The sequence below is a fragment of the Pseudomonas sp. OG7 genome, from assembly GCF_014192825.1.
GTDB classification, from domain to species: Bacteria; Pseudomonadota; Gammaproteobacteria; order Pseudomonadales; family Pseudomonadaceae; genus Aquipseudomonas; species Aquipseudomonas monteilii.
This window is the reverse complement of record NZ_JACHYK010000006.1, coordinates 391,603-436,766: the sequence shown is the minus strand read 5'-3', so window position 1 is coordinate 436,766 and position 45,164 is coordinate 391,603. Positions and strand designations below refer to the sequence as shown.

Below are 45,164 nucleotides of genomic sequence, written 5' to 3'. Positions count from 1 at the left end.
TGGTAGTGTGGGGTTTCCCCATGTGAGAGTAGGTCATCGTCAAGATTCATTTCGCAAAACCCCTATCTGCGCATGCAGGTAGGGGTTTTGTCTTTTCCGGCCAGGAAAAGGTTTGTCTCCAAGCGTGCCACGGTCCGTGCCACGCCCCGTGATATGGTTCCGCATCTGAACCAACTGCCTTCCAGGGAATGCTCAATGGCTATTACCACGCTCCATCCAGGTTTCATGATCGTCCACGGCAACCGCCTCGATGACCTACGCAGCCTGGTGGTGAGCTGGATGCGCCGTTACCCCTTGGCACCTTTGGAAAACGAAATCGCCCTTGTCCAAAGCAATGGTATCGCCCAATGGCTCAAACTGGCCCTGGCTGAAGACCCGCTGGAAAATGACCTGGGTGGCTGCGGCATCGCTGCCGCAATCGATGTGCAACTGCCTGGCAGCTTCATGTGGCAGCTGTACCGCAGCGTGCTGGGCCACGACGAAATTCCCGAAGTATCCCTGCTCGACAAGGCCCCACTGACCTGGCGCCTGATGCGCCTGCTGCCAGCCCTGATAGAGCGCCCGCATTTCGAGCCGCTGCAGCGCTTCCTCAATGACGACAGCGACCTGCGCAAGCGCTACCAGCTCGCCGAGCGACTGGGCGACCTGTTCGACCAGTACCAGGTCTACCGCGCCGACTGGCTCAAGGACTGGGCTGCTGGCAATCACATCCTCAATACTGCCCGTGGTGAGCGCAAAGCCCTGCCGCCGGGCAACCGCTGGCAAGCCGAGTTGTGGCGAGCCTTGTTGGAGGATGTCGGTGAGCAGGGCATGGCGCAAAGCCGCGCCGGGGTACATCAGCGCTTCACCGAGCGCATCAACAATCTGGAACAGGCACCTGCGGGGCTGCCCCCGCGGGTGATCGTGTTCGGCATTTCCTCGTTGCCTGCGCAGGCCCTGGAGGCACTGGCAGGCCTGGCGCGCTTTAGCCAGGTATTGCTGTGCGTGCACAACCCCTGCCGCCACCACTGGGCGGACATCGTTGCTGACAAGGACCTGTTGCGCCATCAGTACAGGCGCCAGCAACGCAAACAGGGCATGCCCCTGCAACTGGACGACCAGTCGCTGCACCAGCATGCTCATCCGTTGTTGGCCGCTTGGGGCAAACAGGGCCGCGACTACATCAACCTGCTCGACAGCTATGACGATCCGGGCAGCTACCAGGGTGCGTTCAGCGATGGGCGCATCGACCTGTTCAGCGACGGCTCGCCTACCACGTTGCTCAACCAGTTGCAGGACGACATTCTTGAACTACGCCCGCTCGCCGAAACCCGCGAGCTGTGGCCGCCAGTCGATCCAGGCAAAGACCGCTCGATCCGCTTCCACATTGCACACAGCCCGCAACGCGAAGTGGAGATTCTCCATGACCAGCTGCTGGCCCGCTTCAGCGCCGACCCTACGTTGCGCCCGCGTGACGTAATCGTCATGCTGCCAGCCATCGACACTTACGCGCCGCATATTCGCGCCGTGTTCGGCCAGTTGCAGCGCAGTGACCCGCGCTACATCCCCTTCACTCTCACCGACCAAGGCCAGCGCGGGCGTGAGCCTTTACTGATTGCCCTTGAACACCTGCTCAAACTGCCGGATAGCCGCTTCGCGGTCAGCGAAGTGTTCGACCTGCTGGACGTCCCGGCAGTCCGTGCCCGCTTCGGTATTCGCGAAAACGACTTGCCTACGCTGCACCGCTGGATCGAGGGCGCCGGTATTCGTTGGGGCCTCAACGCCGAGCAGCGGGCCAGCCTGGGTTTGCCCGCCGGGCTTGAACAGAACAGTTGGCGCTTCGGCCTGCGACGCATGCTGCTGGGCTATGCCGTAGGTGTGGGAGAGGCCTGCGATGGCATCGAGCCCTACGATGAAATCGGAGGCCTGGACGCAGCACTGATCGGTCCGCTGGTCGCACTGCTCGATGCACTCGACGTCGCTTGTCAGGCGTTTTCCGAGCCTGCCACTGTCAGTGAGTGGGGGGAGCGCCTGCACGCCTTGCTGCAGGTATTCTTCCTCGCCGAGGATGAGCACGACGAGTTCCTGCTGATGCAGCTACAGGACCTGCGCGATGGCTGGCTTGAAGTGTGCGAGGCTGTTGGGCTGAATGACCCGTTGCCGCTGACCGTGGTGCGTGAGGCCTGGCTGTCAGGCCTCGACCAGGGCAAGCTGTCGCAACGCTTCCTCGCCGGTTCGGTTAATTTCTGCACCCTCATGCCCATGCGCGCCATCCCGTTCCGCGTAGTCTGCCTGCTGGGCATGAACGATGGCGACTACCCGCGCGCCCAGCAACCACTGGACTTCGACCTGATGGCCAGCGATTACCGCCCCGGTGACCGCTCACGCCGCGAAGACGACCGTTACCTGCTGCTCGAAGCGCTGCTGTCGGCACGTGACCAACTGTATGTCAGCTGGGTCGGGCGCAGTATCCGCGATAACAGCGAGCGCCCGGCCTCGGTACTGATCGGCCAGTTGCGCGATCACATCGCTGCGGGCTGGCAGTTGAACGGCGCCGAGCAAGGGCAACCCGTGGAGCCGGGCGAGCAACTGCTGCATGCACTGACCCTGGAACACCCACTGCAGCCGTTCAGCCCCCGCTATTTCCAGAAGGGTAGCCCGCTGTTCAGTTTTGCCCACGAATGGCAGGTGCTGCACCAGCAAGGCGAAGAGCAAGAGCAGGGCGACCCTGGCTTGCCACCTTATTTCGACGATGAAGCCCTGAGCCTGACCCAGCTGAATGACTTCCTGCGCCACCCGGTACGGCACTTCTTCAGCCAGCGTTTGAAGGTGTACTTCGAAGCACTGGAGGCGCCGACCCCGGACGAAGAACCCTTTGTCCTCGATACCCTGCAACGCTACGGCGCCAGTGAGAGCCTGCTCGGCGCCGCCCTGGCCGAGCCGGGCAACGCCGAACAGGCCTTGCAGGCCCAGGCGCGGCGCCTGCAAGCCTGCGGTTTGTTGCCACTGGCCGGCTTCGGCGAGCTACTGCAGAACGAGCTGATCGAGCCGCTACCCGACCTGCTGCAACGTCACCAGCAGTTGCTGCAACGCTGGCCACAGCTGGTCGAGGGCGCTTTGCCGGTGCATTTCGAGCACGGCCAGCACCGCCTCGAAGGCTGGCTGGGCCGTGTGTTCCAGGCGGATGACCAGAGCCTGCTCAGCATCACCACCGTACCCAACACCATCAGTGCCGGGCGCAACAACCTCAAGTGGCACCGCCTGATTGCCCCTTGGGTCACGCACTTGGCCGCCTGTGCGGCAGGCTACCCCTATAACAGTGCACTGGTAGCCAGTGACCTGACCCTGTTGCTTGCACCGCTGCCGCCCGAGCAGGCCAGACAACTGTTGGGCGATTTGCTCGTGGCCCGTCAGGCAGGGATGAATGCGCCTCTGCCCGTTGCAGCCAAAACCGCGTTTGCATGGTTGGCCCAGGACGATGCCGACAAGGCCTTGGCCGCCGCAGCCCGCGCCTACGAAGGCGACGAGCGCACCAGCTTTGGCGAGCGGGGTGAAAGCATTGCCCTGGCTCGCCAGTTCCGTGACTTTGCCGCACTCACTGCTGACGAAACCTTCGAAGGCTGGTGCGAAACCTTGTACCGCCCGTTGTTCACCGCCCCTTGGCAGACCTTGGGCAATCCGGAGAAAGGCGTATGACCCAGGCCCGTCCCTTGGCACTGAGTTTCCCCCTGCACGGCAGCCAGCTGATCGAGGCCAGCGCCGGCACGGGCAAGACCTTCACCATTTCGGCGCTGTACCTGCGCCTGATCCTCGGCCACGGTGGCGAACAGGGCTTTGACCGCGAGCTGCTACCACCGCAAATCCTCGTGGTGACCTTCACCGACGCTGCCACCAAAGAGCTGCGCGAGCGCATTCGTGCCCGCCTGGCTGAGGCTGCACGGTTTTTCCGTGGTGAACTGGAAGCCGCCGACCCGTTGTTGCATCAACTGCGTGACGATTATCCACAAGAGGCCTGGCCGCGGTGTGCCGGCCGCCTGGAAATCGCTGTGCAGTGGATGGACGAAGCGGCGGTATCGACCATCCATGGCTGGTGCCAGCGCATGCTCCGCGAGCATGCCTTCGACAGTGGCAGCCTGTTCACCCAGACCCTGGAAACCGACCACAGCGAGCTGCTGGGCCAGGTGATGCGCGATTACTGGCGGCGTTTCTGCTACGGCATGCACGGTGATGCGCTGGCCTGGGTCCGCAGCAACTGGGGGAGCCCCGATGCCTTGCTGCCGCGCATCCGCCCGCTGTTTGGCCGCATACGCGCTCAGCACGACGGGCCAGAGCCCTCCGCGTTGATCCAGGCGTCACTGCAGCAACGTGACCAACAGCTGGCTCGGCTAAAGGCGCCGTGGGCGCAGTGGGCCGAAGAGCTGCGCCAAATCTGCCGCGATGCACTGGCCGCCAAGCAGGTCGACGGCCGCAAGATGCAGGCCCGTTACTTCGAACCTTGGTTCGACAAACTTTGCGCCTGGGCTGCCGATGAGCATCTGGTGGAGCTCGACCTGGGTACCGGCTTCACCCGACTCACCCCTGCGGGCATGGCTGAAGCCTGGAAGGGCGAACCGCCCGACCACCCGGCCCTCGACGCCATGCAGACGTTGCAACAGCAATTGCAGGCCTTGGACAACCCAGATGCGCCGTTGCTTGAGCATGCTGCCGGCTGGGTATCGGCGCGATTCGAAGTGGAGAAGCGCCGCCGAGCGGAAATGGGCTTCGACGACATGCTCCTGCGCCTGCAGCACGCCCTGGCCAGCGAGGCCGGTGAGCGCCTGGCCAGCCTGATTCGCGAACAGTTTCCGGTTGCGCTGATCGACGAATTCCAGGACACCGACCCGGTGCAGTACGGTATTTTCGAGCGCATTTACCAGATCAGCGAAAACCGTGCACAAACCGGCCTGTTCATGATCGGTGACCCCAAGCAGGCAATTTACGCCTTCCGGGGTGCCGACATTTACACCTACCTTGCTGCGCGGCGCGCCACCAGCGGCCGCCTGCACAGCCTGGACACCAACTACCGCTCCAGCAAAGCCATGGTTGCGGCGGTCAACCAGGTGTTCCTGCAGGCCGAGGCGCGTGAAATGGGGCGGGGTGCATTCCTGTTCCGCGAGGCCGATGACAACCCGTTGCCGTTCATCGAGGTGCATGCCAAGGGCCGTGGCGAACAGCTGCTGATTGGCGGTGAAGCCAGCGCAGCCCTGCAATGCTGGCAGCTGGAAAGCGAAGAGCCGGTTTCCAGCAGCGTTTACCGCCAGCAACTGGCCGCCAGCTGCGCCAGCCATATCGTCGCCTTGCTCAACGGTGGCCAGCAGGGCACGGCGGGCTTCCAGAATGCCGAGGGCGAATTGCGCCCCTGCCTGCCTTCGGACATCGCCATCCTGGTGCGTGATGGCCATGAAGCGCAGATGGTCCGCGCCGAGCTGGCCAAGCGTGATGTGCGCAGCGTGTACCTGTCCGACAAGGACTCGGTGTTCGCCGCCCAGGAAGCCCACGACCTGCTGGCCTGGCTCAAGGCCTGCGCCGAGCCAGACTCGGAACGCCTGCTCAAGGCCGCACTGGCCAGCCTCACACTGGGCCTGTCGCTGGCCGAACTGGACCGGCTGAACCAGGACGAGCGGGTCTGGGAAGGCTGGGTCATGCGTTTTCGCCTTTACCGCGACACCTGGCAGCGCCAAGGGGTGCTACCGATGTTGCGCCACCTGCTGCATGACTTCCATCTGCCGCGCACGCTGATTCGCCGCAGTGATGGCGAGCGGGTGCTGACCAACCTGCTGCACTTGGCCGAGCTGTTGCAACAGGCCGCAGGCGAGCTGGACGGTGAGCAGGCGTTGATCCGTCACCTGGCCGAGCACCTGGCCAGTTCCGGGCAGGCCGGTGAAGAACAGATCCTGCGCCTGGAGAGCGACGAACAGCTGGTCAAGGTGGTAACGATCCACAAGTCCAAGGGCCTGGAATATCCCCTGGTCTATCTGCCGTTCATCTGCACCAGCAAACCCGTCGACGGCACCCGACTGCCGTTGGCCTGGCATGACAGCGACGGTAATGCCCACCTCACACTCACGCCGAACCAGGAGCAGATCGAGCGCGCCGATGACGAGCGCCTGGCCGAAGACCTGCGCCTGCTCTACGTAGCCCTGACCCGGGCACAGTATGCTTGCTGGCTGGGTGTTGCCGACCTCAAGCGTGGCAACCAGAAGCGTTCGCAGCTGCACCGCTCGGCATTTGGCTACCTGCTGGGGGGCGGCATTGCTCTGGCCGAATCGACGCAGTTGACGGGCTGGTTGCAGGCGCTGGCGGCGACGTGCCCGCACATCACCTGCCCGGGTCTGCCGCAGGCGGATGAGCAGGTGTATCGCATGCCCCATGCCGAGCGTGAGCTGCTGCCTGCACGCAAGCCTCGCCGCGCCGCAGCCGAGCATTGGTGGATCGCGTCGTACAGCGCCCTGCGCGTCGGCGACCAGACCCTTGGCGCCGACAGCTCGCAGGCCCAGCAATTGCTGGATGACGAGGTGCTCGATGCCCAGGTGTTGCGCGAGGTCCCGCCCGACAGCGGCGATATCCACCGCTTTCCACGGGGGCCGAACCCGGGCACCTTCCTCCATGGCCTGCTGGAATGGGCAGGGCGCGAGGGCTTCAGCCAGGTCACCGGCAACTCGCAGCTGATCGAGCGAACCGTTGGCCAGCGATGCAACCGCCGTGACTGGACCGGGTGGATTCCCACCCTCACCCAGTGGCTGCAACGCTTGTTGAACGAGCCGCTGCCGTTACCGGGCAACGACCTGCGTGTAACGCTCGGTCAGTTGCGCCATTACCAGATCGAAATGGAGTTCTGGTTCGCCAGCCATCAGGTCGACGCCGAACAACTCGACCGCCTGGTCGCTCGCTACACCCACCCTGGGTTGGCACGCCCGGCAGCGCAGCCAACCGTGCTCAACGGCATGTTCAAAGGCTTCATCGACCTGGCGTTCGAGCTGGACGGGCGGTATTACGTGACCGACTACAAGTCCAACTGGCTGGGCCCGGACATCCAGGCCTACGACACAATGGCCATGGAAAAGTCCATCATCGAGCACCGCTACGACCTGCAGTACGTGCTGTACCTGCTGGCCCTGCACCGCCAGTTGCGCGCACGCCTGCCGGATTACGATTACGACCGCCATGTCGGTGGCGCCCTGTTCATCTTCCTGCGAGGCGCCAGCAGCAGCGGCCACGGCGTGTACCACGCCAAGCCACCGCGTGAGCTGATTGAACGCCTGGATGCGCTGTTCCGTGGCGAGCGCGCGCCCGCACAGCAGGACCTGTTAGCCGGAGTCGCTCCATGAGCCGAAGCCTACTCGACCTTTTGCCCACTCCACTGCACGCCGAGCACCTGTTGGCGCTGGCACCTCAGCATGACAGCGGTGACCTGCTGCAACTGCTCGACCGCTGGGTAGAGCGGGGCTGGCTGCGTGCCCTGGACCGTGCATTCGTGTCGTTCCTTGAAGAGCGCGCCCCTGGCAGTGACCCCTTGCTGTTGCTGGCGGCAGCGTTGGCCAGCCACCAACTGGGCCATGGCCATGTGTGCCTCGATTTGCAGCAAACCCTGGCCGAGCCCGACTTTGCACTGTCGCTGCCACCGGAAGGCGACGCCTTGACTGGCCCTCTGCTGTTACCCTCGCAGCTGCTGGCCAACCTCGACTTGAATGCCTGGCGCCAGCGCATCGCCGCCAGCTCGCTGGTGGCACTCGGCGATAACCCAGGCCAGCAAGCGCGGCCGCTGGTGCTCAGCGGCGAGCGCCTGTACCTGCGCCGTTACTGGCGCTACGAGCGGCGCATCGACCATACCCTGCGCCAGCGCCTGACCCAGGCCGAAGCGCCGCTGACCGACCTGTCAGATCGCCTGGTGCAGCTGTTCGCGGGCGGGGCGCCAGCAGGCCAGGTGGACTGGCAGAAGCTTGCGTGTGCGCTGGCCACCCGTGCCGGTTTCAGCATCATCACGGGCGGCCCCGGCACGGGGAAAACCACGACCGTCGTGCGCCTGCTGGCCCTGCTGCAGGGGCCGGCGGTAGAGTTGGGCAGGCCGCTGCGCATACGCCTGGCCGCGCCGACCGGCAAGGCTGCTGCGCGCCTGACCGAGTCCATTGGCCAGCAAGTCGAGCGGCTGCAAGTCAGCGCCGAGGTCCGCGGGCAAATTCCCACTGACGTCAGCACCGTACACCGGCTGCTCGGCAGCCGCCCAGGCTCGCGGCACTTCCGCCACCATGCTGGCAACCCGTTGCCGCTGGACGTGCTGGTGGTCGACGAGGCGTCGATGATCGACCTGGAAATGATGGCCAACCTGCTCGATGCCTTGCCGCCACGGGCACGCCTGGTGTTGCTGGGGGACAAGGACCAGTTGGCCTCTGTCGAGGCCGGTGCGGTGCTGGGGGATTTGTGCCGGGATGCCGAAGAGGGCTGTTACTCGCCGGCAACCACTGCGTGGCTGGAACAGGTCAGCGGCGAGTCGCTGGCCGGCAGCGGGCTCAAGGCCGGCGATGAGCAGCGCAACCCGCTGGCCCAACAGGTGGTAATGCTGCGCTTTTCACGACGCTTCGGCGAAGGCAGCGGCATTGGTCAACTGGCCAGGCTGGTCAATCGCCAGGACGCTTACGCGGCACGCAACCTGCTGGCCACGCCACCGGAGGATGTGCACAGCCTGGCGCTCAAGCACGAGCAGGACCATGCTTTTGACCGCCTGCTGCTCGACGGCCTGAACCGTGGTGCCGAAGGCCCGCAAGGCTATCGCAGCTACCTGCGCACCCTTGGCCGCTACAGGCCGGCACTCGAAACCGCATTTGACGACCCGGCATGGGAGCAGTGGGCGGGCAAGGTGCTGCACAGCTTCGAGGACTTCCAGTTGCTCTGCGCGGTGCGTCGCGGCGCCTGGGGTGTCGAAGGCCTCAACGAGCGGGTGGCGCGGGTGCTGCACAATGCCGGGCTGATCGACAGCCAGCAGCCCTGGTACGAAGGGCGCCCGGTGTTGGTGACCCGCAACGACTACGGCCTGGGCCTGATGAACGGTGACATCGGCATCGCCCTGCGCCTGCCGGATGAGCAAGGCGAGCCGCTGCTGCGCGTGGCTTTCCCGCGTAACGATGGCAGTGGCGGGGTGCGCTTCGTCTTGCCGAGCCGGCTTAACGAAGTGGAAACGGTGTTCGCCATGACCGTGCACAAGTCCCAAGGCTCGGAGTTCAGCCACACCGCACTGGTGTTGCCGGATGCGCTCAACCCGGTGCTGACCAAGGAGCTGGTGTATACCGGCATCACCCGCGCCAAGCACTGCTTCAGCCTGGTCGAGCCACGCCAGGGCATTTTCGAAGAGGCGGTGGCGCGCAAGGTACGGCGTATTTCCGGGTTGATGCTGGAGCAGGTCTAGGGGCATACAACCCGATGCACCTGGCCGCTCTTCCATACAAGGAAGCGGCCATGTGCTATCGTTGCGCCGATACCGGAAAGGAACATAAGAGATTTCCCACATGAATGTGGCCGGGAGGCGAGCGCCAAACTGTGCACTTTCGCTGTTGCTGGCCGCCCTGTTCATTTCCATGGGCGCCGCCCGGGCAGATACCGCCACAACCACCGCCCAGGCCCAGCAACGCGCCAAGGCCGTGACCCAGGTCGTACTGGGTATCTTCAGCTATGCCCGCTGGCCGGTCGAACCCTCCCCCTTACGCCTGTGCCTGGTCGGCCCCACCGAGTATGCCGATGACCTGATCAAAGGCCATGTACAGGAGTCCGGCCGCCCGCTGCAGGTGCGGCGGCTGCTGGCAGAGGATACCCAGGTCGCCCAGGCCTGCGATGCCATCTACATTGGCAAGCTTGACCAAGGCCAGCGCGACAAACTGTTCGAGCGCATCAGCGGCCACCCGGTTCTGAGCATCAGCGAAGCGAACGACCCCTGCACGGTCGGCAGCCTGTTCTGCCTGCGGGTCAGCGACCAGCAGGTGGCCTTTGAAGTCAACCTGGATTCGGTGGCGCGTTCCGGCGTGCGCATCCACCCCAGCGTGCTGCAATTGTCGCGGCGCCGGGCGGTGCAGCCATGAAGCCGACCCGCAAGCAGGGCGTACGCCCGACCCTGCGCTCGGTGCTGGGCCGTGGCCACCTCAGCGTTGCCTTGCTCGCTGTAGGTCTGGCCGGTATTTCGCTTACGCTGCTGGGTGTGCTCGCCCTGCGCGTCTATGCCAACCACAACCTGCACCTGATTGCCCGCTCGATCAACTACACCGTAGAGGCGGCGGTGGTGTTCGATGACAGTGCTGCAGCCAACGAATCACTGGCGCTGATCGCCAGTAACGAGGAGGTGGCCGAAGCCAAGGTCTTCAACAACGAAGGCGAGCTGCTGGCGCACTGGCAACGCGGCGATACGGGCATGCTCGGCAAGCTCGAAGTGCAGGTGGCCACGGCCTTGCTGGATGAGCCGGTCAACCTGCCGATCCTGCACCAGCAGCAAAAAGTCGGGCACACTGAACTGGTCGGCCAGGGCCGTAGCCTGCTGCTGTTCCTGCTCAGCGGTCTGGCCGGAATCCTGTTCTGCACGATACTCAGTGCTTTGGCTGCCCAGTATCTGTCGCGGCGCCTGCTCAGCAATATCACCCGCCCGCTGCGCGGCCTGGCCAGTGTCGCCCACGCCGCCCGCCGCGAGCGCAGCTTCGACCGGCGCGTGCCGGAGGCGCCGATTGCCGAGCTCAACGAGCTGGGCAACGACTTCAATGCCCTGCTGGACGAACTGGAGGTGTGGCACAGCCACCTGCAGAGCGAAAACCAGACCTTGGCTCACCAGGCTAGCCACGACAGCCTGACCGGCCTGCCCAACCGCGCCTTCTTCGAAGGGCGCCTGAACCGCAGCGTGCGCAATGCCGCGCGGCAGCGGGACCACCTGGCGCTTTTGTTCCTCGACAGCGACCACTTCAAGCAGATCAACGACACCCTTGGCCATGCCGTGGGCGACGAAGTGCTGATCAGCGTGGCCGACCGCGTGCGTGCCCAGCTGCGCGAGCACGACCTGGTGGCACGCCTGGGCGGTGACGAGTTCGCGGTGTTGCTGACACCTTTGCAGTCGCGCAAGGACGCCGAGCAGATTGCCGAGAAGATCGTGGCCAGCATGAAGCTGCCGGTGCATCTGGACAGCGGCCGCAGCATTGCCACCTCACTGAGTGTCGGTATTGCCTATTACCCGGATGACGGCGCTGACCCCGCCAGTCTTCTCAATGCCGCCGATGCGGCGATGTACGAGGCCAAGCGTAAACGCCGTGGCCATTGGCAAGTGGCGCAGACGGAACGGTCCGCCAGTGAAATCAAGAACAGGAGTTGAACCCGTGATGCACGCTTTACGTTTCCCCCTTTGGGCCTTGTTGCTCGCCATGCTGGCGCTGACCGGTTGCCAGAGCGCACCCCCCAAGGGCCTTACCCCTGAACAGATTGCCGTACTCAAGCGCGAAGGCTTTACCCCCACCGATGAAGGCTGGGCCTACGACCTGTCCGGTAAAGTGCTGTTCGGCAGCGACCTGGACAGCCTCAACGGCCAGAGCCAGGCGATTGTCGAGCGCATTGGCAAGGCGCTGCTGGGTGTTGGCATCCAGGGCGTGCGGGTAGACGGGCATGCCGATTCGTCGGGCAAGGCGGCGTATAACCAGCAACTGTCCGAGCGCCGTGCCCAAAGCGTGGCCAAAGCGCTGGTCGGGGTGGGCATGCAGGCCCAGAACATACAGCGCCGTGGCCTGGGCAGCACCCAGCCAGTGGCAGACAACCGCACCAGCGCCGGGCGTACCGAAAACCGGCGTGTATCCATAGTGGTGGCGTCTTACTGACTGGTTATATCAGGGTGCAGAGCGCCCTGATCATTCCTGAGCAAAACTCATCTCCCGCGTTTCGCCCATCAACAACGGCGCATTCGCCTCGGTCACCCCCCGGATGTAATCCCACAGCAGGGTAATCCGCTTCAACTTCCTCAAATCCTCCCGGCAATACATCCAGAACTGCCGCGTCACCTCGATCTCATCCGGCAACACCGTCACCAATCTCGGGTCCTGTGCTGCCAGGAAACACGGCAATATCGCCAACCCACGCCCCTGCAACGCCGCGGTGTACTGTGCAATCACACTGGTACTGCGTAGGTGCGCACTGGCACCGGGGATCAGGTTGGCCAGGTACAAAAGCTCCGAACTGAACGCCAGATCATCCACGTAACTGATAAAGGGATGTTTGGCCAAGTCCGCCACCTGACGAATCGGCGCGTGGCTGTTCAGGTAATCCTGGGTCGCATACAGCCGCAAGCGGTAATCGCACAGCTTGCAGCACACATAAGGCCCATGCTCTGGCCGCTCCAGCGCGATGACAATATCCGCCTCACGTTTGGACAGGCTGATGAAGTGCGGCAGCGGCAGAATATCCACCGAAATCGCCGGGTAGGCATCAACGAAGTGGCTCAGCTGAGGGGTAATGAAGAAGCTGCCGAAGCCCTCCGTGCAACCCATGCGCACATGCCCCGACAGCGCCACGCCCGACCCGGACACCTGCTCGCAGGCCATGTGCAGCGTGCTTTCGATCGACTCGGCATAGCCCAGCAGGCGCTGGCCTTCGGCGGTCAGCACAAAACCGTTGGTCCGCGACTTTTCGAACAGCAACGTACCCAAGGCCCCCTCCAGCGAGCTGATGCGCCGTGACACCGTGGTGTAGTCCACGCTCAGCCGTTTGGCGGCACTGCTGGCCTTGCGGGTGCGAGCCACTTCAAGGAAAAACTTCAGGTCGTCCCAGTTGAGGGCGCTCAGGGATGTGAGGTCTTTTTGCATGATGATCCGGTTTTTTTGTGCGTTCTTGTTGGATGTTTGCACATCTATACTCGAAACAAGCCTCAGGACGCCACCTTGCGTTTGCTTGGCGCTGGCGATCTCGTCCCGACAATAATTCCAAGGAGAACGCAGATGAACGCACCGCAATCCCTGAACCCCACCAAGGTCGAGCAGGTCAAGCTGCTGATCGACGGCCAATGGGTCGAGTCGAAAACTACCGAATGGCGCGACATCGTCAACCCTGCCACCCAGGAAGTACTGGCGCGCGTGCCGTTCGCCACCGTCGAAGAAGTCGACGCTGCCGTGGCTGCTGCCCATCGCGCTTTCCAGACCTGGCGCGACACCCCGATTGGCGCACGCATGCGCATCATGCTCAAGCTGCAGGCGCTGATTCGCGAACACACCAAACGCATTGCCCAGGTGCTCAGCGCAGAGCAGGGCAAAACCCTGGCTGATGCCGAAGGCGATATCTTCCGTGGGCTGGAAGTGGTCGAGCACGCGGCGTCCATTGGCACCCTGCAGATGGGCGAATTCGCCGAGAACGTCGCAGGCGGTGTCGATACCTACACCCTGCGCCAGCCGATTGGTGTATGCGCCGGTATCACCCCGTTCAACTTCCCGGCGATGATCCCGCTGTGGATGTTCCCCATGGCCATCGTCTGCGGCAACACGTTCGTGCTCAAGCCGTCCGAACAGGACCCTCTCTCGACCATGCTGCTGGTCGAGCTGGCGCTGGAAGCCGGCGTACCGGCCGGTGTGCTTAACGTGGTGCACGGTGGCAAGCAAGTGGTGGATGCCATTTGCACCCATCAAGACATCAAAGCCATTTCCTTCGTTGGCTCTACCGAAGTCGGCACCCACGTGTACAACCTGGGCAGCCAGCACGGCAAGCGCGTGCAGTCGATGATGGGCGCCAAGAACCACGCCGTTGTGCTGCCCGATGCCAACCGCACGCAAACCATCAACGCCCTGGTCGGTGCTGCTTTCGGCGCGGCGGGCCAGCGCTGCATGGCCACCTCGGTGGCGGTGCTGGTGGGCAAGGCCCGTGAATGGCTGCCGGATATCAAGGAAGCGGCCAGCAAGCTCAAGGTCAATGCCGGCTGTGAGCCTGGTACCGATGTAGGCCCGGTAGTTTCCAAACGCGCCAAGGAGCGTGTGCTGGGCCTGATCGAAAGCGGCATCAAGGAAGGCGCCAAGCTGGAACTCGACGGCCGTGACGTCAAGGTACCGGGCTACGAGCAAGGCAACTTCGTCGGCCCAACCCTGTTCTCGGGCGTGAAGACCGACATGCAGGTGTACACCCAGGAAATCTTCGGCCCGGTGCTGGTGACCCTGGAGGTCGATACACTTGATGAGGCCATCGCCCTGGTCAACGCCAACCCGTTCGGCAACGGCACTGGCCTGTTCACCCAAAGCGGCGCGGCCGCGCGCAAGTTCCAGAGCGAAATCGACATCGGCCAGGTCGGCATCAACATCCCGATCCCGGTACCGGTACCGTTCTTCAGCTTCACCGGTTCGCGTGGCTCCAAGCTCGGTGACCTCGGCCCGTACGGCAAGCAGGTGGTGCAGTTCTACACTCAGACCAAGACCGTCACCGCCCGCTGGTTCGATGACGACAGTGTCAATGACGGTGTGAACACCACCATCAGCCTGCGCTAAGGAGACGTCATGCGTATTGCATTCATTGGCCTCGGCAACATGGGCGCGCCCATGGCCCGCAACCTGATCAAGGCCGGGCACCAGCTGAACCTGTTCGACCTGAACAAAACCGTGCTGGCCGAGTTGGCAGAACTGGGCGGGCAGATCAGCCCGTCGCCCAAGGACGCGGCGGCCAACAGCGAGCTGGTTATCACCATGCTGCCGGCGGCGGCCCATGTGCGCAGCGTGTACCTGAACGACGACGGCGTGTTGGCCGGCATTCGCCCCGGCACACCAACCGTGGACTGCAGCACCATCGACCCGCAGACCGCCCGCGATGTGTCCAAGGCCGCAGCGGCCAAGGGTGTGGACATGGGCGATGCGCCGGTGTCCGGTGGCACCGGCGGCGCGGCAGCAGGCACCCTGACCTTCATGGTGGGCGCCAGCGCCGAGCTGTTCGCCAGCCTCAAGCCGGTGCTGGAGCAGATGGGCCGCAACATTGTGCACTGCGGTGAAGTCGGCACCGGGCAGATCGCCAAGATCTGCAACAACCTGCTGCTGGGCATCTCCATGATCGGCGTGTCCGAGGCCATGGCCCTGGGTAACGCGCTGGGCATCGACACCAAGGTGCTGGCCGGCATCATCAACAGCTCGACCGGGCGTTGCTGGAGTTCGGACACCTACAACCCGTGGCCGGGCATCATCGAAACGGCGCCTGCGTCGCGCGGTTATACCGGAGGCTTTGGCGCCGAACTGATGCTCAAGGACCTGGGGCTGGCCACCGAAGCGGCACGCCAGGCACACCAGCCGGTGATCCTCGGGGCCGTGGCCCAGCAGCTGTATCAGGCCATGAGCCTGCGCGGCGAAGGGGGCAAGGACTTCTCGGCCATCGTCGAGGGGTATCGCAAGAAGGATTGACGAGCGAGGTGGACTTCATCGCGGGCCAGGTGGCCTTCCCTCTGTAACTGCGCACCAGAGGGAAGGGCACCTGCCCCGCGATTTTTTTATCAGGCGAAAACGAAGTACTTGCGTACAGTCTCGACCACTTCCCAGGTGCCTTTCATCCCCGGTTCGATGACGAACACATCCCCGGCTTTCAGATGCTTCGGCTCTTCGCCTTCCGGGGTGATGATGCAGTAGCCATCGAGGAAGTGGCAGAACTCCCACTTCTCGTAGTTGACCTCGAACTTGCCCGGGGTGCAGATCCAGGTGCCCATGATCTTGCTGCCGTCGGCCGACAGGTAGGCATTGAGGTTGACAGTGTGCGGATCGCCGCCGATGCGCTTCCACTTGGTGGCGTCCACGACCGGCGTCGGGCAGGTTTCGCGCAGGACGGTGATGAAATCGGACATGGCACAACTCCTGGTGACTGGCTGAATGACTCGTCACCATAGGGCCATCGGCCGAGCCGCAGTTGCCTGGGCTCGACGTCCAGCTGTCTGGTCGCGCTATGCCAGGTGGTTTACCTCGACGGTGATGTGCGCCAGTTCTTCATGCACACTCAAGGCCTGGCGCACGCTGTCGGCGCTGAGGGCACTTGAGGTGGCCAAACCAAGAATGCAGGCGTATTGGGCCTTGCCCACCCGCCATACATGCAGGTCGGTGATGCTGGCCGGCACGGGCAGCTGCGCCACCACTTCGCGGATTTCTTCCACCACCGGCGCGTCCATCTCCGCATCCAGCAGCACCCGCCCGGTATCGCGCAGCAGGCCGCGGGCCCACAGCGCCACCAGCAGCGCACCCACTAGGCCCATGACCGGATCGAGCCAGCTGGCGCCCCAGAACTTGCCGGCCAGCAAGGCCACGATGGCCAGTACCGAAGTGGCGGCATCGGCCATCACGTGCAGGTAGGCCGAGCGCAGGTTCAGGTCGTGGTGGTGATGGCCGTGGTCATGGTGATGGTCGTGCCCATGATGATCATGATGGTGATGGTCATCGCGCAGTAGCCAGGCACAAATCAGGTTGACGGCAAGGCCTACCACGGCGATGAAGATGGCCTCGTCATAATGGATGGGTCCCGGTGCCAGTAGCCGCTCCACCGACTGGAACACCATCAGCCCGGCCACGCCCAGCAACAGCAGCGCGCTGGAATAACCACCGAGAATCTCGATTTTCCAGGTACCGAAGGCAAAGCGTCGATCAGCGGCATAGCGCCGTGCGGCGGCGTAGGCCAGTAGCGACAGGCCAAGGGCCAGAGCGTGAGAGCTCATGTGCCAGCCGTCGGCCAGCAGTGCCATGGAGTTGAAGAACCAGCCACCGGCAATCTCCGCCACCATCATCACGGCGGTCAGCCACACCGCCAGGCGGGTCTTGCGCTCGGCGCCCAGGTTGCTGGTGTGGAACTGATGGCTGTGCTGCCAACGGTCTGAGGTTTGTGTCGCCATGGTTTATCATGCTCCCGGACGATCGAGAAATATACTATACCCCAGTATACCTAGCATGGTGTGGAATCCAATGGCACATACCCTGAAGAGCAAGAAGCAACTGCTGGCCCGGGTGCGCAAGATCAAGGGCCAGGCGGCCGCGCTTGAGACGGCGCTGGAGCAGGACAAGGACTGCCTGGCGATCCTGCAGCAGATCGCCGCCGTGCGCGGCGCGGTGAACGGGCTGATGGCCGAAGTGATGGAAGGGCATATCCGCGAACATCTGGTGGCGGACGGGCTTAGCGCCGAGGAGCGGCAGGATGAGGCGGACAAGGTGGCGGCGTTGTTGCGGTCTTACCTCAAGTAATCTCGCGGGAGCGGAACCCGCTCCCACATGGATGGTGCAGGCGATTGGAAATTGGGTTGGGCAGTTGATCTATACCCCCCAGGGGTATGTGGCTACGCCCACCAATACCGCACAAAGTGGAAGAACACCGGCGCCGCAAAGCACACCGAGTCCATACGGTCGAGCATGCCGCCATGGCCTTCGATCATGTGTCCCCAGTCCTTCACCCCACGGTCGCGCTTGATCGCCGACATCACCAGCCCGCCGAAGAAGCCCATGGTGTTCACGGTCAGGGCCATCAGTGCGGCCTGCCAGAAGGTGAACGGGGTGATCCAGCACAGCAGGGCGCCTATCAAGGTGGCCAGTGCCACGCCGCCGGCCAGGCCTTCGACGGTTTTGGACGGCGACAGGGTGGGTGCCACCTTGTGTTTGCCGAACAGCTTGCCGCATACGTACTGCAGCACGTCGCTGATCTGCACCACCAGGATCAGCCAGGCGATCAGCAGCAGGTTGCGCCCCTCGTAGCCCGGGATGTCCAGCGTCATCAAGGCCGGCACCGATGACACGCAGTACACCGCTATCATCAACCCCCACTGTACCTTTGATGCACGCTCAAGGAAGCGTGTGGTATCGCCGCCAAAGCTGGCCAATATCGGCAGCAGCAGGAACAGGTACACCGGGATGAAGATGCTGAACAGGCCGTACCAGTCCATGGCGATGAGCACGTACTGCACCGGCAGCGCCACATAGAACGCCGCCACCAACGCCGGGTAGTCGCTGCGCCGGGTCGGGGTAAGGGTCATGAACTCGCGCAGGGCGTAGAACGACACGCCGTAGAACAGCACGATCACACCGTACTTGCCGAACAGGAAAGCGATGCCGATGACCAGCACCATCACCCACCAGGCGTTGATGCGAGCGTTGAGGTTGTCGATTACCGCGTGTGGCGCTGGGCCTGCGCGCCACTTGAGCAGGCGGCCGATCACGCTGGCGAGCAGCAGCAGGGCGCCGATGCCGCCGAACAGGGAAAGGGTGTTGTCGTCCATGTCAGGCATCCTTCGGGGCCAGGTTCAGCAGGGCTTGGCTGGCCCGCTCTAGAAAGGCCTGCTTGCTTTCATCAGCGTGCAGGTGCAACGGTTCGCCAAAGCTCAGTGTGCAAAGTAGGGGCAGCGGAAGGGCGCGGCCCTTGGGCATCACCCGGTTGAGGTTGGCGATCCAGACCGGTACCAGTTCGACGTCGGGGTTGGCTGCCGCCAGGTGGTACAAGCCGCTTCTGAACGGCATTAGCGGTTCATCACCCAGGTTGCGCGTGCCCTCCGGGAAGAAGATCAGCGAGTCACCCTGCGCCATGGCTTCGAGTATCGGTTGCAGCGGGCTGCCCTGGCCTTCACTGCGTTGCCGATCAATCAGCACGCCGTTGAACACCTTGCGAATGAGAAAGTCGCGAATCCCCGGTTTGGCCCAGTAGTCCGCGCCCGCCACCGGGCGGGTACGCTTGCGCAGAGGTTGCGGCAGTGAAGCCCACAGCAGCACGAAGTCACCGTGGCTGCTGTGGTTGGCGAAGTACAGGCGCTGTACCGGCAGCGGCGTACAACCCAGCCAAAGGGCGCGGGCACCCGTGATCAGGCGGGCGGCGGAGGTGATGACATAGGCGGTCAGGTTGGCGAGCATGGGGCGTTCGTTATCCCTTCAAAGGCAGTGTCAGCAGGGTAGCCAAGGCTAGCGAGAGCTGCAGGCCCAGGCATACGGCCTGACGGCGCAACAGGCCTAGTGCGGCCTGGCTGCGGGCAGGCCAGGCGCGGCCGTCGGTGGCCTGTGGTTTGAGTTTCAGTTCGAACAGGGCGTGGTCCAGGGCCTGGGTGTCTGCCGCCAGGTCTACGCTATTGGCAAGGTGGGCAAACAGTTCGGCATCGATCGCCACGCGGATGGCCCAGTACTTGTGCAGCACGCCGAGCGCCAGCAGCACGCTGCACAGCACGCTGGCCAGCGGTGCCAGAGGGAGACCCAGCAAGGGGGCGAGGCCATAGGCCAGGGCCAGCAGGGTGAGGCCGTCAGACAGGTGCTCCAGCTGTTTGCCTCGGCCCAGCAGGCTGGCCACTACACGCAGGTTCATGGCTGTGCTTCCAGTTGCTGGAGAGCCTGGCGATGCGCGTTGCGCAGGACGATGCCGGGGCGGGCTTTGCGGATAAGGGATTCTGCCTGCTGGGCGTCATCGCAGCGGCCGGTCACCACCAGCCAGGCCGCCACGGCGCTGGCGCTGCGTGAATAACCCAAAGCGCAGCACACCAGCACGGGGCCTTGAGTGCGTAGGTGCTCGATAGCGCTGGCGGCTTGTTGTAGCAGGATGCTGTCGGGTGCTATCAGGTCAAGGGTGGGGAAATGCAGGTAATCCTGCGTTGCCAATACGGTGCACGGCAGCTCCGCACACAAATCGACAATCGCAGCAAATTGCCCCCCCTCACCACGTCCTGGAGTCCGCCCAAGGTACACGTCATCGCATACCTCATCCGCTTGCGGGTGGCCCTTCGTCCAAAGCCGCGAATTGAGCCACGCACCTGCCAGATAGGGTGCCAACAGCCACCGGCTCGCATTCGACAAGCGCCCGTCGGCACCCTTCTGAAAACCATCCGCCCCGAACACGGCATAGTTCATTGCCACTAGCCCCAGCGACACGCCCGGCCAACTTAACCACAGCCAGGTGCCGCCCAGCGCAACAGCTGGAAGCGCACACAGCAGCGCGCCCACAGCATAACAACCGGCGACCTTCCAACGCTTGGCATCCCGTGCAAGGCGGGCCGCCTGGAAGGGCAGGTGCCCTTGATACGGCCACAGCCACAGGCAGGCAAACCCGGCCAGCGCCCCAGTGGGTACATCGATGAAATGATGCTGCCAGGTGGTCAGCACCGACACCCCGATCAGCGCCATCCAGCCATGCATCAGCCAACGCCAGGGCTGGCGTTGCAGATGCCGGGCAAACATCGTCCAGATGATCACCAGCAAAGCGATGTGCAGCGAAGGCGCCTGGTTGAAGGGTTTGTCGAAGCCCATCAATACATCGAACAGCCAGCCGAACAGCCCGTCCAGTTCCGGTCGCTCGAAGGTGAACCGCAGCGGCCACAGCAGGAAACAGCAGACGCTGATCACCTGCGCGCTGAGCAGCGCCAGCGCGTGGCGGTCCATTTCCTGGCGTGTGCGCGGCAGCAGGAAGGACAGCCCGTAGAGCAGGTCGATCGACCAGTACGGGATGATCGTCCAGGGCCACAGCGGCATGCCGTGCTCCCAGCTGAACACCAGGCTGCCGACATCACTGCGCCCGGCCGTGTAATGGTTCGCCAGCCCATAGCTGAGGAAGAACAACGGCCCCAGCAGCAGAAGCCAGAACACGCCCCGGCGGATCAGCCCAGGCTCGCGTGGCGGGCTCACTCAGCGTACCCGCTGTGCCAGGCTGACGCTGAAAATGCCCCATTGATCGATACGCTGGGCCAGCTTGCGGAAGCCCGCTGCCTCGACCAACTGGTCCATCTCGGCCTGGCTGCGGCGGCGCATCACCCAAGCCTCGCCACCCCGATGGCTGGTGAGGGCGCGGGCAATCATCTCCAGTTGCGGGTGCCACGGCTGGCCGGTGTAGACCAGGTAGCCGCCATCCTCTACGGCGTCGGCCAGCCCGGCCAACGAGTTGCCCACCAGTTGGTTACTGGGGAAGAGTTCGTACAGCCCTGAAACCACTGCCAGCGTTGGGGGTTGCTCAAGTGTGGCCAGGCTCTGGCGATCGAAAGCATCGCCCTGGACGAAGCGGGCGATGTCGGCCAGGCCCTTTTCGCTGATTAGCGTGCTGCCTTGCTGAACGTTCAGTTCGCTGTAGTCGCGCAGCAGGATCGAATCCGGCAACCGCTCAAGGTCTTGCAGGGCTTCGAGGATGTAGCGGCCATGGCCGGCGGCAATATCGACAATGTGCACGGGCCGTTGTTGTTCACGCAGGTGGGCGATGGCCAGGCGCAGCAATTCCTCGACGTGCAGCTTGCGCTGGCGAATACCACGCCAGCCGATGGCGTCGAGGTAATTCTGGTCGATCAGGCGGCCCAGTTTGCCCTTGCCGGTCGGCTGGTTGCGGTACACGTAGTCGAGGGTGCTGCCCGAGTCGAAGCCGGTGTCAAAGCCCAGCTTCACGCCTTCGGACAGCCCCTTGCCCAACTGCAGGCCCGCGCGGGTGGCGCGCCAGTAAAGGTCGCGGGGCGAATTGCGCGGCAAGGGGGCGGCCAGGCTCTCGGCCTCGGCGCAGCTGGCGCCGGTCTTGTCGGCATCCAGCAATGACGGCTGTGCGGCCGGGCGGGTGAAGCAGTGTTCGACAAACCGTTCGATGCGCCTCAGCGCATGGGCCCGATCACGTTCCCCCAAGGTGTCGTGGAAGAACCCGGGCAGTAGGTGCATTTCCTTGCGGGCACTGCCCAACCGTTCGAAAAAGCGCTCCTGTGGCTGGCGCTCGACCACGAAGTCGGCCCCGGAGACCAGCAACTGGGTCGGTACCTGAATGGCCTGGGCGTCTGCCACTACCCGGTCGGCGGCTTCGTACAGGCCTAGCAGCATGGTCACCGAGATTGGCCGGCTGATCAGCGGGTCGGCCACGTACGACATCACCCGCTCCGGGTCATGGGTAAGCAGGCGCGGCTTGACGTAGCTGTTGACGAAGAAGTTGCCGCGCAAGGCCTTGAGCAGTTTCAGGCCGGGGCGGGCGAACGGCACGTACAGCTTGACCTTGAATGCCGGCGAGGCCAGCACCAGGCAGCGCACCTTGGGCGCGTAGTCGTGGGCCCAGGTGGCAATCAGCACGGCGCCGACGCTTTGCGCCAGCACCACCATGTCCTGCTCGGCGATACCGTGGTGGGCGTGGATATGTTCGATGAAGGTTTGCACGTCGCGCACGCTGGTGGCGAACCCCGGGCTGTCGCCGCGTGCACCTGGCGACTGGCCGTGGCCGCGCGCATCCCAGGCGAAGAAGTCATAGCCCGGCATGTCCAGTTCATCGGCCAGGTGGGCCATACGCCCGCCGTGTTCATGGCCACGGTGAAACATCACCACAGCCCGGCGTGGCTGGTGTTCGTTGCGGGTGGCAGGCCAATGACGGTAGTGCAGCTCGACACCGTCATGGGTGGAGAAATGCAGCGCTTGCGCTTGGCGCATGGTCAACGTCCTTTTGCGACGATTTTAGGCTCTGCGGGTTTCGGCCAGCCCCTGGCGAACCCGGTTGTAGAGGGTATAGAGCGAGAGCGCGAGGATGACCAGCAGCAAACCATTGATCCAGCTGTCGTTCAGCAGGCCAAAGGCGACGCCGGTGCCCAGCACGCCGAAGGCAAAGGCGCGGTCGCTTTTGCCCATGGGGCCGTCATAACGCCGCGAGGCGCCGGCCAGCGGGCCCATGACCCCGGCGTATTCGCTGAAGGTGGCGCACAGCACCACCAGTGTCACCAGCGTCGGTGACACCCCGGCCAGCAGGGCGAAGGGCAGGTACAGGGCGGCATCGGCGATCACGTCGCAGAGTTCGTTTAGGTAGGCGCCGAGGGTGGATTGCTGGCCGAACTCCCGGGCCAGCATGCCGTCGACGGCGTTCAGCGCCATGCGCAGCAACATCCACACTGGCACCAGGATGAACAGCCAAGTGGCATGGGGCAGGGCGGCTAGCAGCAGGCCCAGCAGGATCGATACCACGGCGGCGGTGACGGTGACCTGGTTGGCGGTGACGCCCCGGTCATGCAGGCGCTGGACGGTTGGGCGCAGCAGAGCCTGGAAGCGCGGTTTGAGCTGGTAGATCGATGCCACTGGAAAGTCCTTTTTAGTGGTGCGATGTGCCGATTGTGTGCCGAGGATTTTGCTGGCTGCAAGTGAGTGGCTGAGAAATTGCTCACATCGGTTGAGGCCAGGGTTTTCAGCGCGCCCGGCGCACGCCATTATCGGCCCATGACTACCTTGCTCGCTTTCTACCAGAACATTGGCCCAGCGCTCTCGCTGCTGGTGGTGCTGACCTTCCTGCTGGCCGGCGCCGTCAAAGGGGTGATCGGCCTGGGTATGCCGACCATCGCCATGGGCCTGCTGGGCCTGGCTATGTCACCGGCGCAGGCTGCTGCGCTGCTGATCGTGCCTTCGACCCTCACCAACCTTTGGCAACTGGCAAGTGGCGGGCACCTTCAGGCCTTGCTGGTGCGGCTAGGCCCGATGCTGGCACTCATCTTCATTGGCACCTTGCTGGGCAGCGCCTGGTTGGGCATCAACAGCGGCCCATGGGCCGTCCACGCACTGGGTGCGGCCTTGCTGGTGTATGCGGTGTACGGGCTGATTGGCCCAGGTTTGCAAGTGGCGGCGGCGCACGAGCGCTGGCTGGGGCCGGTTTGTGGGCTGGTGACGGGGGGCGTCACGGCGGCAACCGGGGTGTTCGTGATACCGGCTGTGCCCTACCTGCAGAGCCTGGGCCTGAGCCGCGAGCAACTGATCCAGGCCCTGGGCCTGTCGTTCACGGTTTCGACCCTGGCGCTGGCCGTTGGCCTGGCCGGGCAGGATGCCTTGGGTGGCCAGGCGTTGGGGGCTTCGCTGCTGATGCTGGCGCCAGCTTTGCTCGGCATGCTGGTCGGCCAGTGGTTGCGTCAGCGCATCAGCGCGCTGGTGTTCAAACGTTGCTTTTTCATCGGCCTGGCGGCACTGGGCGGCCATTTGCTGATCAACGGCTAGCGCTTGAGGCGCTGAGCATGTCGACCCGCTGGATATCGAAATCGCGCTCCAGGTAATCCATGCGCTTTTCGAAGAACGCGGCCATGTGCGGCAGGGCCGAATGCACATCCAGCGCAGCCTGGTTGGCCCACACTTCGAAGAACACGAACAGGCTCGGGTCCTGCTGGTCACGCAGCATGTGGTACTCGATGCAGCCCGGCTCCTGGCGGCTTGGCTCGACGTAAGGCCGGAACAGGTTTTCGAAGGCGTCAGCCATTTCCGGGCGGGTCTTGGCTTTTAGGATGAAGGCGAACTGCTCGCTCATGGGGCGCTACTCGGTGATGGAAGGTGAACCGATTCTACGGCAATAATATGCTGCGCATTCGTGACTTCTGGTCAATTGTATTTTGCCCCGTTACCGCTGTATCCCAACCCCATGGGTCTCTAACCTGCCGGCATGATTTTTGACCCGGCCGGGGAGGCCAGCATGAAAAAGATCCTTCTGCTCAATGGTGGTAAACAGTTCGCTCACTCCGATGGCCGCCTCAACGCGACCTTGCACGAAGCGGCCATCGCTCACCTGGACCGCGCCGGTTTCGATGTGCAGGAGACGTTCATCGACGGCGGCTACGACGTACAGGCCGAAGTGGAGAAGTTCCTCTGGGCCGATGTCATCATCTATCAAATGCCGGGGTGGTGGATGGGCGCGCCCTGGACCGTGAAGAAGTACATCGATGAAGTCTTCACCGCTGGCCATGGCAGCCTTTACGCCAACGATGGCCGCACCCGTTCGGACCACTCGCAAAAGTACGGCAGCGGTGGTTTGGTACAGGGCAAGCAGTACATGCTGTCGCTGACCTGGAACGCGCCGCAGCAGGCATTCGATGACCCTGCCGATTTCTTCGAAGGCAAGGGTGTGGATGCGGTGTACTTCCCGTTCCATAAGGCCAACCAGTTCCTCGGCATGACCGGCCTGCCAACCTTCCTGGCGGTAGATGTGATGAAGCGCCCGGATGTACCGGCGGCACTGGCGGCTTATGAAGCACATCTGGACAAGGTGTTCGGCAAGGCGATCTAATCCAGGCAAGTAGCTGCCGCAGGCCCGAATGTGAAAACCCGATCCGAAGAACTCCAGGTGTTCGTCGCCGTCATCGACTGCGGCTCGATCTCTGCCGCTGCCGAGCAGATGGGCCAGACCCCGTCCGCCGTCAGCCGTACCTTGTCGCGCCTGGAGGGCAAGCTCGGCACTACCTTGGTCAACCGCACCACCCGGCGTATGGACCTGACCGAGGAAGGACGCTTTTTCCTTGAGCGTTCGCGGCAGGTACTGGAGCAGATGGACGAGATGGAAGAGCGCCTGTCGATGAACCGCCAGACCGCTACCGGGCGGCTGCGCATCAATGCGGCCGCGCCGTTCATGCTGCATGCCATCTTGCCGTGGATTGGCGAGTTTCGCCGCCAGTACCCGGGTATCGAGCTGGAGCTTAACACCGACGACCTGATCATCGACCTGCTGGAGCAGAGCACCGACGTGGCGATCCGCATCGGTGAGCTGGCCGACTCCAGCCTGCACGCACGCAACCTCGGTTGCAGCCCGGTGCAGGTGCTGGCCAGCCCGGTTTACCTTGAGCAGCACGGTACACCGCAGCAGGTCGAGGATCTGGCCAACCATAGCCTGCTGGGTTTCAGCCAGCCCGAATCGCTCAACCAGTGGCCACTGCGCCATGCCCAGGGTGACCGTTGGAGCATTCGCCCGGCGCTGATCGCCTCCAGTGGCGAGACCCTGCGCCAGCTGGCGCTGGCCGGCGAGGGCATCGTCAGTCTGTCGCACTTCATGACCCACGAGGACATTCGCACCGGGCGTCTGCAGGTGCTGCTGAGCGAGGCCAACAATGGCTACCGCCAGCCGATTCATGCGGTGTACTACCGCAACACCCAGCTGGCATTGCGTATCCAGTGCTTCCTCGATTTCATCCAGCGCAAGCTGGCGATGTACGCCTGCTGAGTTGCCTGAACGCGACATATCCTGTCCGCAGACGGCGAAACTTCCTACGTGTTATTGCGCAGTCGAACCGCTTCGGCCTTACTGACTGCTCAACAAAAACAACACCAAGGAAGTGTCATGCGTATTGTTCCATTCCAGTACCTGGCTCTCGCAGCCGCGATCCTGAGCTGTTCCTCGGTTTACGCCGCCACGCTGGAGGGTGGCGCGGTGGCGGCCCCCGATCAATATGGTGCACAGGTGGCTGCCGATATCCTGAAAAAGGGTGGTAACGCGGTGGATGCCGCGGTGGCCACTGCCTTCACCTTGGCAGTGACGTACCCCGAAGCCGGTAACATTGGTGGTGGCGGGTTCATGACCCTGTTCGTCGACGGCAAGCCTTACTTCCTCGACTACCGCGAAGTCGCGCCAAAGGCCGCCACGCGCAACATGTACCTCGATGACAAGGGCGAAGTCATCGAGAACCTCAGCCTGGTCGGGGTGCGTGCAGCAGGTGTGCCCGGCACCGTGATGGGCCTGTGGGAGGCCCACAAGAAGTTCGGCAAGCTGCCCTGGAGCGAGCTGCTGACCCCGGCCATCGGCTATGCGAAAAATGGCTTCAAGGTGGCGGAAAAGCAGTACCAGTACCGCAACGATGCCCAAGGCATGTTCAAGACGGCGACCAATTTCAACGACTACTTCGGCAACATGAAGGTCGGTGAACTGTTCAAACAGCCAGAACTGGCCCAGACACTGGAACGTATCGCTGACAAAGGCGTGAGCGAGTTCTACCAGGGCAAGACCGCCGACCTGTTGGTGGCGCAGATGCAGGCTGACAAAGGCCTGATCACCAAAGAAGACCTGAAGGACTACAAGGCCGTATGGCGTGAGCCGATGGCCGTGAGCTGGCGTGGCAATGTGGTCTACACCGCGCCACCGCCAAGCTCTGGCGGTGTGGCCCTGGCCCAGCTGCTGGGCATCAAGGAAGACCGTGCGGCGGACTTCAAAGGGGTGGCGCACAACTCGGCGCAGTACATCCACCTGTTGGCCGAGATCGAGAAGCGCGTGTTCGCCGACCGTGCCGACTACCTCGGTGACCCGGCGTTCACAAAGGTACCTGTGGATAAACTGGTGGCCAAGGACTACCTGGCCAAGCGTGCCGCGCAGGTCAACCCGAACGCCATTTCCGAAACCGACAAGGTCAAGCCGGGCCTTGAGCCGCACCAGACCACGCACTTCTCCATCGTCGACAAGCAGGGCAACGCGGTCAGCAACACCTACACCCTCAACCTCGACTACGGCAGTGGCGTGGTGGTGAAGGGCGCAGGCTTCCTGCTCAACGACGAGATGGATGACTTCAGCGCCAAGCCGGGGGCGGCGAATGCCTTTGGTGTGGTGGGTGGCGATGCCAATGCCATCGAACCGGGCAAGCGTATGTTGTCGTCAATGAGCCCTAGCCTGATGACCCGCGATGGCAAAGTCGAGCTGGTGATCGGTACGCCGGGTGGCTCGCGGATCTTTACCTCGATCTTCCAGGTGATGAACAACCTGTACGACTACGGCATGCCGCTGGACAAGGCGGTGGCGGCGCAGCGCGTGCACCATCAGTTGCTGCCCAAGGACACTATCTACTTTGATGCCTATGCGCCGTTGACCGGGCCGGAGGCTGACAAGTTGAAGAAGATGGGTTATGTGCTGGAGGATCAGGGCTGGGAGATGGGTGATATCCAGGCGATCCGGGTGGACGGGGCCAAGCTGGAGACCGCTTCCGATCCACGTGGGCGAGGTGTGGGCATAATCGTGAAGTAAGCAGTCGCTTGTGCCGGCCCATCGCCGGCAAGCCAGCTCCCACAGGTGTGCCGCTGCCCTTAAGGCTTGCATTGTCCCTGTGGGGGCCTGGCTTGCCGGCGATGGGCCGCAAAGCGGCCCCAAAATCTTGAGGTCAGACGCGGAACTGGCTGACCAGCGTCTGCAACTGCCCACCCAGCCGCGCCAGTTCCACACTGGACGCCGCTGTCTCGTCACTGGCCGCTGCCGTCTGCTCCGACACATCACGTACATTCAGAATGCTGCGGCTGATCTCTTCAGCCACCGCGCTCTGCTGCTCTGCCGCCGCCGCAATCTGCTGGTTCATCGACTGGATGCTCGACACCGTGCTGGTGATGCTCTCCAGCGACGCCCCGGCCTTGCGTGCCAGCTCGACGCTGCTGTCGGTGAGGGTACGGCTGCCCTGCATGGCGTTCGCCACTTGCTGGGTGCCATGTTGCAAGCTGGCAATCAGCTCTTCGATTTCTTCGGTGGACTTCTGCGTGCGCTGCGCCAGGCCGCGCACTTCGTCGGCAACCACGGCAAATCCACGCCCGGCCTCGCCAGCACGCGCCGCTTCGATCGCAGCGTTCAGCGCCAGCAGGTTGGTCTGTTCGGCCACCGACTTGATCACGTCCATCACGCTGCCGATCTTCTGGCTTTCCTGCTGCAGCAGGTTCATGGCTTCGGTGGAGCGGTGCATGTCTTCGGCCAGGCGCTCGATCTGGCCAATCGCCTCGCCCACCACGCGATCGCCGGCACGGGCTTCGTCGTCGGCACCGGTGGCGGCATGCGAGGCCTGCTCGGCGTTGCGTGCCACTTCCTGAACGGTGGCAGCCATTTCGTGCATGGCGGTGGCCACCTGATCGGTCTCGACCTTCTGGCTGTTGGCGCCCGCGCTGGTCTGTTCGGTGACTGCCGACAGCTCTTCGGCGGCGCTGGCGATCTGGGTGACGCCATCACGGATGCCAGTGATCAGCTCGCGCAGGGTGGTGCCCATGCGTGCGATGCCTTGCTGCAACACGCCCAACTCATCGCGGCGGGTGACGCGCAGCTGCTGGGTAAGGTCGCCGCTGGCGATCTTTTCCACTGCTCCCAGGGTTTCACGCAGCGGGCCGGTGATCTGGCGGGTGATCAGCACCGCTGCCAGCACGCCAACCAACAGCGCCAGCAACGTGGCGATGGCCTGCAGGCTGCGGGCCTGGGTGCTTTCGATGTCGCGGCGCTCCAGCTGGATCTGGTACAGCGCATCGCTGCGCTTGACGATGTCGGCGCCCTGTACGGTCATTTCGGCGCGTGAGGTGGTGATGTCGGCGACTGCGTCGCGGAATTGGCGTACGGCGTCGCGGTAGGCCTGTACCGAGCGCTCGAACTGTTGCAGACGAGCGTCTTCGGCGGGCAGCTGGCGCTTGAGGTTGTCGACGTCGGCCAGCGCTGCGTCCAGCTGGCGCAGGGCGGCTTGTTCGTTGGCGGCGGTGTTGTCGGCAATGTAGCCGCGCACGTCGATGCGCACCTGCAACAGTTGCTGGCGAGCCTTGCTGATCAGCTGGTACTGGGCCAGGCGTACGCTGTCGGCCTCGGGGCGTGCCATGACTTCCTGGCTGAGCACATCCATGGCCTGGTCGGCGCGGGTGGCCGAGCTGTCCATCGCCACACGCGCATTGCGGGTGGCGTCGTAGCCCTGGCGCATCTTGTTCAGCGACAGCTTGTAGGCGCTGATGGTTTCGCCCAGTTCATTCAGCAGCTTGATGTTTTCCGGGCTCTTGAAGGTGCTGGCCAGGTAAGCCTGTTGCTTGCTGAAGGCGTCCAGTTTGGTCTGGGTGTTGGCGGCGGCGGCATCGTCGCCGTTGGCGATCATGTACTGCAGGCGCGCAATGCGCAGGTCGGTGAGGTCTTTGTTCAGCTGGCCGATGTCGCCCATCCAGTTGCTGCGGTCGATCAGGCTGCCCAGGCTGGTCCAGCCGGTGAGGGCCAGCAGGCCGGTGAGTACCAGCACCAGGCCGAAGCCCAGGCCGAGTTTGAGGTTGACGCTGATGTTGGCGAACCAGCTGTTCATGCACGCTCTCCAGAAGTAGTTTTCGCTCTCTTGATCTTCGATCGCCAGGCGTTGTTGTTCTGGATGCCCGCTGATTCGTTCAGGGGTTATCGGCAATGATTGCGGAAGCTGAAACGCTTTTTCAGCAGATTTGTAACTGGATAAATTGGGGCTGCAAAGCGGCCCCGATCAGTATCAAAGGTTACGCGCACTGAAGGTGTCGCAACTGTTCACCTCGCCTTGGGCAAACCCGGCCTTGAACCAGCGCACCCGCTGCGCCGAAGTGCCATGGGTGAACGAGTCAGGCACTACGCGTCCGCGACCTTGCTGTTGCAGGCGGTCATCGCCAATGGCATTGGCCGCGTTCAAGGCTTCTTCGACGTCACCCGGTTCCAGCCAGTTCAGGCGCTTTTGGGCCTGGTAGGCCCACACGCCGGCCAGGCAGTCGGCTTGCAGTTCCTGGCGCACCAGCAGGCCGTTGTCGCCTTCCATGCGCTGGCCGTTGCGGCGCGCGGCATCCACCTTGGCCGAAACGCCCAGCAGGGTCTGCACATGGTGGCCGATTTCGTGAGCGATCACGTAGGCCTGGGCAAAATCGCCAGCGGCAGCAAAGCGGGTTTCCATTTCGCGGAAGAACGACATGTCCAGGTACACCCGCTGGTCTGCCGGGCAATAGAACGGCCCCACTGCCGCCGAGGCGAAACCACAGGCTGAATTGACCTGGCCACTGAACAGCACCAGCTTGGGGTCGCGGTACTGTTTGCCGGCTTCGGCAAACAGGGCTTTCCAGGTGTCTTCGGTGTCGCCCAGGATCGAGGCCACGAACTCGGCCTGCTGGTCATTGGCCGGTGGCGCCTTGCCGCCCGCACCACTCGGTGCAACCTGCGTCTGTTGCTGTTCCATCTGGCCGGCGAGCTGGCCAAGAATCTGCAACGGGTCCTGCCCGGTGAGCCAGCCGATGCCGACGATCAGCAGGATCGCCCCAAGCCCCAGCCCCTTGCCGCCGCCGAAACGCATGCCGCCGCCACCGCCACCTTCGCCTCGGGCATCGACCACGTTGTCGCTGCGTCGGCCTTTTCGCCATTCCATGAGTGCTCTCCCGAGCGTGAAACAAGAAGACAAAGATTAGTTCACGACAGCGGCAGGTGTCAGGCCAAGATGTTAACCCATAACCAAATGGTTATGTGAGAGAGGGCTGATTTCAATACTCATCGCGCGCGACATGCCTGAAACTGCAAGTCCGCCTGCCACGCCCAGGCGTTCACATAATTCCAAGAGAGGAAACCGGCATGCCCGCACAGGACAACAGCCGCTTCGTGATCCGTGATCGCAACTGGCACCCCAAAGCCCTTACGCCTGACTACAAGACGTCCGTTGCCCGCTCGCCGCGCCAGGCACTGGTCAGCATTCCGCAGTCGATCAGCGAAACCACGGGGCCAGACTTTTCCCACCTGGGCTTCGGTGCCCACGACCATGACCTGCTGCTGAACTTCAACAACGGTGGCCTGCCGATCGGCGAACGCATCATCGTTGCCGGCCGCGTGGTCGACCAGTACGGCAAGCCTGTGCCGAACACCCTGGTGGAGATGTGGCAAGCCAACGCCGGCGGCCGCTACCGCCACAAGAACGACCGCTACCTGGCTCCGCTGGACCCGAACTTCGGTGGCGTTGGCCGTTGCCTGACCGACCGTGATGGCTACTACAGCTTCCGCACCATCAAGCCAGGCCCGTACCCATGGCGCAACGGCCCTAATGACTGGCGCCCGGCGCACATCCACTTCGCCATCAGCGGCCCGTCGATTGCGACCAAGCTGATCACCCAACTGTACTTCGAGGGTGACCCGCTGATCCCGATGTGCCCGATCGTCAAGTCGATCGCCAACCCGCAAGCCGTGCAGCAGTTGATCGCCAAGCTCGACATGAGCAACGCCAACCCGATGGACTGCCTGGCCTACCGCTTCGACATCGTGCTGCGCGGCCAGCGCAAGACCCACTTCGAAAACTGCTGAGGACCCCGCCATGCCAATCGAACTGCTGCCGGAAACCCCTTCGCAGACCGCCGGCCCCTACGTGCACATCGGCCTGGCCCTGGAAGCGGCCGGCAACCCGACCCGCGACCAGGAAATCTGGAACCGCCTGGCCAAGCCAGACGCGCCGGGCGAGCACATTCTGCTGATCGGCCAGGTGTATGACGGTAACGGCCACCTGGTGCGCGACTCGTTCCTGGAAGTGTGGCAAGCCGACGCCAATGGCGAATACCAGGATGCCTACAACCTGGAAAACGCCTTCAACAGCTTTGGTCGCACCGCCACTACCTTCGATGCCGGCGAGTGGACGCTGCACACGGTCAAGCCGGGCGTGGTGAACAACGCGGCTGGCGTGCCGATGGCGCCGCACATCAACATCAGCCTGTTTGCCCGGGGCATCAACATTCACCTGCACACGCGCCTGTACTTCGATGACGAAGCCCAGGCCAACGCCAAGTGCCCGGTGCTGAACCTGATCGAGCAGCCGCAGCGGCGTGAGACGTTGATTGCCAAGCGTTGCGAAGTGGACGGGAAAACGGCGTATCGCTTCGATATCCGTATTCAGGGGGAAGGGGAGACGGTCTTCTTCGACTTCTGATACAAACCCTTGGGGCCGCAACGCGGCCCCAGCGTTCTATCAGTTAACGCCGAACCAGCAGAACCCCACTCTCCATATGGTGGGTATAGGGGAACTGATCAAACAACGCACACCGTTCGATACGGTGGGTGTCCTGCAACTGGGCAATGTTCGCCGCCAGCGTTTCCGGGTTGCACGAGATGTACAGAATGCGCTCGAAACGTCGGGTCAGCTCGCAGGTGTCCGGGTCCATCCCCGCGCGCGGCGGGTCGACGAACACGGTGCCGAAGTCGTAGCTCTTCAGGTCGATGCCTTCCAGGCGACGGAACGGCCGCACCTCATTCAGTGCCTGAGTCAGCTCCTCTGCCGACAAGCGCACCAAACGCACGTTATCCACAGCGTTCTCGTCGAGGTTGCTCAGCGCGGCATTGACCGAGGTCTTGCTGATTTCGGTCGCCAGCACCTGTCGCACGCGGGTGGCCAGCGGCAGGGTGAAGTTGCCGTTGCCGCAGTACAGCTCCAGCAAATCGTCTTCACGCTCGCCGATGGCTTCGAACGCCCAGCTCAGCATCTTCTGGTTCACCGCACCGTTAGGCTGGGTGAACGCGCCTTCCGGCTGGCGATAGCTGAACACGCGGCCAGCCACGTCGAGTTTTTCCACCGCGTAGTCGCGGCCAATCACCAGGCGTTTGCCTTTGGAGCGGCCAATCACGCTAACACCCAGCGCTTCGGCCAGTTGCCGTGCGGCCAGTTCCCACGCCTCGTCCAACGGGCGGTGGTAGCACAGGGTGATCATCGCATCACCGGCCAGGGTGGTCAGGAACTCCACCTGGAACAGGCGGTTGCCCAGTTCCTCGCTGGCCTGCCAGGCCGCCTTCAGGCGCGGCATCAGCGCATTGATGCGCTGGCTGGCAATGGGGAAATCCTCGATCAGGATCGCCTTGTGCTTCTCGCCCGGGGCGAACATGGCGTAGTGGCGCTGGCCGTCCTCGCGCCACAGGCGGAACTCGGCGCGCAGGCGGTAGTGCTCGCGTGGCGAGTCGAAAACAGCCGGCTCCGGCGCGCCGAAGGGCGCCAGCAGCTCGCGCAGCCGGGCCACCTTGGCATCCAGTTGGGTGGCGTAGGAGGAGGGGTCGAAAGCAGCACTCATGCGTTGAACCAGCCCAACTTGATGACGAACAGGATGGAAAGGATCACCAAGGCCGGGTTCAGGTCGCGGTGGCGGCCTGAGATCAGCTTGACGGCGGTCCAGGAAATGAAGCCGAAGGCGATGCCGTTGGCGATCGAGTAGGTCAGCGGCATGGCCAGGGCAGTCACCACTACCGGTGCGGCTTCGGTAACGTCGTCCCAGTTTATTTCTGCCAGGCCCGAAGCCATCAGCACCGCGACGAACAGCAACGCCGGGGCAGTGGCGAAGGCTGGCACGCTACCGGCCAGCGGCGCGAAGAACAGCGCCAGCAGGAACAGCACGGCAACCACGATGGCGGTCAGGCCAGTGCGGCCACCGGCGCTCACACCTGCAGCGGACTCGATGTAGCTGGTGGTGGTCGAGGTGCCCAGCAGCGAACCGGCCATGGCGGCGGTGCTGTCGGCGATCAGCGCGCGGCCCATTTTCGGCATGTGGCCGTCCTTGCCCATCAAACCGGCGCGCTTGGCCACGCCGATCAGGGTGCCGGAGTTGTCGAACAGGTCGACGAACAGGAAGGCGAAGATCACGCTGACCAGGCCTACGTCCAGCGCACCGGCAATGTCCAGTTGCAGGAAGGTCGGTGCCAGCGACGGCGGCATGGAGACGATGCCGCCGAACGGCGTCACGCCCATCACGATCGAGGCGATGGTCACCGCCAGGATGCCGATCAGCACGGCACCGCGCACTTTCAGCGACTCCAGGCCCACGATCAGGAAGAAGCCCAGGGTAGCGAGGATCGGCGCTGGCTGCTTGAGGTCGCCGAGGCCCACCAGAGTAGCCGGGTTATCGACGACGATGCCGGCATTATGCAGGGCGATCAGCGCCAAGAACAGCCCGATGCCGGCGGCAATCGCCGAGCGCAGCGGCAGCGGGATGCTGTTCACGATCCATTCGCGGATGCGGAAGATCGACAACAGGAAGAACATCACCGCCGACAGGAACACCGCACCCAGCGCCACTTGCCAGGTGTGGCCCATGTGCAGCACCACGGTGTAGGTGAAGAACGCGTTCAGGCCCATGCCCGGCGCCAGGGCGATCGGGTAGTTGGCGATCAGGCCCATGGTCACCGAGCCGATGGCTGCGGCCAGGCAGGTGGCGACGAAGATCGCGCCTTTGTCCATGCCGGTCTCGCCGAGGATGCTCGGGTTGACGAACAGGATGTAGGCCATGGCCAGGAAGGTGGTGACGCCCGCGAGAATCTCGGTGCGCACATTGGTGTTGTGTGCTTTTAGTTGAAACAGCCTTTCCAGCATGCCCGCTCCCCAAGGCGCCCCCGGCGCCATGAATGTATCGACCCCATCAGCAAAGCACAGACCGTACCGGTTGCCGTGGTTTTGTGTGGGGAGGAAAAAAGCCGCGCATGATACCAGCATGCTCGGCGGGGGCCTATGGCCGTTGGGAATGGGATTTTCTCAAGCCTGTGCGGCCTCTTCGCGGTTTTACCCGCGAAGAGGCCGCACAGGTTAGCGCTCAGTTGTTATGCAACCGATCCCGCTTGGCCAGTGTTGGGAACAGTCTTATCCACACCCCGGTCACCACCAATGTGCCCACTCCGCCCATCACCACCGCTGGCACTGTGCCAAACCAGTGCGCCGTCACCCCGGATTCGAACTCGCCGAGCTGGTTCGAGGCACCAATGAACAACCCGTTCACCGCGCTCACCCGCCCGCGCATTTCATCCGGCGTTTCCAGTTGCACGAAAGCCCCTCGAATCACCATGCTGATCATGTCCGCCGCGCCCAGCACTACCAGCACTGCCAGCGAGAACCAGAACGAGGTCGACAAGCCGAAGGCGATGGTCGCCACGCCGAACACCCCGACTGCCGTGAACATGGTGCGCCCCACATTGCGTTCGAACGGGAAGCGCGCCAGCCATACCGACATCAGCAATGCGCCCACCGCCGGGGCCGAACGCAAAAGGCCAAGGCCCAGCGGGCCGGTCAGCAGGATGTCCTTGGCGAACACCGGCAGCAGCGCGGTGGCGCCACCCAGCAGAACGGCAAACAGGTCCAGCGAGATAGCACCGAGGATGTCAGGCCGGCTGCGGATGAAGCGAATGCCGGCCAGCAGCGATTCGATGCTGGCCCGCCCGCGCTGCACGACCTGGCCGCGTGCCTGCAGGCTCAGGGTGAGCATGCAGGCGATGGCATACAGGGCCACGGTGGGGCCATACACCCAGATACTGCCAAAGGCATACAGGAAGCCGCCCACTGCTGGCGCCACGATGGTCGCCGATTGGGTGGCTGACGCTGACGCCGCCACCGCCCTTGGGAACAGCCCAGGCGGCACCACGTTGGGCAACAGTGCCTGGGTCGCCGGCATTTCGAACGAGCGTGTGGCACCCAGCAGGAAGGCGAGGGCGAAAATGAGTTCTCGGGTGACGTTGTCAGTCGCGCTGCCCACCGCCAGCGCCAGGGCGATCAACCCCTGCAGGCTCTGGCACAGGGCGGCGACTTTGCGCCGGTCGTAGCGGTCGGCTACATGCCCGGTGTGCAGCATGAACAGCACCCGTGGTGCAAATTCCACCAGGCCGACCAGGCCCAGGTCCAGCACGTTGCCGGTCAATTGATAGAGGTGCCAGCCAATGGCCACGGTGAGCATCTGGAAGCCGCTGGCGGTAAACACGCGGGCCAGCCAGAACGCCAGGAAAGGGCGGTGGTGACGTAACAACTGCGGTGCGGAATCAGACATCGGAAACCAGGGGCCTCGGCGCAGTAGAGGGGGTGCGCAGCGTATCATCTGTTTGTAACAACCGGTTACTGTTTGCCCGGATCGGCACTTTTTCACACCTAATGAAAGAGGGTGGGGCAACCGGTCACGCGGCAATCAGCCACACGGCTTGCCGGGCAATTCGGGACTATGCTTCCTAACATTCGTTGATCTGGATCAATCGTTCCAGATTCAACGAATAGGCCCTTTGGGCCGGAATCCCTGCGATTGAACAGAACAATTCCAACACGCCGTACTCGATCCAGTGGGGGCAGTGGGCGACTGGGGCCACAAGCCCGGACGCCGGATTATCTGAAGAGGAAGCACCATGTTCGGAATAGAGGCCCTAGAGCTCGCCCGAATGCAGTTTGCCTTTACCGTGTCGTTCCACATCCTGTTCCCGGCCATCACCATTGGCCTGGCGAGCTACCTGGCAGTCCTCGAAGGCCTCTGGCTTCGGACCCACAACCAGGTCTACCGTGACCTCTATCACTTCTGGTCGAAAATTTTCGCCGTCAACTTCGGCATGGGCGTGGTCTCGGGCCTGGTCATGGCCTACCAGTTCGGTACCAACTGGAGCCGCTTCTCAGAGTTCGCCGGCGCCGTCACCGGGCCATTGCTGACCTACGAGGTGCTGACTGCCTTCTTCCTCGAAGCGGGCTTCCTCGGCGTCATGCTGTTCGGCTGGAACCGTGTAGGCCGCGGCTTGCACTTTTTCTCCACCTGCATGGTGGCACTGGGCACGCTGGTATCCACCTTCTGGATTCTCGCCTCCAACAGCTGGATGCAAACCCCGCAAGGCCACGAGATCATCGATGGCCGGGTGGTGCCGGTGGACTGGTTTGCGGTGGTGTTCAACCCCTCGTTCCCCTACCGCCTGATGCACATGGCCACCGCTGCGTTCGTCTCCACGGCGTTCTTCGTCGGCGCCTCGGCGGCCTGGCACCTGCTACGCGGGCGTGACAACCCGGCGGTGCGCAAGATGCTGTCGATGGCCATGTGGATGGCGCTGATCGTCGCTCCGATCCAGGCCGTGATCGGCGACTTCCATGGCCTGAACACGCTCAAGCACCAGCCGGTGAAAATCGCTGCCATCGAAGGCCACTGGGAGAACGTACCCGGCGAGCCGACCCCGTTGATCCTGTTCGGCATTCCCGACATGAAGGCCGAAACGACGCACTTCAAACTGGAAATCCCGGCGCTCGGCAGCCTGATCCTCACCCACAGCCTGGACAAGCAGGTGCCGGCAATGAAGGAATTCCCGCCTGAGGACCGGCCCAACTCGACCATCGTCTTCTGGTCGTTCCGAATCATGGTCGGGCTTGGCTTCCTGATGATCTTCGTCGGCCTGTGGAGCCTGTGGCTGCGCAAGCGTGGCACGCTCTACACCTCGCGCCCGTTCCTGTACCTGGCGCTATGGATGGGGCCTTCCGGGCTGATCGCCTTGCTGGCCGGCTGGTTCACCACCGAGATCGGCCGCCAGCCCTGGGTGGTGTATGGCCTGATGCGCACGGCGGATGGCGTGTCCAACCACAGTTATGCACAGCTCGGCTTCACCCTGGTGGCGTTCGTGGTGGTGTACTTCGCCCTGTTCGGTACCGGCCTTGGCTACATGATGCGCCTGGTGCGCAAAGGACCGCAGACCGGCGAAGGTGACGAACACACACCGGGCGGCCCTGGCCAGAAACGTACGCCGGCGCGGCCGCTGTCTGCCGCCGATGATGGCCATGAGGCCAAGACTGCCAGCCTGAGCAAGGAGGACTGAGCCATGGGTATCGACCTTCCGCTGATCTGGGCGGTGATCATCATCTTCGGCGTCATGATGTACGTGGTGATGGACGGCTTCGACCTGGGTATCGGCATGCTCTTCCCCTTCGTCAAGGGCGAGCAGGACCGCGATGTAATGATGAACACCGTCGCCCCGGTGTGGGACGGCAACGAAACCTGGTTGATCCTGGGTGGTGCGGGGCTGTTCGGGGCGTTCCCGATGGCCTATGCCGTGGTGCTCGAAGCCCTGTACCTGCCGTTGGTCCTGATGCTGATCGGGCTGATCTTCCGCGGCGTGGCCTTCGAGTTCCGCTTCAAGGCCAAGGCCGACAAGCGCCATATCTGGGACAAGGCGTTCATCTGGGGGTCGCTGGTTGCCACCTTCTTCCAGGGTGTGGCCCTGGGTGCCTTCCTCGAAGGCTTCAAGGTGGTCGACCGCCATTTCGCCGGTGGCACCCTCGATTGGCTTACCCCGTTCAGCCTGTTCTGTGGCTTGGGGCTGATCGTGGCCTACACGCTGTTGGGCTGCACCTGGCTGATCATGAAGACCGAAGGGCCGCTGCAACAGAAGATGCACGACATGGCCCGGCCGCTGGCGCTGGTGCTGCTGGTGGTGATCGGTATCGTCAGCCTGTGGACACCCATCGCTTATCCACAGATCGCCGACCGCTGGTTCAGCATGCCTAACCTGATCTGGTTCATGCCGGTACCGCTGCTGGTGCTGGTGACCTTTTACGGGTTGCTCAAGGCGGTGGCACGCAACGCGCACTACACGCCGTTCCTGCTCACCCTGGTGCTGATCTTCCTTGGCTACAGCGGCCTGGGCATTAGCCTGTGGCCGAACATCATCCCGCCCTCGATCTCGATCTGGGATGCTGCGGCGCCACCGCAAAGCCAGGGCTTCATGCTAGTGGGCACGTTATTCATCCTGCCGTTCATCCTCATGTACACCTTCTGGAGCTACTACGTGTTCCGCGGCAAGGTGACCCATGAAGACGGCTATCACTAGGAGGACCGCATGATGACCGGCAAACATGGCTTGGAAGAGAAGAAGCCGCTGTGGCAGCGGCTGGGTTGGCTGTTGCTGATCTGGGCGATGAGCGTGGCGGCGTTGGGTGTGGCGGCGTGGGTGATGCGGCTGTTCATGGGGGCTGCGGGCCTTACCACCCACTGAGGTTGCGGGGAGAACTGTGGGAGCGGCGCCTTTACTTACGGGCTTTCAGGATGACGAACTTTGGCGTCGCTGCCACCTGCTCCACCCCCCGGAACAACCGTGCCAGCTTGCTGTGATAGCCCAAGTGCCGGTTACCCACGATGTACAGCGCCCCACCCACCAGCAGCGCCTCACGCGCCTGCTGGAACATGCGCCACGCCAGGAAATCCCCCACCACCTGCTGCTGGTGGAACGGCGGGTTGCACAGCACCACGTCCAGCGACTGCTTCTCCACCCCGGCCAACCCATCGGCTGCGACGAAGGTCGCCGGGCGTTCGCCCAGTGCAGCCTGCCAGTTCTCCCGCGCCGATTGCACTGCCATGTACGACTCGTCGACCAGCGTGTACTGGGCATCCGGGTTGGCCAATGCACTGGCAATCGCCAGTACGCCATTACCGCAGCCCAGGTCTGCCACCCTCGCGTTGCCCAGGTCACGTGGCAGATGCGGCAAGAATGCCCGGGTGCCGATATCCAGCCCTTCACGGCAGAACACGTTGGCGTGGTTCACCAGCTCCAGCGCAGGCGCTTCAAGGCGATAGCGGCTAGGGTAGGGCGAGCGGGCGGCCGGCAGTTCGGCCACCGTTGCCGTCAGCAAGCGCGCCTTTTTCTGCGCCAGCGAGGCCTGCACCGGGCCGATGTATTTTTCCATCAGGTCACCGGCCGCGCGTGGCAAATGCTTGATCATTGCCCCCGCAATCACCTGCGCCCCTGGCGCCAGGTGGCCTTGCAGGCGAATCAGTTGCTCTTCGAGCAGCGCCAGGGTTTTTGGCACGCGCACCAGCACCCGGTCGAACGGGCCTTGCCAGTGTTCACTGGCCGGTACGAACGGCACGCTGTCGAACGGCAAGCCATTGCGCGCCAGGTTCTTTTCCAGGGCCAGATGCGCCAGGTGCGAATCGCCACTGCTGACTACCTGCAGCTGGCCCGCCAGGCTGGCGGCCAAGGCACCGAAGCTGTCATTGAGCACCAGCACCCGGCAGCTGGCGTCGGGAGCCTGTTCGTGCAGTTGCGCAAGCAGGTACTCGTCGGCGGCGTCGAAAGCCTGCAGCGGGTCGTTGGCCTGCTCCGGCTGGCGGATCAGGTCGAGTTCGGCGTAGGGGGTGGTCAACAGGGGCATGGCGTCTGGCTCGGGTATGAAACTGCCCGTTGCGGTTCGCTCCGGGCTTTGCCGGGCGATTCTACAGGGCTTTGCCCAAGGTCGCAGGTTTGTAGGTCAGATCCAGCCACGCATGGCTGCGATGGCGATGGCACCGGCTTTGTTTGCTGCGTTGGTTTTGGTGATCACGCTGCGGATATGAAAGTTAACCGTGCTTTGCGACAGCGATAGAATGCAGGCCACGTCGGCAGCGGTCTTGCCGGCGGCTGACCATTTCAGCACTTCCAGTTCCCGATCGCTCATTTTGGGTTGGGGGGGGCACAGTGCGTTCAGGTGGTGCTCGCCCAGTACGGCGTGAAGGGTGTGGCACAGCCACTGCACGCTGCCGGCTTTGCCGTAGAGTTCGGTAATGTCGATGTTGCCGGCGGGTCTGGCTACGCTGATCTGGCTCTCGTTGTGCTGTAAGTCGTGCAGCGACTGCGTCCAGCCATGACGCAGGCCATGTTGGCAAGCCTCTTCACGAAACTGAGGGGCTTCGCGGTACAGTTCTTCGGTCCAAAGCACTGGCATCGTCGAGCTGTGGCTCACGTTTGCGGCGGGGTCCTGTTTGTAGAACTCGTCGCGCTGATAGCGCTCGATCCATTCATCCGGATAATTGCTGTAGAGGTAAACCCTGGGTGTCTGCGTGGCGATCTGAATGCGAATATTCAGCCCGAGGTACTCCATGCCCAAGTCCTGAGCCAAGTGCACTGCGATGTCGAACAACTTCCTTGGGCATCGCTCGCTGACGAACACATGCAGGTGTTCGGGTCTCCAATGAAGCATTTGAAGCTCTCCTTGGGTGCCAGGATCCAATCCGTTTGAGTACCCGAAAGATTGTAGGAAAAGTCCTAGCATTGTGTTGGGATTTTTTTGTTATAGCGATAAGGAGTTTCTGAGCGTTCGGCACGATCGCCCTTGATGAGGCCCTACAAAGCGGTGGTTTTTATCCGGGCCGCTTTAAGCGACACTGTGCACTCGCCAACCCTGGAGCCCGATATGACCGCAAGCGCCGAAAAGTTCACCCGCCAGACCCTGCTCGATGTTCAGCCGTTGACGCCGAACCTCTTCAGCCTGCGGGTTACGCGCGATGCGGGGTTCCGCTTCCGTTCCGGCCAGTTTGCCCGCCTGGGCGTGACCAAGGCCGATGGCAGCGTGGTGTGGCGCGCCTATTCCATGGTCAGCGCACCGCATGACGAGCACCTCGACTTCTTCTCCATCGTTGTGCCGGGCGGTGAATTCACCAGCGAGCTGAGCCGGTTGGGGGCAGGCGACACTCTGCTGATCGACCGCCAGGCGTTTGGTTTCCTCACCCTCGACCGCTTTGTCGGGGGGCGTGACTTGTGGCTGTTGGCCACGGGCACGGGGATTGCGCCATTCATGTCGATTCTGCAGGACTTCGAGGCCTGGGAGCGTTTCGACAGCATCAAGTTGGTGTACTCGGTGCGCGAAGCGAAAGAGCTGGCTTATGTGGATGAAATCGCCGGGCTGGAGCGGCGCGACTACCTGGCCGAGTTTGCTGGCAAGTTGCAGTTCATTCCGGTGGTGACCCGTGAGCGGCACCCGGGTGCGTTGAACCAGCGTATTACCACGCTGATCGAGAATGGCGAGTTGGAGAAGGCCGCAGGGCTCGAGCTGTCACCGGAGCATTCGAGGGTGATGCTATGCGGCAACCCGGATATGATCGACGAGACGCGCAAGGTGCTGAAGGCACGTGACCTGCAACTGAGCCTGAGCAAGCGGCCGGGGCAGGTGGCGGTAGAAAACTACTGGTAATTGGGGGCGCACAGCGCCCCCAGCTATCTCAAGGCAAACGGTTCTGGTTCTGTGTCTTGAGCAAATCGCGAATCTCGGTCAGCAGCGTTTCTTCGGCCGTTGGCACTGGCGGAACAGTCGGTGCCACGGCTTCTTCACGCTTGAGCCGGTTGATTGCCTTCACCCCCATAAAGATGGCAAAGGCCACGATCAGGAAGTCGATCACGGTCTGGATGAACTTGCCATACGCCAGCACCACCGCCGGTACATCACCTTCGGCAGCCTTCAGGGTAATGGCCAGGTCGCTGAAGTCCACGCCCCCGATCAATAGGCCCAGTGGCGGCATGACCACGTCTCCGACGAAGGACGAGACGATCTTGCCGAAGGCCGCGCCGATGATGATACCCACCGCCATGTCGACGACATTGCCTTTGACCGCGAAGGCCTTGAACTCACTGATCATGCCCATGTTTGGTTCCTTGTAACAAAAGGTAAGGTTAACGCAGTGTAAGCCACTAAAACGCTTCATGCGTGGTGCTCAGGCCTACTGACTGCAGTTGGAACGAATAGTTTTGTCGCATCCCGAAGCGTTCGAGACACGTTCGGCTCGGCTATCATGGCGGTTTTTTCCAGGAGACCCCACCCATGGCCAAGGCCAAGCGCTTGTATGGCTGCACCGAGTGCGGCGCGACCTTCCCCAAATGGGCAGGCCAGTGTGGCGAATGCGGGGCCTGGAACACCCTGGTCGAAACCATGATCGAGAGCGGCGGCGCGGCGGCACCCAGCAGCGGCCGCGCCGGCTGGACCGGGCAACAGGCACAGATCAAGACCCTGGCCGAAGTCAGCGTCGAGGAAATCCCGCGCTTCACCACCAGCAGCACCGAACTGGACCGCGTGCTGGGAGGAGGCCTGGTGGATGGCTCGGTGGTGCTGATTGGTGGCGACCCCGGCATCGGCAAGTCGACCATCCTGCTGCAGACGTTGTGCAACATTGCCGTGGGCATGCCGGCACTGTATGTGACGGGTGAGGAATCGCAGCAGCAGGTGGCCATGCGTTCGCGGCGCCTGGGCTTGCCCCAGGACCAGCTCAAGGTGATGACCGAAACCTGCATCGAGACCATCATCGCCACAGCCCGCGTCGAGAAACCACGGGTGATGGTGATCGACTCGATCCAGACCATTTTCACCGAACAGTTGCAATCAGCGCCCGGTGGCGTGGCCCAGGTGCGTGAGAGCACGGCGCTGCTGGTGCGTTACGCCAAGCAAAGCGGTACGGCCATCTTCCTGGTCGGCCATGTGACCAAGGAAGGCTCGCTGGCCGGCCCGCGGGTACTGGAGCACATGGTCGACACCGTGTTGTATTTCGAGGGTGAGTCCGATGGCCGACTGCGCTTGCTGCGTGCGGTGAAGAACCGCTTTGGCGCGGTCAACGAACTGGGTGTGTTCGGCATGACCGACCGAGGCCTTAAAGAAGTCTCCAACCCTTCGGCGATCTTCCTCAACCGCACCCAGGAGGAAGTACCGGGCAGCGTGGTCATGGCGACTTGGGAGGGCACCCGGCCGATGCTGGTCGAGGTGCAGGCACTGGTCGACGACAGCCACCTGGCCAACCCCCGGCGGGTAACCCTGGGCCTGGACCAGAACCGTCTGGCCATGTTGTTGGCGGTGTTGCACCGCCACGGCGGGATTCCGACCCACGATCAGGACGTGTTCCTCAACGTGGTGGGCGGGGTGAAGGTGCTGGAGACAGCCTCGGACCTGGCGTTGCTGGCGGCGGTGATGTCCAGCTTGCGCAACCGGCCACTCGCCCATGGGCTGCTGGTGTTTGGCGAGATTGGCTTGTCGGGCGAGGTGCGGCCTGTGCCCAGCGGTCAGGAGCGGTTGAAGGAGGCGGCCAAGCATGGTTTCAAGCGTGCCATCGTGCCCAAGGGCAATGCGCCGAAAGAACCGCCAGCGGGGTTGCAGGTGATTGCCGTGACTCGGCTGGAGCAGGCTCTGGATGCACTGTTCGAGTAATTAGTAGCCTGTACCGACCTCTTCGCGGGCACAGGCAAACGAAAAAGGGGCCGACGATGCGCGTCGGCCCCTCCACTTCACCACTCAGTCAGCAGTCAATGCTCGGCAACCGCCGCCCGCCTGACGGTTTCATTGCCATGCTCATCCACCTCCAGCATCGGTACCTCATTGCCTTCAGCGTCGAACAGCTTGCCATCCTTGAAGTAGTCACCATCACGCAACGCAGAAATGTCCGAGTACTGGATGGTGCGCTCGTAGGCCGCAGCGAACACCGACTGGTTTTCCGAGTTGCCGGTGGTGAAGTGGTTGAAGATCAGGTTCAGCAGGATGGCCATGATCGCCGCCGAGCTGATGCCTGAGTGGAAGATGGTCTCGAACCAGTTCGGGAAGTGGTGGTAGAAGGTCGGCGCGGCGATCGGGATCATGCCGAAGCCCAGCGAGGCCGCGACGATGATCAGGTTGACGTTGTTCTTGTAGCTGACCTTCGACAGGGTGCGAATACCACTGGCTGCCACGGTGCCGAACAGCACGATGCCCGCGCCGCCCAGTACCGGGGTAGGTACTGCGGCAATCACCCGGCCCATGATCGGCAGCAGGCCGAGCACCACCAGGATCACACCACCGGTAGCTACCACATAGCGGCTCTTGACCCCGGTCACGGCCACCAGGCCAACGTTCTGGGCGAACGCGCTCTGGGTGAACGAGCCGAAGATCGGCGCCAGGATGCTCGATGCCATGTCGGCGCGCAGGCCATTGCCCAGGCGCTTGGAGTCGACCTTGGTATCGATGATCTCACCCACGGCGAGGATGTCGGCCGAGGTTTCCACCAGGGTCACCATGATCACGATGCACATCGACAGGATCGCGGCGATGTGGAATTCCGGCATGCCGAAATGGAACGGCGTCGGGAAGGCAAATATCGGACCTTCGGTGACTTTGCTGAAATCGGTCATGCCCAGCGCCCAGGCGATCAGCGTGCCGACCACCATGGCCAGCAGGATCGACAGGCGCGAGATGGTCGCGCTGCCCAGCTTGCTCAGCAGTAGCACGATGGCGAAGGTGAGCCCGGCCAGGCCGATGT

39 protein-coding genes (1 of these 39 running past the window's edge) are annotated in these 45,164 nt (G+C 63.2%); 20 read left to right on the top strand and 19 right to left on the bottom strand.

Going from position 1 to position 45,164, the window contains the following annotated elements:
* The first annotated feature begins 195 nt into the window (after positions 1 to 195).
* From recC to FHW75_RS17550, 6 genes are all read left to right on the top strand, one after another.
* A complete protein-coding gene (gene recC / locus FHW75_RS17575) occupies positions 196 to 3,675 on the top strand; it encodes an exodeoxyribonuclease V subunit gamma (RefSeq protein ID WP_183674127.1) in 3,480 nt (1,159 codons plus the stop codon).
* The gene (gene recB / locus FHW75_RS17570) at positions 3,672 to 7,346 is read left to right on the top strand and encodes an exodeoxyribonuclease V subunit beta (RefSeq protein ID WP_159266604.1); all 3,675 of its coding nucleotides are present in this window, start codon (positions 3,672 to 3,674) and stop codon (positions 7,344 to 7,346) included. Before recC ends, recB begins: the two co-directional genes overlap by 4 nt.
* Positions 7,343 to 9,418, top strand: coding sequence for an exodeoxyribonuclease V subunit alpha (gene recD, locus FHW75_RS17565; protein WP_183674125.1), 2,076 nt, complete (start codon positions 7,343 to 7,345; stop codon positions 9,416 to 9,418). The genes recB and recD overlap by 4 nt, the downstream gene beginning before the upstream one ends.
* A 100-nt stretch (positions 9,419 to 9,518) precedes the next feature.
* Complete coding sequence (locus FHW75_RS17560; protein ID WP_019097845.1) at positions 9,519 to 10,085, top strand: YfiR family protein; 567 nt, start codon at positions 9,519 to 9,521, stop codon at positions 10,083 to 10,085.
* Positions 10,082 to 11,353, top strand: a complete 1,272-nt coding sequence (locus FHW75_RS17555; protein ID WP_060709587.1) for a diguanylate cyclase domain-containing protein — start codon at positions 10,082 to 10,084, stop codon at positions 11,351 to 11,353. Before FHW75_RS17560 ends, FHW75_RS17555 begins: the two co-directional genes overlap by 4 nt.
* Before the next feature lie 4 nt (positions 11,354 to 11,357).
* Positions 11,358 to 11,849: an OmpA family protein gene (locus FHW75_RS17550; RefSeq protein WP_019099139.1), complete on the top strand. Its 492-nt coding sequence runs from the start codon at positions 11,358 to 11,360 to the stop codon at positions 11,847 to 11,849.
* A gap of 30 nt (positions 11,850 to 11,879) precedes the next feature.
* Here FHW75_RS17550 and FHW75_RS17545 read toward each other — a convergent pair whose 3' ends face one another.
* Positions 11,880 to 12,830 carry a LysR family transcriptional regulator gene (locus FHW75_RS17545; RefSeq protein ID WP_159266602.1) on the bottom strand — a complete coding sequence of 317 codons (951 nt, stop codon included), beginning with the start codon at positions 12,828 to 12,830 and terminating at the stop codon, positions 11,880 to 11,882.
* A 132-nt stretch (positions 12,831 to 12,962) separates the two neighbouring features.
* On the opposite strand from FHW75_RS17545, the gene FHW75_RS17540 reads away from it, so the two are divergent.
* On the top strand, positions 12,963 to 14,489 hold the full coding sequence (locus FHW75_RS17540) for a CoA-acylating methylmalonate-semialdehyde dehydrogenase (RefSeq protein ID WP_183674124.1): 1,527 nt from the start codon (positions 12,963 to 12,965) through the stop codon (positions 14,487 to 14,489).
* Positions 14,490 to 14,498: 9 nt separating this feature from the next.
* Complete coding sequence (gene mmsB / locus FHW75_RS17535) at positions 14,499 to 15,386, top strand: 3-hydroxyisobutyrate dehydrogenase (protein ID WP_027609099.1); 888 nt, start codon at positions 14,499 to 14,501, stop codon at positions 15,384 to 15,386.
* 89 nt (positions 15,387 to 15,475) lie between these two features.
* Here the strand turns inward: mmsB and FHW75_RS17530 are convergent, their stop codons facing one another.
* Positions 15,476 to 15,820: a cupin domain-containing protein gene (locus FHW75_RS17530; protein ID WP_003258412.1), complete on the bottom strand. Its 345-nt coding sequence runs from the start codon at positions 15,818 to 15,820 to the stop codon at positions 15,476 to 15,478.
* Positions 15,821 to 15,916: 96 nt separating this feature from the next.
* Positions 15,917 to 16,852, bottom strand: a complete 936-nt coding sequence (gene dmeF / locus FHW75_RS17525) for a CDF family Co(II)/Ni(II) efflux transporter DmeF (protein ID WP_019098794.1) — start codon at positions 16,850 to 16,852, stop codon at positions 15,917 to 15,919.
* Between the two features lie 70 nt (positions 16,853 to 16,922).
* On the opposite strand from dmeF, the gene FHW75_RS17520 reads away from it, so the two are divergent.
* Entirely contained in the window at positions 16,923 to 17,198 is a 276-nt protein-coding gene (locus FHW75_RS17520; RefSeq protein ID WP_019098795.1) for a metal/formaldehyde-sensitive transcriptional repressor, read from the top strand.
* A 92-nt stretch (positions 17,199 to 17,290) separates the two neighbouring features.
* Here FHW75_RS17520 and FHW75_RS17515 read toward each other — a convergent pair whose 3' ends face one another.
* From FHW75_RS17515 to FHW75_RS17490, 6 genes are read right to left on the bottom strand one after another with little or no spacing between them, the layout of a single operon-like run.
* A complete protein-coding gene (locus FHW75_RS17515) occupies positions 17,291 to 18,223 on the bottom strand; it encodes a phosphatidate cytidylyltransferase (protein WP_019098796.1) in 933 nt (310 codons plus the stop codon).
* 1 nt (position 18,224) lies between these two features.
* Positions 18,225 to 18,848 (bottom strand): lysophospholipid acyltransferase family protein, encoded by a 624-nt coding sequence (locus tag FHW75_RS17510; protein ID WP_019098797.1) that lies wholly within the window; start codon positions 18,846 to 18,848, stop codon positions 18,225 to 18,227.
* A gap of 10 nt (positions 18,849 to 18,858) precedes the next feature.
* On the bottom strand, positions 18,859 to 19,290 hold the full coding sequence (locus FHW75_RS17505; RefSeq protein WP_019098798.1) for a hypothetical protein: 432 nt from the start codon (positions 19,288 to 19,290) through the stop codon (positions 18,859 to 18,861).
* Positions 19,287 to 20,600, bottom strand: a complete 1,314-nt coding sequence (locus FHW75_RS17500; protein WP_019098799.1) for a phosphatase PAP2/dual specificity phosphatase family protein — start codon at positions 20,598 to 20,600, stop codon at positions 19,287 to 19,289. The genes FHW75_RS17505 and FHW75_RS17500 overlap by 4 nt, the downstream gene beginning before the upstream one ends.
* Positions 20,601 to 22,355, bottom strand: a complete 1,755-nt coding sequence (locus FHW75_RS17495) for a bifunctional alpha/beta hydrolase/class I SAM-dependent methyltransferase (protein ID WP_027609102.1) — start codon at positions 22,353 to 22,355, stop codon at positions 20,601 to 20,603.
* A 24-nt stretch (positions 22,356 to 22,379) separates the two neighbouring features.
* Positions 22,380 to 22,991, bottom strand: coding sequence for a CDP-alcohol phosphatidyltransferase family protein (locus FHW75_RS17490; protein WP_019098801.1), 612 nt, complete (start codon positions 22,989 to 22,991; stop codon positions 22,380 to 22,382).
* A gap of 138 nt (positions 22,992 to 23,129) precedes the next feature.
* Here FHW75_RS17490 and FHW75_RS17485 point away from each other — a divergent pair, with 138 nt between their 5' ends.
* The gene (locus FHW75_RS17485; RefSeq protein WP_027609103.1) at positions 23,130 to 23,894 is read left to right on the top strand and encodes a sulfite exporter TauE/SafE family protein; all 765 of its coding nucleotides are present in this window, start codon (positions 23,130 to 23,132) and stop codon (positions 23,892 to 23,894) included.
* Here FHW75_RS17485 and FHW75_RS17480 read toward each other — a convergent pair.
* On the bottom strand, positions 23,884 to 24,198 hold the full coding sequence (locus tag FHW75_RS17480) for a putative quinol monooxygenase (RefSeq protein ID WP_019098803.1): 315 nt from the start codon (positions 24,196 to 24,198) through the stop codon (positions 23,884 to 23,886). The genes FHW75_RS17485 and FHW75_RS17480 overlap by 11 nt on opposite strands.
* A gap of 162 nt (positions 24,199 to 24,360) precedes the next feature.
* Here FHW75_RS17480 and FHW75_RS17475 point away from each other — a divergent pair, with 162 nt between their 5' ends.
* From FHW75_RS17475 to ggt, 3 genes are all read left to right on the top strand, one after another.
* The gene (locus FHW75_RS17475) at positions 24,361 to 24,951 is read left to right on the top strand and encodes an NAD(P)H-dependent oxidoreductase (protein WP_084297088.1); all 591 of its coding nucleotides are present in this window, start codon (positions 24,361 to 24,363) and stop codon (positions 24,949 to 24,951) included.
* 30 nt (positions 24,952 to 24,981) lie between these two features.
* Positions 24,982 to 25,878 carry a LysR family transcriptional regulator gene (locus FHW75_RS17470; protein WP_025754006.1) on the top strand — a complete coding sequence of 299 codons (897 nt, stop codon included), beginning with the start codon at positions 24,982 to 24,984 and terminating at the stop codon, positions 25,876 to 25,878.
* 117 nt (positions 25,879 to 25,995) lie between these two features.
* Positions 25,996 to 27,663 carry a gamma-glutamyltransferase gene (gene ggt / locus FHW75_RS17465; protein WP_019098806.1) on the top strand — a complete coding sequence of 556 codons (1,668 nt, stop codon included), beginning with the start codon at positions 25,996 to 25,998 and terminating at the stop codon, positions 27,661 to 27,663.
* Between the two features lie 133 nt (positions 27,664 to 27,796).
* Here ggt and FHW75_RS17460 read toward each other — a convergent pair whose 3' ends face one another.
* Entirely contained in the window at positions 27,797 to 29,716 is a 1,920-nt protein-coding gene (locus tag FHW75_RS17460; RefSeq protein ID WP_183674122.1) for a methyl-accepting chemotaxis protein, read from the bottom strand.
* A 174-nt stretch (positions 29,717 to 29,890) separates the two neighbouring features.
* Positions 29,891 to 30,784 (bottom strand): neutral zinc metallopeptidase, encoded by an 894-nt coding sequence (locus tag FHW75_RS17455; RefSeq protein ID WP_016713442.1) that lies wholly within the window; start codon positions 30,782 to 30,784, stop codon positions 29,891 to 29,893.
* A gap of 200 nt (positions 30,785 to 30,984) precedes the next feature.
* Between FHW75_RS17455 and pcaH the strand changes: the two genes are divergently transcribed.
* Together pcaH and pcaG are read left to right on the top strand one after the other, a co-directional pair.
* Positions 30,985 to 31,704 carry a protocatechuate 3,4-dioxygenase subunit beta gene (pcaH, locus tag FHW75_RS17450; protein WP_009682255.1) on the top strand — a complete coding sequence of 240 codons (720 nt, stop codon included), beginning with the start codon at positions 30,985 to 30,987 and terminating at the stop codon, positions 31,702 to 31,704.
* 10 nt (positions 31,705 to 31,714) lie between these two features.
* Positions 31,715 to 32,320: a protocatechuate 3,4-dioxygenase subunit alpha gene (gene pcaG / locus FHW75_RS17445; RefSeq protein ID WP_012274187.1), complete on the top strand. Its 606-nt coding sequence runs from the start codon at positions 31,715 to 31,717 to the stop codon at positions 32,318 to 32,320.
* A 43-nt stretch (positions 32,321 to 32,363) separates the two neighbouring features.
* Here the strand turns inward: pcaG and trmA are convergent, their stop codons facing one another.
* The 3 genes from trmA to FHW75_RS17430 all read right to left on the bottom strand — a co-directional run bounded on the left by trmA (position 32,364) and on the right by FHW75_RS17430 (position 36,179).
* On the bottom strand, positions 32,364 to 33,449 hold the full coding sequence (gene trmA, locus FHW75_RS17440) for a tRNA (uridine(54)-C5)-methyltransferase TrmA (protein ID WP_025754003.1): 1,086 nt from the start codon (positions 33,447 to 33,449) through the stop codon (positions 32,364 to 32,366).
* Positions 33,446 to 34,741 (bottom strand): NCS2 family permease, encoded by a 1,296-nt coding sequence (locus FHW75_RS17435; protein WP_019098809.1) that lies wholly within the window; start codon positions 34,739 to 34,741, stop codon positions 33,446 to 33,448. Before FHW75_RS17435 ends, trmA begins: the two co-directional genes overlap by 4 nt.
* 217 nt (positions 34,742 to 34,958) lie before the next feature.
* Complete coding sequence (locus FHW75_RS17430) at positions 34,959 to 36,179, bottom strand: MFS transporter (protein WP_025754002.1); 1,221 nt, start codon at positions 36,177 to 36,179, stop codon at positions 34,959 to 34,961.
* 346 nt (positions 36,180 to 36,525) lie between these two features.
* Here FHW75_RS17430 and FHW75_RS17425 point away from each other — a divergent pair, with 346 nt between their 5' ends.
* From FHW75_RS17425 to FHW75_RS17415, 3 genes are read left to right on the top strand one after another with little or no spacing between them, the layout of a single operon-like run.
* Positions 36,526 to 37,962 carry a cytochrome ubiquinol oxidase subunit I gene (locus FHW75_RS17425; RefSeq protein ID WP_025754001.1) on the top strand — a complete coding sequence of 479 codons (1,437 nt, stop codon included), beginning with the start codon at positions 36,526 to 36,528 and terminating at the stop codon, positions 37,960 to 37,962.
* A 3-nt stretch (positions 37,963 to 37,965) separates the two neighbouring features.
* Complete coding sequence (cydB, locus tag FHW75_RS17420; protein ID WP_019098811.1) at positions 37,966 to 38,973, top strand: cytochrome d ubiquinol oxidase subunit II; 1,008 nt, start codon at positions 37,966 to 37,968, stop codon at positions 38,971 to 38,973.
* A gap of 9 nt (positions 38,974 to 38,982) precedes the next feature.
* On the top strand, positions 38,983 to 39,138 hold the full coding sequence (locus tag FHW75_RS17415; protein WP_016713451.1) for a DUF2474 domain-containing protein: 156 nt from the start codon (positions 38,983 to 38,985) through the stop codon (positions 39,136 to 39,138).
* A gap of 31 nt (positions 39,139 to 39,169) precedes the next feature.
* Here FHW75_RS17415 and FHW75_RS17410 read toward each other — a convergent pair whose 3' ends face one another.
* Both FHW75_RS17410 and FHW75_RS17405 read right to left on the bottom strand, forming a co-directional pair.
* Positions 39,170 to 40,294 carry a methyltransferase gene (locus tag FHW75_RS17410; RefSeq protein WP_025754000.1) on the bottom strand — a complete coding sequence of 375 codons (1,125 nt, stop codon included), beginning with the start codon at positions 40,292 to 40,294 and terminating at the stop codon, positions 39,170 to 39,172.
* Positions 40,295 to 40,390: 96 nt separating this feature from the next.
* Positions 40,391 to 41,098: an autoinducer binding domain-containing protein gene (locus FHW75_RS17405; protein WP_019098812.1), complete on the bottom strand. Its 708-nt coding sequence runs from the start codon at positions 41,096 to 41,098 to the stop codon at positions 40,391 to 40,393.
* 213 nt (positions 41,099 to 41,311) lie between these two features.
* Between FHW75_RS17405 and FHW75_RS17400 the strand changes: the two genes are divergently transcribed.
* Positions 41,312 to 42,088, top strand: coding sequence for a ferredoxin--NADP reductase (locus FHW75_RS17400; protein ID WP_025753999.1), 777 nt, complete (start codon positions 41,312 to 41,314; stop codon positions 42,086 to 42,088).
* Between the two features lie 28 nt (positions 42,089 to 42,116).
* Here FHW75_RS17400 and mscL read toward each other — a convergent pair whose 3' ends face one another.
* On the bottom strand, positions 42,117 to 42,536 hold the full coding sequence (gene mscL, locus FHW75_RS17395; RefSeq protein ID WP_019098814.1) for a large-conductance mechanosensitive channel protein MscL: 420 nt from the start codon (positions 42,534 to 42,536) through the stop codon (positions 42,117 to 42,119).
* Positions 42,537 to 42,712: 176 nt separating this feature from the next.
* Between mscL and radA the strand changes: the two genes are divergently transcribed.
* The gene (radA, locus tag FHW75_RS17390) at positions 42,713 to 44,083 is read left to right on the top strand and encodes a DNA repair protein RadA (RefSeq protein ID WP_012274175.1); all 1,371 of its coding nucleotides are present in this window, start codon (positions 42,713 to 42,715) and stop codon (positions 44,081 to 44,083) included.
* A 95-nt stretch (positions 44,084 to 44,178) separates the two neighbouring features.
* On the opposite strand, the gene FHW75_RS17385 is transcribed toward radA, so the two are convergent.
* Positions 44,179 to 45,164 carry the 3' portion of a nucleobase:cation symporter-2 family protein gene (locus FHW75_RS17385; RefSeq protein WP_019098815.1) on the bottom strand. Its footprint extends 532 nt past the window's final position, so only the last 986 of its 1,518 coding nucleotides appear in the window; its start codon lies beyond the right edge, outside the window; its stop codon occupies positions 44,179 to 44,181.

Excerpts from the sequence above, each read along its gene's own strand:
- recC (WP_183674127.1), top strand. The coding sequence starts at position 196 with ATGGCTATTACCACGCTCCATCCAGGTTTCATGATCGTCCACGGCAAC.
- recB (WP_159266604.1), top strand. The coding sequence starts at position 3,672 with ATGACCCAGGCCCGTCCCTTGGCACTGAGTTTCCCCCTGCACGGCAGC.
- recD (WP_183674125.1), top strand. The coding sequence starts at position 7,343 with ATGAGCCGAAGCCTACTCGACCTTTTGCCCACTCCACTGCACGCCGAG.
- FHW75_RS17560 (WP_019097845.1), top strand. The coding sequence starts at position 9,519 with ATGAATGTGGCCGGGAGGCGAGCGCCAAACTGTGCACTTTCGCTGTTG.
- FHW75_RS17555 (WP_060709587.1), top strand. The coding sequence starts at position 10,082 with ATGAAGCCGACCCGCAAGCAGGGCGTACGCCCGACCCTGCGCTCGGTG.
- FHW75_RS17545 (WP_159266602.1), bottom strand. The coding sequence starts at position 12,830 with ATGCAAAAAGACCTCACATCCCTGAGCGCCCTCAACTGGGACGACCTG.
- FHW75_RS17540 (WP_183674124.1), top strand. The coding sequence starts at position 12,963 with ATGAACGCACCGCAATCCCTGAACCCCACCAAGGTCGAGCAGGTCAAG.
- mmsB (WP_027609099.1), top strand. The coding sequence starts at position 14,499 with ATGCGTATTGCATTCATTGGCCTCGGCAACATGGGCGCGCCCATGGCC.
- FHW75_RS17530 (WP_003258412.1), bottom strand. The coding sequence starts at position 15,820 with ATGTCCGATTTCATCACCGTCCTGCGCGAAACCTGCCCGACGCCGGTC.
- dmeF (WP_019098794.1), bottom strand. The coding sequence starts at position 16,852 with ATGGCGACACAAACCTCAGACCGTTGGCAGCACAGCCATCAGTTCCAC.
- FHW75_RS17520 (WP_019098795.1), top strand. The coding sequence starts at position 16,923 with ATGGCACATACCCTGAAGAGCAAGAAGCAACTGCTGGCCCGGGTGCGC.
- FHW75_RS17515 (WP_019098796.1), bottom strand. The coding sequence starts at position 18,223 with ATGGACGACAACACCCTTTCCCTGTTCGGCGGCATCGGCGCCCTGCTG.
- FHW75_RS17510 (WP_019098797.1), bottom strand. The coding sequence starts at position 18,848 with ATGCTCGCCAACCTGACCGCCTATGTCATCACCTCCGCCGCCCGCCTG.
- FHW75_RS17505 (WP_019098798.1), bottom strand. The coding sequence starts at position 19,290 with ATGAACCTGCGTGTAGTGGCCAGCCTGCTGGGCCGAGGCAAACAGCTG.
- FHW75_RS17495 (WP_027609102.1), bottom strand. The coding sequence starts at position 22,355 with ATGCGCCAAGCGCAAGCGCTGCATTTCTCCACCCATGACGGTGTCGAG.
- FHW75_RS17485 (WP_027609103.1), top strand. The coding sequence starts at position 23,130 with ATGACTACCTTGCTCGCTTTCTACCAGAACATTGGCCCAGCGCTCTCG.
- FHW75_RS17480 (WP_019098803.1), bottom strand. The coding sequence starts at position 24,198 with ATGAGCGAGCAGTTCGCCTTCATCCTAAAAGCCAAGACCCGCCCGGAA.
- FHW75_RS17475 (WP_084297088.1), top strand. The coding sequence starts at position 24,361 with ATGAAAAAGATCCTTCTGCTCAATGGTGGTAAACAGTTCGCTCACTCC.
- ggt (WP_019098806.1), top strand. The coding sequence starts at position 25,996 with ATGCGTATTGTTCCATTCCAGTACCTGGCTCTCGCAGCCGCGATCCTG.
- FHW75_RS17460 (WP_183674122.1), bottom strand. The coding sequence starts at position 29,716 with ATGAACAGCTGGTTCGCCAACATCAGCGTCAACCTCAAACTCGGCCTG.
- FHW75_RS17455 (WP_016713442.1), bottom strand. The coding sequence starts at position 30,784 with ATGGAATGGCGAAAAGGCCGACGCAGCGACAACGTGGTCGATGCCCGA.
- pcaH (WP_009682255.1), top strand. The coding sequence starts at position 30,985 with ATGCCCGCACAGGACAACAGCCGCTTCGTGATCCGTGATCGCAACTGG.
- pcaG (WP_012274187.1), top strand. The coding sequence starts at position 31,715 with ATGCCAATCGAACTGCTGCCGGAAACCCCTTCGCAGACCGCCGGCCCC.
- trmA (WP_025754003.1), bottom strand. The coding sequence starts at position 33,449 with ATGAGTGCTGCTTTCGACCCCTCCTCCTACGCCACCCAACTGGATGCC.
- FHW75_RS17435 (WP_019098809.1), bottom strand. The coding sequence starts at position 34,741 with ATGCTGGAAAGGCTGTTTCAACTAAAAGCACACAACACCAATGTGCGC.
- FHW75_RS17430 (WP_025754002.1), bottom strand. The coding sequence starts at position 36,179 with ATGTCTGATTCCGCACCGCAGTTGTTACGTCACCACCGCCCTTTCCTG.
- FHW75_RS17425 (WP_025754001.1), top strand. The coding sequence starts at position 36,526 with ATGTTCGGAATAGAGGCCCTAGAGCTCGCCCGAATGCAGTTTGCCTTT.
- cydB (WP_019098811.1), top strand. The coding sequence starts at position 37,966 with ATGGGTATCGACCTTCCGCTGATCTGGGCGGTGATCATCATCTTCGGC.
- FHW75_RS17415 (WP_016713451.1), top strand. The coding sequence starts at position 38,983 with ATGATGACCGGCAAACATGGCTTGGAAGAGAAGAAGCCGCTGTGGCAG.
- FHW75_RS17410 (WP_025754000.1), bottom strand. The coding sequence starts at position 40,294 with ATGCCCCTGTTGACCACCCCCTACGCCGAACTCGACCTGATCCGCCAG.
- FHW75_RS17405 (WP_019098812.1), bottom strand. The coding sequence starts at position 41,098 with ATGCTTCATTGGAGACCCGAACACCTGCATGTGTTCGTCAGCGAGCGA.
- FHW75_RS17400 (WP_025753999.1), top strand. The coding sequence starts at position 41,312 with ATGACCGCAAGCGCCGAAAAGTTCACCCGCCAGACCCTGCTCGATGTT.
- mscL (WP_019098814.1), bottom strand. The coding sequence starts at position 42,536 with ATGGGCATGATCAGTGAGTTCAAGGCCTTCGCGGTCAAAGGCAATGTC.
- radA (WP_012274175.1), top strand. The coding sequence starts at position 42,713 with ATGGCCAAGGCCAAGCGCTTGTATGGCTGCACCGAGTGCGGCGCGACC.